This is a genomic window from uncultured Massilia sp. (assembly GCF_913773735.1).
GTDB lineage: Bacteria > Pseudomonadota > Gammaproteobacteria > Burkholderiales > Burkholderiaceae_D > Telluria.
This window is the reverse complement of the sequence record NZ_CAJYEB010000039.1, coordinates 55,516-106,240: the sequence shown is the minus strand read 5'-3', so window position 1 is coordinate 106,240 and position 50,725 is coordinate 55,516. Positions and strand designations below refer to the sequence as shown.

35 protein-coding genes and 1 pseudogene (1 of these 36 cut by a window edge) are annotated in these 50,725 nt (G+C 71.4%); 25 read left to right on the top strand and 11 right to left on the bottom strand.

Annotated elements, in window-relative coordinates; translation table 11 throughout:
- Positions 1-292: 292 nt before the first annotated feature.
- Together QZ749_RS20460 and QZ749_RS20455 are read right to left on the bottom strand one after the other, a co-directional pair.
- Positions 293-2,917, bottom strand: a complete 2,625-nt coding sequence (locus QZ749_RS20460) for a hypothetical protein (RefSeq protein WP_296950593.1) — start codon at positions 2,915-2,917, stop codon at positions 293-295.
- A 271-nt stretch (positions 2,918-3,188) separates the two neighbouring features.
- On the bottom strand, positions 3,189-4,091 hold the full coding sequence (locus tag QZ749_RS20455) for a LysR family transcriptional regulator (protein WP_296950590.1): 903 nt from the start codon (positions 4,089-4,091) through the stop codon (positions 3,189-3,191).
- Positions 4,092-4,231: 140 nt separating this feature from the next.
- Between QZ749_RS20455 and QZ749_RS20450 the strand changes: the two genes are divergently transcribed.
- The 10 genes from QZ749_RS20450 to QZ749_RS20405 all read left to right on the top strand — a co-directional run bounded on the left by QZ749_RS20450 (position 4,232) and on the right by QZ749_RS20405 (position 14,090).
- Positions 4,232-5,587: an MFS transporter gene (locus QZ749_RS20450; RefSeq protein WP_296950587.1), complete on the top strand. Its 1,356-nt coding sequence runs from the start codon at positions 4,232-4,234 to the stop codon at positions 5,585-5,587.
- Between the two features lie 38 nt (positions 5,588-5,625).
- A complete protein-coding gene (locus QZ749_RS20445) occupies positions 5,626-6,072 on the top strand; it encodes a heme-binding protein (protein WP_296950585.1) in 447 nt (148 codons plus the stop codon).
- Complete coding sequence (locus QZ749_RS20440; protein WP_296950582.1) at positions 6,069-7,115, top strand: amidohydrolase family protein; 1,047 nt, start codon at positions 6,069-6,071, stop codon at positions 7,113-7,115. Before QZ749_RS20445 ends, QZ749_RS20440 begins: the two co-directional genes overlap by 4 nt.
- 10 nt (positions 7,116-7,125) lie before the next feature.
- A complete protein-coding gene (locus tag QZ749_RS20435) occupies positions 7,126-8,019 on the top strand; it encodes a VOC family protein (protein WP_296950579.1) in 894 nt (297 codons plus the stop codon).
- A gap of 36 nt (positions 8,020-8,055) precedes the next feature.
- A complete protein-coding gene (locus tag QZ749_RS20430) occupies positions 8,056-8,928 on the top strand; it encodes a fumarylacetoacetate hydrolase family protein (protein ID WP_296950576.1) in 873 nt (290 codons plus the stop codon).
- Positions 8,925-10,520 (top strand): bifunctional 3-(3-hydroxy-phenyl)propionate/3-hydroxycinnamic acid hydroxylase, encoded by a 1,596-nt coding sequence (locus QZ749_RS20425; RefSeq protein WP_296950574.1) that lies wholly within the window; start codon positions 8,925-8,927, stop codon positions 10,518-10,520. Before QZ749_RS20430 ends, QZ749_RS20425 begins: the two co-directional genes overlap by 4 nt.
- A gap of 111 nt (positions 10,521-10,631) precedes the next feature.
- A complete protein-coding gene (locus QZ749_RS20420; protein WP_296950572.1) occupies positions 10,632-11,726 on the top strand; it encodes a porin in 1,095 nt (364 codons plus the stop codon).
- Positions 11,727-11,943: 217 nt separating this feature from the next.
- Complete coding sequence (locus QZ749_RS20415; protein ID WP_296950569.1) at positions 11,944-12,855, top strand: LysR family transcriptional regulator; 912 nt, start codon at positions 11,944-11,946, stop codon at positions 12,853-12,855.
- Between the two features lie 129 nt (positions 12,856-12,984).
- Positions 12,985-13,311: a nuclear transport factor 2 family protein gene (locus tag QZ749_RS20410; protein WP_296950567.1), complete on the top strand. Its 327-nt coding sequence runs from the start codon at positions 12,985-12,987 to the stop codon at positions 13,309-13,311.
- A complete protein-coding gene (locus QZ749_RS20405) occupies positions 13,308-14,090 on the top strand; it encodes an SDR family oxidoreductase (protein WP_296950564.1) in 783 nt (260 codons plus the stop codon). Before QZ749_RS20410 ends, QZ749_RS20405 begins: the two co-directional genes overlap by 4 nt.
- A gap of 162 nt (positions 14,091-14,252) precedes the next feature.
- On the opposite strand, the gene QZ749_RS20400 is transcribed toward QZ749_RS20405, so the two are convergent.
- Together QZ749_RS20400 and QZ749_RS20395 are read right to left on the bottom strand one after the other, a co-directional pair.
- A complete protein-coding gene (locus QZ749_RS20400; protein ID WP_296950561.1) occupies positions 14,253-15,074 on the bottom strand; it encodes a LysR family transcriptional regulator in 822 nt (273 codons plus the stop codon).
- 182 nt (positions 15,075-15,256) lie between these two features.
- Entirely contained in the window at positions 15,257-16,108 is an 852-nt protein-coding gene (locus QZ749_RS20395) for an N-acyl homoserine lactonase family protein (RefSeq protein WP_296950558.1), read from the bottom strand.
- Between QZ749_RS20395 and QZ749_RS20390 the strand changes: the two genes are divergently transcribed.
- The 8 genes and pseudogenes from QZ749_RS20390 (at position 16,107) to QZ749_RS20355 (ending at position 25,354) form a co-directional block, all read left to right on the top strand.
- Positions 16,107-16,403, top strand: coding sequence for a hypothetical protein (locus tag QZ749_RS20390; protein WP_296950556.1), 297 nt, complete (start codon positions 16,107-16,109; stop codon positions 16,401-16,403). The genes QZ749_RS20395 and QZ749_RS20390 overlap by 2 nt on opposite strands.
- A gap of 58 nt (positions 16,404-16,461) precedes the next feature.
- Positions 16,462-17,439 carry a ferritin-like domain-containing protein gene (locus tag QZ749_RS20385; protein ID WP_296950553.1) on the top strand — a complete coding sequence of 326 codons (978 nt, stop codon included), beginning with the start codon at positions 16,462-16,464 and terminating at the stop codon, positions 17,437-17,439.
- Positions 17,440-17,452: 13 nt separating this feature from the next.
- Positions 17,453-18,745 (top strand): Nramp family divalent metal transporter, encoded by a 1,293-nt coding sequence (locus QZ749_RS20380; RefSeq protein WP_296950550.1) that lies wholly within the window; start codon positions 17,453-17,455, stop codon positions 18,743-18,745.
- A gap of 115 nt (positions 18,746-18,860) precedes the next feature.
- Positions 18,861-19,448 (top strand): sigma-70 family RNA polymerase sigma factor, encoded by a 588-nt coding sequence (locus QZ749_RS20375; RefSeq protein ID WP_296950547.1) that lies wholly within the window; start codon positions 18,861-18,863, stop codon positions 19,446-19,448.
- Positions 19,445-20,149, top strand: coding sequence for an anti-sigma factor domain-containing protein (locus QZ749_RS20370; RefSeq protein ID WP_296950544.1), 705 nt, complete (start codon positions 19,445-19,447; stop codon positions 20,147-20,149). The genes QZ749_RS20375 and QZ749_RS20370 overlap by 4 nt, the downstream gene beginning before the upstream one ends.
- A 349-nt stretch (positions 20,150-20,498) precedes the next feature.
- Positions 20,499-21,509, top strand: a complete 1,011-nt coding sequence (locus tag QZ749_RS20365) for an HlyD family secretion protein (protein WP_296950598.1) — start codon at positions 20,499-20,501, stop codon at positions 21,507-21,509.
- Positions 21,506-24,213 (top strand): annotated as a pseudogene (rbbA, locus tag QZ749_RS20360) (ribosome-associated ATPase/putative transporter RbbA). Before QZ749_RS20365 ends, rbbA begins: the two are co-directional and overlap by 4 nt.
- Before the next feature lies 1 nt (position 24,214).
- Positions 24,215-25,354, top strand: a complete 1,140-nt coding sequence (locus QZ749_RS20355) for an ABC transporter permease (RefSeq protein WP_296950542.1) — start codon at positions 24,215-24,217, stop codon at positions 25,352-25,354.
- A gap of 191 nt (positions 25,355-25,545) precedes the next feature.
- Here QZ749_RS20355 and QZ749_RS20350 read toward each other — a convergent pair whose 3' ends face one another.
- Positions 25,546-26,349, bottom strand: coding sequence for a lipid-binding SYLF domain-containing protein (locus tag QZ749_RS20350; protein WP_296950540.1), 804 nt, complete (start codon positions 26,347-26,349; stop codon positions 25,546-25,548).
- A gap of 271 nt (positions 26,350-26,620) precedes the next feature.
- Here QZ749_RS20350 and QZ749_RS20345 point away from each other — a divergent pair, with 271 nt between their 5' ends.
- The 7 genes from QZ749_RS20345 to QZ749_RS20315 all read left to right on the top strand — a co-directional run bounded on the left by QZ749_RS20345 (position 26,621) and on the right by QZ749_RS20315 (position 33,268).
- Complete coding sequence (locus QZ749_RS20345) at positions 26,621-27,226, top strand: HdeD family acid-resistance protein (RefSeq protein ID WP_296950535.1); 606 nt, start codon at positions 26,621-26,623, stop codon at positions 27,224-27,226.
- 201 nt (positions 27,227-27,427) lie between these two features.
- Positions 27,428-27,874: an Hsp20/alpha crystallin family protein gene (locus QZ749_RS20340; RefSeq protein ID WP_296950532.1), complete on the top strand. Its 447-nt coding sequence runs from the start codon at positions 27,428-27,430 to the stop codon at positions 27,872-27,874.
- Between the two features lie 81 nt (positions 27,875-27,955).
- Positions 27,956-28,270 (top strand): SDR family NAD(P)-dependent oxidoreductase, encoded by a 315-nt coding sequence (locus QZ749_RS20335; RefSeq protein WP_296950530.1) that lies wholly within the window; start codon positions 27,956-27,958, stop codon positions 28,268-28,270.
- Positions 28,267-28,686: an SDR family oxidoreductase gene (locus tag QZ749_RS20330; RefSeq protein WP_296950528.1), complete on the top strand. Its 420-nt coding sequence runs from the start codon at positions 28,267-28,269 to the stop codon at positions 28,684-28,686. The genes QZ749_RS20335 and QZ749_RS20330 overlap by 4 nt, the downstream gene beginning before the upstream one ends.
- 55 nt (positions 28,687-28,741) lie before the next feature.
- Positions 28,742-29,755 (top strand): zinc-dependent alcohol dehydrogenase family protein, encoded by a 1,014-nt coding sequence (locus tag QZ749_RS20325; protein WP_296950525.1) that lies wholly within the window; start codon positions 28,742-28,744, stop codon positions 29,753-29,755.
- Positions 29,756-30,078: 323 nt separating this feature from the next.
- Complete coding sequence (locus QZ749_RS20320) at positions 30,079-30,846, top strand: DUF6445 family protein (RefSeq protein ID WP_296950523.1); 768 nt, start codon at positions 30,079-30,081, stop codon at positions 30,844-30,846.
- Positions 30,847-31,060: 214 nt separating this feature from the next.
- Positions 31,061-33,268, top strand: coding sequence for an OsmC domain/YcaO domain-containing protein (locus QZ749_RS20315; protein ID WP_296950520.1), 2,208 nt, complete (start codon positions 31,061-31,063; stop codon positions 33,266-33,268).
- Positions 33,269-33,335: 67 nt separating this feature from the next.
- On the opposite strand, the gene QZ749_RS20310 is transcribed toward QZ749_RS20315, so the two are convergent.
- The 6 genes from QZ749_RS20310 to QZ749_RS20285 form a co-directional block, all read right to left on the bottom strand.
- Positions 33,336-41,729, bottom strand: a complete 8,394-nt coding sequence (locus QZ749_RS20310; protein ID WP_296950515.1) for an Ig-like domain-containing protein — start codon at positions 41,727-41,729, stop codon at positions 33,336-33,338.
- A 280-nt stretch (positions 41,730-42,009) separates the two neighbouring features.
- Positions 42,010-47,088 carry a diguanylate cyclase gene (locus QZ749_RS20305; protein WP_296950513.1) on the bottom strand — a complete coding sequence of 1,693 codons (5,079 nt, stop codon included), beginning with the start codon at positions 47,086-47,088 and terminating at the stop codon, positions 42,010-42,012.
- A 163-nt stretch (positions 47,089-47,251) separates the two neighbouring features.
- Positions 47,252-48,622: a HAMP domain-containing sensor histidine kinase gene (locus QZ749_RS20300; RefSeq protein WP_296950511.1), complete on the bottom strand. Its 1,371-nt coding sequence runs from the start codon at positions 48,620-48,622 to the stop codon at positions 47,252-47,254.
- Entirely contained in the window at positions 48,598-49,260 is a 663-nt protein-coding gene (locus QZ749_RS20295) for a response regulator transcription factor (RefSeq protein WP_296950508.1), read from the bottom strand. Before QZ749_RS20295 ends, QZ749_RS20300 begins: the two co-directional genes overlap by 25 nt.
- Complete coding sequence (locus QZ749_RS20290; protein ID WP_296950505.1) at positions 49,257-50,483, bottom strand: YbdK family carboxylate-amine ligase; 1,227 nt, start codon at positions 50,481-50,483, stop codon at positions 49,257-49,259. The genes QZ749_RS20295 and QZ749_RS20290 overlap by 4 nt, the downstream gene beginning before the upstream one ends.
- Positions 50,480-50,725: the 3' end of a cation:proton antiporter gene (locus QZ749_RS20285; RefSeq protein WP_296950502.1), read on the bottom strand. 963 nt of this gene lie beyond the right edge of the window; only the last 246 of its 1,209 coding nucleotides appear in the window; the start codon falls outside the window, past its right edge; the stop codon is at positions 50,480-50,482. The genes QZ749_RS20290 and QZ749_RS20285 overlap by 4 nt, the downstream gene beginning before the upstream one ends.

Here is a 50,725-nt window from a genome sequence, read left to right as displayed (position 1 = left end):
CCCGAACAGGACCGTGAAACGACTTTGCGCCGATGATAGTGCTGCAACCAGTGTGAAAGTAGGTTATCGTCAGGCTAGTTATTAAGCGAAAGCCCGCTCCAGTGATCTGGAGCGGGCTTTTTGCGTTCCAGCGCCCGTTCCGGACGCGATTGCGCGGTCATCCACGGTCGGCATGGCGCGCACCCAGGCGCATCCCGACGGCGTGCGGCGCCCCGTCGACCGGCATCGCCCGCCGCCCCGGAGGCGCCGCACCGGCGCTTCGCGGCAGTCGTTCGCCGGGACGGCTTGCGGCCTACGGCCAGATCCTGTCGGTCCAGTCCTTCCAGACCTGCAGCCGCGCAGGGTCGGCGCCGATGCGTTGCGCCTGCCACAGCCCGTACTGCTCGGCCTGTTCGCTGGTCGACTGGTACAGCGCGTTGGACACCATGAAATGCGTGCCATCGGCATACGTGCCGAGCGGTGTTTTCGCGGCGTCGAGGCAGAAGCGGAAGCCGGCGATGTCCTCCGGCTCGCCCAGGCTGGTGTTGGACGGGTCGCAGCGGCGCCACGCGTCGGCCGGATACCCCGCGTACAGCTTGGTGAACTGGCTGATCGCGCCATTGACCATCTTCAGATACAGTCCGGGCTGCACCTCGTCGAGGAAGGCGTACTTCGAACGGCCGACGCCGTCGCGGTTGGCATAGTCCAGGAAGTTGAACACGCCTAGGTGCTTGACCACCTGCGCGCGGCCGTAGCGCGCCCGGTTGTCATACAGGGGCGCGCCCGGTGCCTGCGTCGGGTCCCACAGCGGGATCGCGTTGTCGACGTATTGCGCCGACTTGATGCGTGCCTGCAGCAGCCGCAGGTAGTGCGTCTGCTGCGCCGCGCGCGTCGCCGCGGTCTGGTCGCCCACGCGCTGGCCCAGGTAGTCGTCGAACGCGGTCAGGTAGGGCCAGTCCATCGGAAAGTTGACCCAGCCGCTCTGTCCACCGGCATTGATCGTCATCTGGAGCTGGTACCACTGGTTGCTGCGGTAATAGGACGACGTGATGTTGTCCGTCTCCCAGGCCGTGACCCATTCGCGCACGATGCGGCCGCTCGCATCCTTGTCTTCTTGGTAGACCATGTGCGGCGCGAGATAGAACGTGCTGACGGTGTTGAAGGGCCAGCCATGCGCCTCGCCGCGGCCCTTCCAGGAGCCGGTGGCCTCGTCCTTGTCGCCGATGAACCAGGTCTGGTTGCCCTCGAGCTGGAATCGCTGCGCAAGTTCCCACTGCTTGACCGCGTTCCAGTGCAGCATGCTGGCCACGGCACGCTCGATGAACGCATTGGTCGTGAATGCGCCCGGCTTGCCGGCGGCCACCGTCGCGGCCGCGGCGAGCGATTGCAGGCGCGCGGCGCCGACTTGGGCGCCCGTTCGCGCGCCACCGGCGCCGACGTGGTTGCCGCGGCCGCCGCCGAAGAAGGTGTAGGCGTTCCAGCCCCACTGGTTGAACATGGCGTTGATCTGCACGCGCTCGTCCGGCGTCAGGTGGCTCCAGTCGCCCGGCTGGCCGTTCGGATTGCGGTGCGCCGCCAGCCATGCGGCGGCGCCGAGGTAGCGGCCGTTTGGCGTCATGGTGTCGCCGTTGTCGAACCTGGCGCCGTTGACGAAGCCGCTGCCGTCGGCCTGCGTCGGCCACACGTCCAGCGGATGGATGGTCGGCAGCCAGGCGTTCCAGTCCGGGAACTGCAGGGGGACCGGCATTTCGCGCACGTTCATGGTGGCATGCGGGTCCATCGTGCGGTCGACGTCGGCCTGCGTGATGGCGGCGCTGTCGTCCGGGGCCTTGCCGAACAGCGCGTTGACGCCCTGCGCCGGCGTGGCCAGCACCGCGGCCAGGCCGGCGCCGCCGGCCCACGCGGCGGGATGCGCGTCCAGGCCCGGTCCGGGCTGGTACGGCGGATTCCACGGACGGGCATTGGCCGCATAGGGCAGGTCGCGCAGCGACGTGCGCACGAACGCCGCGATCTGCCTGCCCTGGGTGGCGGACAGGCCGTGGAACAGGCTGCGCTGCACGATGGCGTTGTTCGAGTAGTTGAAGTACTGGAGGTCGCGCGCGTCCTCGCTGTGGCACGAAGCGCAGGCGGCCTGCATCTTGCGCGTCACGATGCTCGACTTGGCGATGCGGCCCTGGGCATACCACAGGGCCTTGCCGGCCGCGACGTCGGCGCTCGACGCCGTCAGCGCGCGGTCGGCGAGCGGGTCGGCCCGGCGCACGGTGGTGTCGTCGACGCGCGTGGCCGCCGCGTCGCGCAACTGGACGTCGAGGATGCGAAAGCCGTTCGACTCCCCATCGGTGCCGTTGAAGCGGAACTGCACGAGGTTCTTGCGCGGCAGCGCGACGAGCCGGGCGCGCGTGGCGGCGTCCAGGTTCAGCGTGATGCGTGTCGTGTACATGCCCCCGTTCACGCCGCCGTGGATACGCTCGTCATCGGCCAGTTGCACGTTCGCGTCGGTGATGTCGATCCAGGGCACGCTGGCGGCCGACGTGCTGCCGGACGCGCCGCCCAGCACGCGCACGCTGGCCTTGATCTTCGTCGGCGGGCGCGTGGTCGCCTCGAACTCCGGGGCGCCGTAGAAGCCGCAGCGGTGGCACTGGAACCACAGTTGCGCGGCCGCCGCCCGCTTGGCGGATGCGAGCGTCAGCGCGGCCTCGGCGATCGCGGGCTTGTCCGGCGCGCCGTTGCCGAGCACCTCGAGCGGCAGCGTCAATGCCGCGCCGGTGACGGTCGACACCTGCGCCGCCAGCTTCGCGCGGGTGCCGGTACCCGTGGCGGCGCCGTCATCGTCACTGCCGGCGCCGCAGCCGGCCAACAGGAACAGGCTCGCCGCGAGCGCGGTCGCGAGCAGGCCGGCGCGCCGCGGCCGGCGGGACGTCGGTAGACGGAACATCATGGTTCACTCCCTCGTTGGTCATCGGATGTCGTCCGGGGGCTGCCCGGACCCTGGCGATCCTACGGTCGGCGCGGCACGCCATCGCGTCCGCGACAGGGCGTTACGCGCGATTGCGGATGCACGACAACATAGCGCGCCGGGCCATGCCGTCACTCCTACGAACGCAGGATGTTGTTGCGCGGCGGACGTGCTTGAAAACGGGCAGGACAGGAGCAGGCCCGCGCGGATCCGCCAGCGACACGCTCGACGCCGACCTGCCGGGGCCGTGGTTTCAGTCGTCGAACAGGCTCTTGACCATGTGCCGCAGCCAGATGTTGGCCGCATCGGCATTCACCAGGGTGTGCCAGTGCTGCATCACGTGGAACGACGGCGGCTGCACCGGCGGCTCCACCAGCCTGACCTTCGCGAGGGTCGCGAAGACGTGGCCGATATCGCGCGGCACGGTCGCGATGAGGTCCGAACGCGAAATGATGGTGAGCAGGCTGGCGAAATGCGACAGCTCGGCGCGCACGTCGAGCTTCAGGTGCTTCTCCTCCATGAATTTCTCGAACAGATGGGTGCGGCCGGCCGGGCGCACCAGCGCGTGCGATGCCGCCAGAAATTCGTCCATGCTCAGGCGCTCGCCGATGCGCGGATGGTCGGCGCGCACCATGCAGACGAACGAATTCTTGAACAAGCGTTGCTGATAAAAACCGGCGCGCGCCAGGTCTGGAAAATAGCCGATCGCCAGGTCGGCGCGGCCCTGCTCGAGCGCTTCGCCCGCGCCTTCCGAGGAAATGGCGACCGAGCGGATCGAGGCGCGCGGCGCGTGGGTTTGCATGTAAGCCAGGATCTTCGGCATGAAGACGGTCTCGCCGATGTCGGGCGTGATGATCGTGAAGGCCTGCTGCGTGGCGGCGGGATCGAAGGCCGGCTGCTGCAGCACGTCCAGGCGCACCATGTCCAGGATTGTCTTCACCGGCCCGGCCAGCTGCAGCGCGCGCGGGGTGGGGCGCATGCCGTGCCCGGTACGGACGAACAGCGGGTCCCCCAGCTGGTTGCGCATCTTGGCCAGCGCCGCGCTCATCGCCGGCTGGCTCAGGTTCAGCGCATGGCCGGCGCGGGTCACGCTCTGGTATTTCAGCATCGCGTCGAGCACCAGCAGGACATTCAGGTCGAGGTCGGCGATATTCAAATTTTGGATTCCTAGAATGGGGAAAGCCATCTATTCCGATTATTCCCACGGCCGTACTATGAGTCAACAACAATAAACACCAGCCGCAACGCGGCAGCGCCAGCAGTGCGATCGACACTGCGACACAAGGAGACAAATCGATGGCTACAACGTTCGACGTGCGCGAAGAAATCGAAAGCGCCGCCATTTCACGCTTCCACTGGAAACTCGGCACGCTCATCGGCATCATCATGTTCTTCGATGGCTATGAGCTGTTCAATGCCGCCTACGCGATTCCGCTGATCCTCAAGTCCTGGCATCCGGGGCCGACCGACATCGGCATGATGCTCTCGAGCGGCATCGTCGGCCTGTCGATCGGCTCGATCCTGCAGGGCGTGCTCGCCGACCGGTTCGGCCGCCGCAAGGTCATGCTGTGCGCGCTGTACGGGCTGGGCCTGGCCAGCCTGTCGCTCGCCGCCATCGCCGACAGCCCGCTCACCTTTGCCGGCTTCCGCCTGTGCCTGGGCACGGCGCTGGGCATGATCACGCCGCTCGTCATTGCCTACATCAACGAGTGGGCGCCCAGGCGCAGCGCCAACGTCTACACGATCTGGGTGTTCCAGTTCGGCTTCAGCCTGGGCGGCATCATGGCCGGCGCCGCCGGGGCGGTGCTGGCGCCATCCTTCGGCTGGCAGGCCATCTACTATGCCGGCGCGCTGTCGATCCTGGTGGCCGTGGCGGCGCAGGCGTGGCTGCCCGAATCGGCCCAGTATCTTGCGGCCCGGCGCGACTTCACCGGCATCGGGCGCATCCTCGGCCAGCTGCACCCGGCGCGCCGGCATCTCTACCACGACGCCCAGTTCACGCTCGCCGGGCGCGCCGGCAAGCCGTCCGTACGCATCCTGCTGCAGCCGCCGTACCGCGCCAGGACCCTGGCCGCCTGGCTGTCCGGCGCGCTCAGCCTGTTCTGCATCCATGGCCTGACCGGCTGGCTGCCGACGCTGCTGGTCCAGCGCGGCGAGGCGATGTCGTCGGCCGCCGCCTACGGGACGATGATCATGACGGCGTCGCTGTTTGGCGGCCTGGGCAGCGGCTGGCTGGCGGACCGCGTCAAGAGCCGGGTCGTGGCGATGGTGGTCTGGTTCGCGCTGGCCGCGCTGTCCCTGCTGGCCCTCGGCTACGCCAGCGGACCGTTCACCATGATGGCGCTGGTGGCCGCGGCCGGCTTCTTCGTGTTCGGCGGCCAGTCGGTGCAGAACAACTTCATCGCGTCGATCTATCCGACCGAAGTGCGCAGCACCGGGGTCGGCCTGGCGGTCGCCATCAACCGCATCGGCGGCATGCTCGGGCCGGTGGTGATCGGCTTCGTCAAGTCGATCGATCCCGATCCGATCTACACCTTCGACGTGCTGGCCGCCGCCATGTTCCTGGCCTGCCTGTCGTTCATCGTCGTGCGCGGCGAACGCGCCCCGGCGCCGCAGGCGGGCGCCTTGCAGGTGTCGCTGTCGGACGACTGAACACGGCGCGCCTTGCCGCTTCTTTTTGGAGAAACCCCATGAGTGAAACGCCGAACCCGGCGCCGGGCCTGAGCCTGGCCCAGGCCAACCGCATCATCGCCGCCGCATTGGCCGCGGCGCGCGCCGACCGGCTGCCGCCGCTGGCGGTCGCCGTACTCGACGGCGCGGGCCACCTGGTGGCGCTGCAGCGCGAGGACGGCGCCACGATGCTGCGCACCGACATCGCCATCGGCAAGGCCTGGGCCGCCGTCGGCATGGGCGTCGCCAGCGGCGTGCTGCACCAGCGCGCCCAGGACAACCCGGTGTTCTTCAATGCACTGGCGGCCACCCAGCAGGGCAGGTTCATCGCGCAAGCCGGCGCCGTCGCCATCCGCGACGCCGGCGGCGCGCTGCTCGGCGCCGTCGGCGCCAGCGGCGGCACCGGCGCCCAGGACGAGGCGGCGTGCGCGGCCGGCGCGCGGGCGGCCGGACTGGTGGCGGCATGAGCGCCGCGCACCGGCACGCGCCGGGCTGCGCCTGCGGCATCGACGTGCATGCCCACGTCATCCCGCACGATCTGCCGCGCTACCTGGGCGATGTCCTGCCCGCCGGCTGGCCATCGATGGCGCCGGCGCAAGCGTGCCATCGCCACGTGATGATCGCCGGGAAGGTCTACCGCACGGTCTCCGACAAGGCCTGGAGTCCGACCCGGCGCATCGCCGACATGGCGCCGATGGGACTGGCGCAGCAGGCGATCTCGCCGATGCCGGAGCTGCTCTCGTACTGGCTCGAGGCGCGTGCCGCCGCCCAGCTGCTGCGTTACATGAACGAGCGGATCGCCGAGATGGCCGCGTCGTCCGGCGGGCGGCTGGTGGGCATGGGCGCGGTGCCGCTGCAGGACCCGGACCTGGCGCTGGCCGAACTCGATCACGTGGCCGACCAGCTCGGTTTCAGGGCGATCGAGGTCGGCAGCAACATCAACGGCAAGCCGGTCGGCAGCCCCGAGTTCGCGCCGTTCTTCGCGGCCTGCGCCGAGAAGGGCGTGGCCGTGTTCGTCCACGCGCTCAAGCCGGCCGGCACCGAACGCCTGGTGGGTCCGGACAAGCTGCTGCCGGCGCTGGCCTATCCGACCGACGTCGGCCTGGCCGCGGCATCGGTCCTGACGAGCGGCCTGATCGACCGCCTCCCCGCGCTGAAGATGGCGTTCAGCCACGGCGGCGGCACGCTGGCCGCGCTGCTGCCGCGCCTGGAGCAGGCGCGCCGGGTATTCCCGGCGCTGCGCGAGGCGATGCCGCTCAGTCCCTCCGCGCAGGCGCGCCGGCTGTACTACGACACCCTGGTGTTCGACGCGCCCACCTTGCGCCACCTGGTCGACCGCTTCGGCGCATCGCAGCTGATGATCGGCACCGACTACCCGTTCGCCTTCCACGACCCGCGCCCGGTCGAGAGCATCGCCGCGGCGGTGCCCGATCCCGAGGTGCGCGCGGCGCTGGTCAGCGCCAACGCGGCGCGCTTTCTCGGGCTCGACCCGCGCACCATTCATTCATAAGGAGTCCACCATGCCCGCATCTCCCGCCGGCCAACTGCGCAGCATCGCCATCGGCGTCACCGACCTCGACGCGGCCGAGCGTTTCTACACCGGCACCTGGAACCTCGCGACCCAGGCCAGGACCGCCGACGCCGTCTACCTGCGCGGCGCCGGCAGCTTCCACCACGTCCTGGCGCTGCACCGCAGCGAACGGCCCGACGTGCGCAACGTCACGTTCAGCGTGGCCGGCCGCGCCGACCTCGACGCCATCGCCGCGCGCACGCCGGCCGCGGGCGGCCGCGTGCTGTCCGGCCCGCAGGCGCTCGACGAGCCGGGCGGCGGCGACGCCGTCGTCATCGCCGATCCGCAGGGCCGCATCCTGCGCTTCGTGCACGGCGATGCGCGCCTGGAAGCGCGCGCCCACGGCGATGCGCCGGTACGCATCACGCACGTGGTGTTCAACTGCGCCGACGTGGGCGTGGCCCAGCGCTTCTTCGAGGACGCGCTCGGCTTTCGCCTGTCCGACCGCACCCGCGCGATGGCCTTCATGCGCTGCAACAGCGACCACCACAGCATCGCGCTGGCCGACAGCGACGCCGACACGCTCAACCACATCGCCTTCGTGATGCCGGACCTGGACGCGGTGATGCGCGGCGCCGGCCGCATGAACGACGCCGGCTGGCCGATCGAGTGGGGCGTCGGCCGCCACGGCCCCGGCAACAACGTGTTCTCGTACTTCGTCGGCCCCGACGATTTCGTCATCGAATACACGGCCGACGTCATGCAGGTCGACGACGGCTACCGCGTCGGCAGCCCGTCCGACTGGGGCTGGCCGTCCGGCCGCTTCGACCAGTGGGGCATCTCGAAACCGCCGTCCGAGCGCATCAAGCAGGCGCAGAAAACCATTCGCTTCGTCCAAGCGTGACCCATCAACGACACGTACCACCTGAAGGAGTATTCCATGAAGTTCACCAGCTACCGTAGCGGCGCCGAAGCCCGCCTGGCCATCGTCGACGGCGACGACGTCCTCGACCTGAACCGCCTCGTGCCCGAGGTGCCGCACGACGCGCGCATGGCGCTGCTGGCCGGGGTCGACCTGGTCGCGGCGGGGCGCCGCGCACTGGAGGCGGCCGGGCCGGCCGACCGCCAGCCGCTGGCCGGCCTGGCGCTCGCGCCGGTGATCCCGGAACCCGGCAAGACCGTCTGCCTCGGCCTGAACTACTACGACCACGCCGCCGAGAGCGGCCGCGACAAACCGGTCTACCCGTGGTTCTTCCTGCGCGCGACCACCTCGCTGCTGGCGCATGGCGCAGCGTCGCCGCGCCCGCGGGTGTCGGAAAAATTCGACTACGAAGCCGAACTGGCGGTCGTGATCGGCAAGCGTGCGCGCCACGTCAAGCGCGAGGACGCGCTCGATCACGTGTTCGGCTACGCCTGCTTCAACGACATCTCGGTGCGCGACTACCAGAAGCGCACGCCGCAATGGACGATCGGGAAGAACTTCGACCGTACCGGCGCCTTCGGCCCGGTGCTGGTCAGCGCCGACGAACTGCCGCCGGGCGGCGCCGGCCTGCGCATCCAGTCGCGCCTGAACGGCCAGGTCATGCAGGACGCGAACACGCGCGACATGATCTGGGACGTGGCCGAGACCATCGCGCTGCTCACCGAGTGCCTGACGCTGGAGCCGGGCGACGTGATCGCGATGGGCACCCCGGCCGGCGTCGGCCAGTCGCGCACGCCGCCGGTGTGGATGAAGGCGGGCGACACGATCGAGGTCGAGATCGACGGCCTGGGCCTGCTCAGCAACACCATCGAGGAAGACGTCGCGCCATGAGCATCCTGAACGACAACGCCGAATACGATGTCGTGGTGGTCGGCTTCGGCCCGTCCGGCGCGGTGGCGGCGGCGCTGCTCGGGCAGGCCGGCGTGCGCACGCTGGTGGTCGACCGCACCGACCAGGTGTACCCGAAGCCGCGCGCGATCGCGCTCGACCACGAGATCATGCGCGTGTTCCAGAACCTGGGGCTGGCCGACACGGTCATGCGGCACTGCGAACCTTTCACGCCGTCCGAGTACTACGGCGCCGACGGCCGCCTGATCAAGCGCCTGGCGACCGTCGCGCCGCCATACCCGCTCGGGCACACGCCGTCGATGGTGTTCACGCAGCCGCCGGTCGAAGCGGCGCTGCGCGAACACGTCGGGTCGCTGGCCGCGGTCGACGTGGCGCTGGGCTGGCGCTTCGCCGGCGTGGCGCAGGACGCCGCCGGCGCCAGCGCCACGTTCGAGGATGCCGAAGGGCGTGCCGTGCGCGTGCGCGCCCGCTACCTGATCGGCTGCGACGGCGCCTCCAGCAGCGTGCGCGAGGCGGTCGGCATCACGCTGCAGGACCTGGAGTTCGACGAGCCCTGGCTCGTGGTCGACGTCCAGGTCAACGCGCGCGGCCTGGCCAAGCTGCCCACGACCAGCGTCCAGTATTGCGAGCCGGGGCGGCCGTGCACTTATGTGATCGGTCCCGGCAACCACCGCCGCTGGGAAATCTCGCTGCTGCCGGACGAGGATCCGGCGCGGATGGCGACCGAGGAGGGCTCCTGGAGCGTGCTGCGGCGCTGGATCGGCCCGGACGACGCGACGCTGTGGCGCCAGGCCAGCTACCGCTTCCACGCCCTGGTGGCGCGCGAGTGGCGCGCCGGCCGGGTGTTCATCGCCGGCGACGCCGCGCACCAGCAGCCGCCGTTCCTGGGGCAGGGCATGTGCCAGGGCGTGCGCGACGTGGTCAACCTGGCCTGGAAGCTGCGCGCCGTGCTGGACGGCACGGTGACCGGCGCCGCCGCCGACGACCTGCTCGACACCTACGCCCTGGAGCGGCGCGAGCACGTGCGCCAGCTGACCACGCGCATCAAGGAGATCGGCGCGGTGATCTGCGAGCGCGACCCGGTCGCGGCGGCGCGCCGCGACGCCGACCTGATCGAGGCGGCGGGCGGCACGATCCGCACCGTGGCGCGCCAGGACATCATCCCGCCGCTGAGCGCTGGCCTGCTGGCGCCCGGCCACGACGACGGCGCGGGAACGCTGTTCCCGCAGCCGCGCGTGGCGGGCCCGGAGCGGCCGGTCCTGCTGGACGAACTGGTGCCACCGGGCTGGCGCATCATGACCGACCTGCGCCCCGACCAGTTGCCGCCGGGCCTGGCGGCGCGCGCAGCCGCCCTGGGCACGCTGGTGTGCTTCGCGGGCGGGGAGGACGGCGCCCGCGTCGACGCCGCCCCGGTGCGGACCCGGGAACTGGACGGCGTGGTCGCGCGCTGGTTCGAACGTCACGACTGCCACGCGGCGATCGTGCGGCCGGACCACTACGTCTACGGCGTCGCGCGCGACGGCCAGCGCCTGGACGACCTGCTGGCGGGACTGCAGCAGCGCCTGGGACGCTAGCGCGGCCGACGTGCCGACCGTCACGACCTGCCTCGACACGCGACACAGATCGGTGCGAGGCGGGTGGCGCCCCCGTGCGCAACAGTGATTCATACGACAAACAGGAGACCTATGAAGAACCCGATCATGACAGGGCTGGGCCTTGTCGCGCTGTTCCCCATCGCCTTGCCGGCCATGGCGCAGTCGAACGTCACCGTGTACGGTGTGCTGGACCTCGGCGTGGAGGCGGGCCGCACCGGCGGCACCGGCTTCACCCGCGTCGATACCAGCGCCGTGGCGCCGGTGCGGCTCGGCTTCCAGGGCACCGAGGACCTCGGCGGCGGCACCCAGGCCATCTTCCGGCTCGAAAGCGGCTTCAACGCCGATACCGGCACGCTCGCCAATAACGGCGCCCTGTTCGGGCGCGAAGCCTGGGCCGGCCTGAAAGGCGACTTCGGCCAGGTCCAGGTCGGCGTGAACTATACGCCGCTGTTCCTCAGCTACGTCACCTATGCGATGGGCCAGTTGAACACGCTCGGCTGGGGCAACGCCACCAACAACTTCGTGTTCGTGCCGGCGGCCCGCGCGTCGAACTCGATCCGCTACACGTCGCCGTCGTTCGCCGGCTTCACGCTGCGCGCGTTCCACGGGCGCGGCAACGAGGATGCCGCCGGCCAGCCGCGGGGCCTGGGCAAGACCAGCGGCGCGGGGCTGGCCTACAAGCACGCGCGGCTGTCGGTCGATCTCGACTACATGCAGCAGGATTACTCCCGCACCCCCACGCCGAGCGCGTCCACGCCGGCGCAGACCGGCCGCTACTACCTGGTCGGCGCGTCCTACGACTTCGGCCTGGTCAAGCCGGCCTTCCTGTACCAGGCGCACCGCGGCAGCGCCGGCGTCACGGCCGCCAACAACGCCAGTTTCGCCAATCCGGACAACCATTTCTTCGAGCTGGACGCATTGATTCGCGTGACCACCCACGGCACCGTGCTGGTCAGCTACGGCGAGTACAAGCTGCGCGAAAACAGCGCCGGCAATGCCAAGTCGTACGCGCTGCGCCACGACTATGCGCTGAGCAAGCGCACCGGCCTGTACGCGGGCGTGACGCGCGTGGCGAACGGCAGCGCGGCCAGCTTCTCGGCGGCGCCGGCGCAGGGACCCGGGATGAGTGTCGCGCCGGGCAATGGCATCAACAGCGCCATCGTCGGGATGATTCACCGGTTCTGAGCGGATGGGCGCGCGCTCGACCGCCGCGCGGCGGGCGCGGACGATGCGCCAGCCCGGCGTTCGGCGGCGGCGCAGGCCCGGCGTGCACGTGCCATGGTTCGCGCCCGGATGACCCGTTCTTCGGACTTCACGGCCGGGACGGTCCACGGGCCGCCCGATGGCCTGGCTGGCGCGTATCGCCTAGAATTGCGATTTGCCATGTAGGAACGAGTACATCATGCGTGGATCCGAATTCGCCGAGCTCAAGGCGTTCATGGCCGTCGTCGAGCGCCGCAGCTTCGCCCGGGCGGCCGAGCACCTCGGCCTGTCGCCGTCGGCACTGAGCCAGACGATCCGCCAGCTGGAATCCCGGATCGGCACCCGCCTCCTGAACCGCACCACCCGCAGCGTCGCGCCCTCGGCGAGCGGCGAGCAACTGTATCGCCGGCTGGCGCCGTTGTTCGAGGAAATGTCGGTTGCGCTCGCTGACGCCAGCGAGGCCGCCGGGCAGATGAGCGGCACGCTGCGCATCAACACGCTCGGGATCGGCGCACGAACGGTCATCGCGCCACGGCTCGGGCGCTTTCATCGATTCCATCCCGACGTCGTGCTGGACATCGTGGTCGACGACGCGCTGGCGGACATCGTCGCCGGGCGCTTCGACGCGGGGATCCGCGTGGGAGGGCAGCTCGAGAAGGACATGGTCGCCGTCCGCCTGACGCCCGACATGACCATGGTCGCCGTGGCGTCTCCCGACTACCTGGCGCGGCGCGGGACGCCGCAGTCGCCTGCCGATCTGCACGCGCATGCCTGCATCAACTGGCGGCTCCAGGTCGATGGGCGGCAGTATCGATGGGAGTTCGGGAGGCAGGACGAGCGCATGTCGATCGCGGTCCAGGGCCCCGTCGTCACGAACCACGCCGACGTCGGCGTCGCCGCGGCGCTCAACGGACTGGGCATTGCGTATCACTTCGAGCAGGACGGCATCGGCGAGCTGCTGGCGCAGGGGCGCCTGGTCCGGGTGCTCGCGGACTGGTCGATCACGCGGCCCGGGCTCTACCTGTACTACCCGAACCGGCAGCATCGGCCGGCCCCGCTGGTTGCCTTCATCGATTGCCTGCTGGATCGCGGGCCGTTCGCGCAGCCCTAGGACGGCGCCGCACCGGCGACGGTGCATTATGTATTCCTGTCTACATAAACCATTCGAAGTCTAGGCCATTCTCTAAACTTTCGGCGGCGCGCATCATGGGCATCTCAATCACTGCCTGGAGCCATGACCATGCCCACACCGACGCTTCCCGCGCCCATCGCCGCCTACTTCGCGGCCGAACACCATCCCGAGGCCCTGTCGGCCTGCTTCGCGAAGGACGCCGTCCTGAAGGACGACGGCCACACCTATACGGGCATCGACGCCATCCAGGCGTTCCTGGCCGCGGCATCGGCCAAGTACCACGCCACGACCGTGCCGTTTTCCCTGCGCGACGACGGTGGCTGGCACGTCGTCCACGCCAATGTCAGCGGCAATTTCCCTGGAAGCCCGGTCGTCCTGGCGCACCGATTCCGCCTGCAGCACGGTCTGATCCAGGCGCTGGAGATCACGGTATGAGCTTCGACCTCGGACTGCAAGGAAAGCGCGCCGTGGTGACCGGCGGCACCAAGGGCCTGGGCGCCGCCCTCGTCAGCAGCCTGCACGATGCGGGCGTGGACGTGATGACGTCGGCGCGCGCTGCGCCGGAACGGCCGCTGCAGGGCGTGACCTACGTCACGGCCGACCTGGCGACGCCGGAAGGCGTGACCGAACTGGCCCGTCAGGTTGCCGGGCGCTGGGGCAGCCCGGATATCCTGGTCAATTGCCTTGGCGGCTCGACCGCACCGGTCGGCGGCTTTGCGGCCCTGAGCGACGCGGTCTGGTTCGACGAACTGAACCTGAACCTCCTGTCCGCCGTCCGGCTCGATCGTGCGCTGCTGCCGGGCATGCTGGCGAAGGGCGAGGGTGTCGTGCTGCACGTGAGTTCCATCCAGCGTGTGCTGCCGCTGCCGGCGTCGACGACGGCTTACGCGGCGGCCAAGGGCGCCCTCTCGACCTACAGCAAGTCGCTGTCGAAGGAAGTGACGCCCAAGGGCGTGCGCGTCCTGCGCGTCGCGCCGGGCTGGATCGAAACCGAGGCGTCGGTGGCGTTTGCCGAGACCATGGCGCGCGAGCACGGCACCGACTACGAAGGCGGCAAGAAGCTCATCATGGACTGGATCGGCGGCATCCCGGTCGGCCGTCCCGCCCGGCCGGAGGAGGTGGCCGACCTGATTACCTTCCTCGTGTCGCCGCGCGCCGCATCCGTCGCGGGCTCGGAACATGTGATCGACGGCGGCACGGTGCCGACCGTCTAGTCCACCGGGGGGCGACGGGGCGCCGCGCGCGGCGCCGGGCGCCTCAGCCCGACAGCTCCTGGAAGACCTGCTGGACCCGTTCGAGGGCCTGGTCGATGTTCAGGGTGTCGATCGCGCCGAAGCCGACGAAAGCGACGGTACTTCCTTGCGCCGCGCGGACGCCTAGCGTTGCAGCGTCTCCACCAGGTGCTCCAGCACGACCCGCGTCTTGGCCGTCATCCGGCGGCCGACCGGGATCAGCGCATGCACCGGCGTCGTGGCGACGTCGGCCTCGGGCAGCAGGTGCACCAGGCGGCCGGCGGCGACGGCGGGCGCCGCGAAGCGGTCGACCAGCTGGGCGATGCCCAGGCCCAGCGTCGCCGCCTCGACCAGCGTGCGGCCGTCGCCGACGACCAGGGTTGGCGCCGGCATCAGCTCGCGGCGCTGGCCCTTGTCGTTCAATGACCAGCCGCGCACCTGGCCGGTGATACTGCGGAACAGGACCGGATCGTGCGCGTCCAGGTCGGCGATGGACGCGACCGCGCCGCGCCGTTCCAGGTAGGACGGCGCGGCGTACAGCGCGAGCTTGAGGTCGCAGATCTTGCGCACCGTCATCTCGCTGTCGGCGGGCAGGTTGCCGATGCGGATCACGATGTCCCAGCCGTCGCCGACGGGATCGGACATGCGGTCGCTCGCCGTCATCTCGACGGTCACCTTGGGGTAGCGGGCGCGCAGCGCGCCCAGCGCCTGTTCGGCCTCGCGCAGGCGCTCGAGCGCCCCGCGCGCGGCGGCCAGGTAGGTCTCGCCGTCCTCGGTCAGGCGCACGGCGCGCGTGGTGCGCTGGAACAGCCGGGTGCCGAGATGCTTCTCCAGCCTTTGCACCGCCTTGCCGACGCTGGACTTGTTGGTGCCGAGCCGCTCGGCCGCGGCGGTGAAGCTGCCCGTCTGCGCGACGGCGACGAACCCCAGGATGTCCTGCAGCGATGCGCTGGTCATGGCGTTCATTGATCTCCCGGGGAAACGAAGACAGTCGGTCCGTCGGGGTTGTCGCCGATCGGGACGCAAGCATACTGCGTTCGCGCCGCGCCGGCAACGCCGGCCGGCGCCGGTGGAGGCCGCCGGCCCTGCCGGGGGCGCGGCGCCTTGCGGCATCGGCCGATGCCCGCGGCGCCGTGGCGGCAACCGCATCAGTCGAGGAAGCCGGGCAGCTTGGGCAGCTTCGCGTTGTCCACCGGCTCGTGCTGGATGACCAGCGTCGCGTGCGTCCTGGCGATCACGTCGTCGAGCTTCCTGCCGGAGCGGATGGTCTGGTCGTGGTCGTAGTTCCAGGTCGGCACCTGGTGGCGGTGGTGGTTCTCGGTGAAGTGCCACTGGTCGCCGGACAGCACGTAGTTGCCGGATCGCGCGAGCCGGACCAGCAGCGCCATGCTGCCCGGCGTGTGGCCCGGGGTGGCGATGGTCTTGAGCGTGCCGTCGCCGAACAGGTCGACGTCGCCGTCCACGACTTTCACGCGGGTCAGTGTCTTGCCGGCAATGTGCGTGCGGTACAGCGATGCGTCGATGTAGCGTTCGGCCGCCGTCCTGGTGTCGGCCATCGCGTCGAGTTCGGCCCGCTGGATGATCAGGGTCGCGTTCGGAAAGGCGTCGACCTGGCCGGAGTGGTCGAAGTGGGCGTGCGACACGGCCACGTAGCCGATGTCGGCGGGGCGCAGGCCGAGGTCGGCGAGCTGCTGGACGATCGTCCGGTCGAGCCTGGTCGTGAACGTGCCTTCGACCAGCGGACCCTTCAGGTATTTTTCCGGCAGGCCGGCATCCCACAGCAGCCAGTCGTCGCCGTGCTTGATCAGGTAGCAGGACATGACGATGTCGTAGGACTGGCCCTTGTACAGGCCTTCATCCGACAGCATCGACTTGTCGCCGAGGGTCATGTGGCCGCAGTCGAGGCGGTACATCCGGACGTCCGGGGTGGCGGCGGACGCGGCGCCCATCGCGGCGAACGACAAGATGGCGGCGGCCAGGCTGGAAAGGATACGTTTCATGGCAATTCTCCTGAAGTTGGAATGGTGGGTGCTCGGAGCGCCTGAGGTGTCGTGGATTTGCCCTGGCAACCGATGGGACCAGTATGCCGCCCCATCCGGCAGCGATAAACGCGCCGATGAGCCATTCTTTGTTGCTCGCGGAGATACAATCGAGGCGGTTGCCGCTGGCCGGCCGGGATCGCCGCGATGGTCCGGCGGGCACGCTGAACAAAAAAACTTGAATCCGAACGCCATTGCGGCCAGTACAAGCACCATGCCGTGCGCGACTGGCCTTTCTTTTTTTTTGCTGCACTGACATTCCCGCGCACGTGCCGACGATGTTTTCTCGATGTTTCATTAACTGGAGAAATACCATGACGGACACGAATCTGACGTTGGCATTACTGGAATCGCGGCAACAGAAGCTGGAAAAACGGCGGTCCTTCTTCAAGAATGTCGGCGGCCTGAGCGTCGGCCTGGTCGGCGGGACGCTGCTCAGCGCCTGCGGCGGCTCGGTCCACGACGCCATCGCCCAGTCGGCGCAGCCGACCGATACCGATATCCTGAATTTCGCCCTCAACCTCGAATACCTGGAAGCGCAGTTCTATTCGTACGCCGTGTTCGGCACTGGCCTGAGTGCGAGCTTGCTGGGCGGCACGGGAACCCAGGGTGTCGTGACCGGGGGCAGGGCGGTCCCGTTCAAGGATCCGCTGGTGGCGCAATATGCCAAGGAAATCGCCCAGGACGAGGTGGCGCACGTGGGCTTCCTGCGCAAGGCCCTCGGCAGCGCCGCGGTCGCGATGCCGGCCATCGACATCGGCGGCACCGACCCGAACGGCGCCTTCTCGAGCGCCGCGCGGGCCGCCGGCCTGGTGGGCGCCGGCCAGGCGTTCGACCCCTACGCCAGCGACGAGAATTTCCTGCTGGGCGCCTTCATCTTCGAGGACGTCGGCGTCACCGCCTACAAGGGCGCGTCGCCGCTGATCAGCAACAAGACCTTCCTGGAGGCGGCGGCGGGCATCCTCGCGGCCGAGGCCTACCATGCGGGCCTGGTGCGCACGGTGCTGTACGCCAAGGGCCTGTCGACGCCGTCGCTGCGCACGTCCGCCGGCGCCATTTCCGACGCGCGCGACAGCCTGGACAATGCGGCCGACGTCGACCAGGGCATCACGACGGCCGGCGACGACACGGTCTCGAACATCGTTCCGCTGGACAAGGACGGCATCGCCTTCAGCCGTGCACCCGGCGACGTGCTGAACATCGTGTACCTGACCAGGGAGTCGGTCACCATGGGCGGTTTCTTCCCGAAGGGAGCCAATGGCCTGCTGAACATGAGCACCGCCTACGCCTGACATGGCGCCGCCCGTGTCCACGGAGACGGCGGCGCGCGGCGCCGCGCCCGGCGGCGTGCGCCGCGCCGGGCCCTGGTGGCGGCGCATCGGGGCCCATCTCGGCCCGGGCTACCTGGTCGCCGTCGGCTACATGGACCCGGGCAACTGGGCCACCGACCTGGCCGGCGGCGCCGCGCACGGCTATGCCCTGCTGTGGATCGTCGGCCTGTCCAGCCTGATGGCGATGCTGCTGCAGGTGCTGGCGGCGCGCCTGGGCATCGTCGCACGGGCCGACCTCGCCCAGCTGTGCCGGCGCCACGCCTCGCGCCGGTCCGCGCTGGCCCAGTGGCTGCTGTGCGAACTGGCCATCTGCGCCTGCGATCTCGCCGAAGTCATCGGCACCGCCATCGCCCTGGACATGCTGTTCGGCATACCGCTCGCCCTGGGCGTGCTGCTCACCGTGCTCGACGTACTGCTGATCCTGTGCCTGCAGAAGTCCGGGCTGCGTTACCTGGAAGCGTTCGTGATCGCGCTGATGGGCATCGTGGTCGTCTGCTTCGGCATCAACCTCGTGCTGGCACGGCCGGCGTGGGGCGCCGTCGCGGCGGGATTCCTGCCGTCGGCGCGCACCGTCACCGATCCCGGCATGCTGTACCTGGCGCTCGGCATCGTCGGGGCCACGGTCATGCCGCACAACCTCTACCTGCATTCGTCGACGGTGCAGCGGCGCGGGCACCGTGACGGCCGGGCGGACACGGGCGGCGCGATCGTCTTCGCCACCGTCGACGTCGTGGTGGCGCTGGCGCTGGCGCTGCTGGTCAATGCCGCGATCCTCGTGACGTCGGCGGCCGTGTTCCACGCGCGCGGTCATCCCGCGGTGGCCGAGCTGCAGGACGCCCATCGCCTGCTCGGTCCGCTGACCGGCACGGCGCTGGCCGGCACCCTGTTCGCGGTCGCCCTGCTGGCCGCGGGGCAGAGCTCGTCCGTCAGCGCCACGCTGGCGGGCCAGGTCGTGATGGAAGGCTTCGTCCAGTGGCGCCTGCCGCCCTGGGCGCGCCGCCTGCTCACGCGCGCGATCGCCGTCGTCCCGGCCTTCGCGGTCACGCTGGCCTGCGGCGACGCCGGGATCGGACGGCTGCTGCTGTTCAGCCAGGTCGTGCTCAGCCTGCAGTTGCCGTTCGCGATGTTCCCGCTGATCCGCTTCACGAGCGACAGGGCGGTCATGGGCACGTTCGCCAGCCCGCGCTGGATGCGTGGCGCGGCCTGGGCAACGATGGCGACCATCGTCGTGCTGAACCTCGTTCTCGTCGCGCGGACGCTGGCATGACGACGGCGTATGACCTGGAAGAATTTTTCGCGCGCCAATCGTACGCCGCATTGGCTGTGCTATTTTTGCAACAAACACTGTCACTGTCAGTGGCGTCATCAACGACAAGGCCTGCATGTCCGATCACCGCACTCCCGACCCCGCGCAGTTGCGCGCCTGGCTGCATGGCGCGGCACAACAGGATGCCGCCGCGTTCCGCAAGTTGTACGACGCCACCTCGGCCAGGCTGTACGGCTTCGCCCTGCGCGTGCTGGGCAGGCGCGAACTGGCCGAGGAGGCGCTGCAGGACGGTTACATCGCGATCTGGAACGGTGCCGCCGGTTACCAGGCGCACCTGGCGGCGCCGATGACGTGGATGACGACCATCGTGCGCAACAAGGCGCTCGATCTCCTGCAACGCAGCGGGAGGCAGGCCGGGATCGACGCCGAGCAGTTCGACGGCAAGGTCGCCGAAGCGCTGCACGATCCGCGCGCGACGCCGATCGAGACGCTCGCGCTCAGCCGCGACGCCAGTGCGCTGGCCTATTGCATGTCGGTGCTGGAAGGCGTGCATCGCCAGGTGCTCGGCCTGGCGTTCTTCCACGACCTGTCGCACAGCGACGTGGCGCAGCAGATGGCGCTGCCGATCGGCACGGTCAAGACATGGATCCGCCGCAGCCTGGACAAGCTCAAGACCTGCCTGGAGAAAGGCGCGCCCCGATGAACCTGCGCGACAAGCCGGCGCTGCGCGACAAGCTGGCGGCGGAATATGCGCTCGGCACGCTGCGCGGCCATGCGCGGCGCCGCTTCGAATCCTACCTGCACGATGACGCGGCCTTGCGCCGCGCGGTGGCGCAGTGGCAGGACCGGCTGGCCCCGATGGCGGAGTTCGCCGGCGCGCGCCAGCCGCCCGGGCGCGTCTGGAAGGGGATCGCACGGCGGCTGGACCTGCGCGGCGGCCACCCCGCCTGGCAGTTCTGGCGCAGCGGGTCGCTGCCGTTGTGGCGCTGGGTGGGGACGGTGTCGCTGGCGACCGCGCTCGTCCTCGGCGGCGCGCTGGTCGCCGAGCGCCGGCAGCTGGCGCAACCGGACTACGTCGCCACGCTGTCGGACGCCACGGCGCAGCCGGCCCTGTTGCTGACAGGGAATACGCGCCGCAACGTGCTGACCGTGCGGCTGCTCGGGAAGGTCGCCGTCGCCGACGACAGGACGCTGCAGCTGTGGGCCGTGCCCACCCGTGGCAATCCGCGTTCGCTCGGCGTGCTGGCGCGCCAGGGCGCCAGCACGCTGGCGCTCGGCCCCGAGGCGCTGGGCGCGGACGTGGCGCTGCTGGCGGTATCGCTCGAGCCCAGGGGCGGCTCGCCGGACCCGCAAGGTCCCACCGGCCCGATTCTCTACAAGGGGAACTGGGTGCGGCTGTTGTAAGCGGCGGGTGGCGGACGCGCCGTGGCCGCTGCACGTGCGCTTGGCGCGGCGGCGTGGTGCTCACGGGCAGCCACTTCGTGACGATGCGGCGGCGTGGCGACGGGTTCACTTTGATCCATCTCAGGCCCGTCGTCGACGGTCCCTGTCTATAGTGATGCCATTGCTGTCTGGCCGGCCGCTGGCGGGCGGCCCATCCGTGCGCAAGGCACCGTACCGCATGACGATCTTTTCCATCAAGCCACAGGCCATGTTGCGCGAGGCCGGCCGTTGGTCCGCGCGGATCCGGCGCATCGGGCCGACCCGGCTCGGACTGGTCGCGCTCGCCCCCTTGCTGGCCGTCGGCGCGGCGATGGCATGGCGCGGCCTGCGCGCGGACGCGGACGCGCCCGGCACCGGTTTCGTCAGCGGGAACGGCCGCGTCGAAGCCGTCGAAATCGATATCGCCAGCAAGCAGGCGGGTCGGATCGCGGACATCCTCGTCGACGAGGGCGACGTCGTGCGGGCGGGGCAGGTCGTGGCGCGCATGGACCTGCAGGCGTTGCTGGCGCAGCGCGACGAGGCCCGCGCCGGCGAACAGCTGGCGCGCGACAACGTGGCGGGAGCACTGGCCCAGCTCGCGATGCGGCGCGGCGACGTGGCGGCGGCCGGCGCGCTCGTCGTGCAGCGCCAGAGCGAACTCGACGCCGCCGAGCGGCGCCTGGCGCGGTCGTCGACGCTGGCCGCGAGCGGCGCGGCCGCCGTCCAGGAACTCGACGACGACCGTGCGCGCGTGCGCGGCGTGGCGGCCGCGGTGCAGGCCGCGCAGGCCCAGCGCGAGGCGGCGCAGGCCGCCGTCGACGCCGCGCAGGCCCAGGTGGTCGGGGCCCGCTCGTCGGTCGCGGCGGCCGTGGCGACCACGGCGCGCATCGATGCCGAACTGCGCGACGGCACCCTGACCGCCCCGCGGGCAGGGCGCATCCAGTATCGCGTGGCCGAGCCCGGCGAAGTGCTGGCCGCCGGCGGCAAGGTACTGAACCTCATCGACCTGACCGACGTGTACATGACGTTCTTCGTGCCGGAAGCGGCGGCGGGGCGGATCGCGCTCGGCACCGAGGTGCGCCTGCAGCTGGACGCGGCACCCGGCTATGCGGTGCCGGCGCGGGTGACCTACGTGGCCAGCAGCGCGCAGTTCACGCCGAAGTCCGTCGAGACGGCCAGCGAGCGCGAGAAGCTGATGTTCCGCGTCAAGGCCCAGGTCGACCCGGACGTGCTGGCGCGCTATGCCAGCCACGTCAAGGCCGGCGTGCCCGGCGTGGCCTGGGTGCGGCTGGATCCGCGCCAGCCGTGGCCGCCGGCGCTCGCGCGGGAGCCGGGACGATGACGGGCGCGGCCGGTCCGGTCGCCCGCGTCGCCGGCCTGACCGTGCGCTACGGCAGCCGCTGCGCGCTCGACGGCGTCGACCTGGCGCTGCCGGGCGGCGCCATGTGCGGCCTGATCGGCCCGGACGGCGTCGGCAAGTCCAGCCTGCTGGCGGTGCTGGCCGGCGCGCGCCGCGTGCGCCAGGGCCAGGTCCGGGTGCTCGGCGGCGACATGCGCAGCGCCGCCTTCCGCGCCCGCGCCTGTCCGCGCATCGCCTACATGCCGCAGGGCCTGGGACGCAACCTGTATCCGACGCTGTCGGTGGAGGAAAACCTGCAGTTCTTCGGGCGCCTGTTCGGCCATGCGCGGCAGGCGCTGCACGAGCGCATCGACCTGCTGGCGCGCGGCACCGGCCTGCTGCCGTTCCTGGCGCGCCCGGCCGGACAGCTGTCCGGCGGCATGAAGCAGAAGCTCGGCTTGTGCTGCGCGCTGATCCACGATCCCGAACTGCTGATCCTGACGAGCCCACCACCGGCGTCGATCCGCTGGCCCGGTCGCAGTTCTGGGCGCTGATCGCGGCCCTGCGCGCCGCGCGGCCGGCGCTGAGCGTGCTGGTCGCGACCGCCTACATGGACGAGGCGCGCGACTTCGACTGGCTGGCGGCGCTCGACGGCGGCCGCGTGCTGGCGGCCGGGGCGCCGGCCGAGCTGCTCGCGCGCACGGGCAGCGCGAACCTGGAACAGGCGTTCATCGCCCTGCTGCCGGCGGCGCGCCGCGCGCACCGTCCCGCCGCGACCGTCCCGCCGCCGCCGCCCGCCGGCGGCGCCGCGGCGATCGAGGCGCGCGGCCTGTGGCGCCGCTTCGGCGACTTCGTCGCGGTGCGCGACGTGAGCTTTCGCATCGCCCGCGGCGAGATCTTCGGCTTCATCGGCTCCAACGGCTGCGGCAAGACGACCACGATGAAGATGCTGACCGGGCTGTTGCCGCCCAGCGCCGGCGAGGCGCGCGTGTTCGGCCAGTTGCCGGACCGGCGCGACGCGACGGCGCGGCGCCGGGTGGGCTACATGTCGCAGGGCTTTTCGCTGTACCAGGAGCTGACCGTGCGGCAGAACCTGGTGCTGCATGCCCGGCTGTTCGACCTGGACGAGGCCTGCGTGGGCGAGCGCGTGGCGGCCATGCTGGACCGCTTCGCGCTCGCCGCGGTGCGCGACGCGCTGCCGGGCAGCCTGCCGCCGGGCGTGCGCCAGCGGCTGTCGCTGGCGGTGGCGATGGTGCATGCGCCCGAGGTGCTGATCCTGGACGAGCCGACCTCGGGCGTGGATCCGATCGCGCGCGACCAGTTCTGGGAACAGATGCTGCGCCTGTCGCGCGGCGACGGGGTGACGATCTTCGTCTCGACCCACTTCATGAACGAGGCCGAGCGGTGCGACCGGGTGGCCCTGATGCATGCCGGCCGCCTGCTCGCCTGCGGGCCACCCGCCGCCCTGTGCGCGCAGCGCGGGGCGCCCGACCTGGAGCAGGCGTTCATCGGCTGGTTGCGCGATGCCGACGGCGCCGTCGCGCCGCCCCGCCTGGCCCCGCGCCTGCCGCCGGCGCCCGCGGCGCGCGCGGGCGGCCTGCACCGCGCCGCCACGTATTGCCGGCGCGAGGTGCTCGAACTGCGCCGCGATCCGGTGCGCGCCGCCCTGGCCATGTTCGGCTCGCTGCTGCTGATGATCGTGATCGGCTACGGGATCGACCTGGACGTCGAGGACCTGCGCTACGCCGTGCTGGACCGCGACCAGACCGGACTGAGCCGCGACTACGCGCTCAACCTGTCGGGGTCGCGCTACTTCGTCGAGCGTCAGCCCTTGCGCGATTATGCCGAGCTGGACCGCCGCATGCGCGCCGGCGAACTGGCCCTCGCGCTGGAGATCCCGCCCGGCTTCGCGCGCGCCGTCGAGCGGGCCCGTCCGGTCCAGGTGGGCGCGTGGATCGACGGCGCCAACCCGGTCCGGGCCGAGACCGTCGATAGCTACGTCCAGGGCATGCATGCGCAATGGCTGGGCCAGCGCGGCCTGGCGCCGGCCGGTCCCGCCGGGCGGGTCAGCGTCGAGACCCGCTACCGCTACAACCCCGACGTGCGCAGCCTGCCCGCCATGGTGCCGGCCATCATCGCCATCCTGCTGCTGAACCTGCCGGCGATGCAGGCGGCGCTGTCCGTCGTGCGCGAAAAGGAAATGGGTTCCATCGTCAACCTGTACGTGACGCCGGTGCGGCGCAGCGAATTCCTGCTCGGCAAGCAGCTGCCCTATGTGGTCCTGGCGCTGGTCAATGCCCTGCTGATGGCGGCGCTGGCGATATGGGGCCTCGGGGTGCCGTTCAAGGGCAGCGCGGCGGCGTTCGCCGCCGCCGCCTTCCTGTATTGCGCCTGCTCCACCGGCATCGGCCTGCTGGCGTCGAGCTTCACGCGCAGCCAGATCGGCGCGATCTTCTTCACGATGATCGGCACCATGCTGCCGGCCATCCAGTTCGCCGGCCTGATCCATCCCGTCACCGCGCTGCAGGGGGCGGGCCGGGCGATCGGCGAAGCCTACCCGGCCTCGCACATGCTGACCATCGCCCGCGGCACGTTCGGCAAGGAACTCGGTTTCGCCGGCCTGGCGCCGGACTTCCTGGCGCTGCTCGCGGCGCTGCCGGTCATCCTGGGCCTGGCCATCGCCTTCCTGCCCAAGCAGGAGCGCTAGCATGGCGCGCGTCTCGCTGCGCAAGATCGTGCGCCTGGGCATCAAGGAATGGTGGAGCCTGGCGCGCGACCCCGTGATGCTGGGCCTGATCGTGTACACCTTCACGGCCGGCATCTACCTGGCGGCCACCGCCCAGCCGGATACGCTGACCCGCGCGGCGCTGGCCATCGTCGACGAAGACCGGTCGCCGCTGTCGCTGCGCATCCGCGCCGGCTTCGCGCCGCCGCAATTCATGCCGCCCGAGCTCATCGGCATGGACGAGGCCGACGCCCGCCTGGATCGCGGCCGCGCCACGTTCGTGCTGGTGATCCCGGCCGGCTTCCAGCGCCGCGTGCTGGCGGGACGCGAGGCGGCGCTGCAGCTGAACGTCGACGCGACCCGCATGAGCCAGGCGTTCACCGGCAGCGGCTACATCCGGCAGATCGCGCTGGACGAGGTCGATACGTTCCTGCAGCGCGTGCGCGCGCCGGCGGCGGCGCCCGTCGGGCTGGCGCTGCGCGCCCGCTTCAATCCGACGCTGACGCCGGCCTGGTTCGGCGGGTTGATGGAAATGGTCAACAACATCACGATGTTGTCGGTCATCCTCACCGGGGCGGCGCTGATCCGCGAACGCGAGCACGGTACCGTCGAGCACCTGCTGGTCATGCCCGTCGTCCCGCTCGAGATCATGCTGGCCAAGCTGTGGTCGATGGCCGCGGTCGTGCTGCTGGCCGCGGCGGTCGCGCTGCAGCTCGTGCTGCGCACCGTGCTGGCGGTGGGGGTGCAGGGTTCCGTGGCGCTGTTCCTGGCGGGCGCGGCGCTGCACCTGTTCGCGACCTGCTCGCTCGGTAACCTGCTGGCCACCGTCGCGCGCGGCATGCCCCAGTTCGGCCTGCTGGTGATCCTCGTGCTGCTGCCGCTGGACATGCTGTCCGGCGCGAATACCCCGCGCGAAAGCATGCCGGACGTCGTGCGCACCGCCATGCTGCTGGCGCCCACGACGCATTTCGTCGAGCTCAGCCAGGCGATCCTGTTCCGCGGCGCCGGCCTCGACGCGGCCTGGCGGCAGTTCCTGGCCCTGCTGGCCATCGGCGCGGCCCTGTTCGGCGTCGCGCTGGCCCGCTTCGGACGGGCCATGCGCGACGGCGCCGGCGGCGACTGACACGGTCGCGTGACGCCCGCCAGCGGCTCGTCCCCAGCGGCTCGTCCCAGCGGCTCGTCCCTAGCGGCTCGTCGCCAGCGCGAGCGTTGCAGTCGGGGCGCGCCCGGGAGTCCGCGCGGCAAACGGCAATGCGGCCGCAGCTGCCGAAAAGCCGGTATCGTGTGGCGCGCACGCTGCCGCCGCGTCCACGGCTAGCGGGTCGTCGCCGCGACCTTGGCGCCGCCGAGCGCTTGTCGCAATCCGTCGGCCTGCGGATGCGTCTGCGCACTGTCGATCGTCTGCATCGCGCTGACCGTCCTGCCGTAGTAGGCGTCGGTCAGCCGCTGGTTGTAGCGGATGTCGTTGACGGCCAGCGTGGCGGCGTTGCCGAACAGGCCCTTGGTGCCGGACCAGGCGATCACGTCGCCGCTGGTGGAACCCTGCGCCATCCGGGCGTAGTTGACGACGGTGAGGCCGGCATCGGCGCTGAGGGAGAAGTTGTTGCGGTTGCGGAAGCTGTCGACCGCCCGCTGGTTCATCAGCAGGAAGGCGATCGGTCCGCCTTCCACGCCGACCTGGAGTCCGATGCCGAGGCCGCCGAGGTTGAAGAACGCCGGATCGCCCCAGCTGCCGTCGGCCCGCCGCGCCACCAGCACGCCGGCGCCGCCCGCGGCGCCGACCGCGACCGCGGCGCGGCCGTAGCGCGGCACGATGTAGACGCCGCGCGCGCCCGCCAGCAGGTCGGCCATGCGCGGCGTCGCTGCCAGCGTGCGGGCGATGCGGGCCGCGTTGTCGACGTGGCGCGCGGCGGCCTGGCGGTGCCGGGCGTCGGCGTCGCCCTGTGCGGCTGGTGCGGCCGGTGCGGCCGGCGCGGCCGTCCCCGTGCCGGCCTGGGGCGGCGTGTCCTGGGCCAGCGCGGGCGGGACCGCACCGCACAGGAACGCCAGGGTTGCGGCGGCGGCGGCGCGCCGCCGGCATCCGGCCTGCAGCCGGTCGAACACGGTCGTGGGTGTCATCGTCGTTCTCCTTGGTGAGGGGCGCGCGGACATCCGGTCCTGCGCTGCCATGCCCGCAGCATAGGTTCATGCATCGAAGAGGCCTTGATGTCGGTCAGCGGGGAGATCGGGATCGAGGCGTCGGGACGCTGTCCACCACGCCCGGCGCCGCGCCGCCGGAACCCCGTGCGCGGCGGCGTGGTCGAACGGGAGAGCGCCGCGGTCGCGTGCCGCGGCGCCTTCCCGACATGACCCCGACATCATCCCGACATCACCCCGCCGGAGACCGACCATGGAACACGTCCTGCCATCGTGGCGCATGCTGGCCCTGCGCGGCGTCGCCGCCATCCTCTTCGCCGTCCTGTGCATCGGCTGGCCGCTGCTCAGCCTGATGCTGCTGATCGCCCTGTTCGCCGCGTACGCGCTGCTGAGCGGGTTCGCGTCGCTGGCCGCCGGCATGAACCGGCGCGGCAGCGACGACGGGCGCGTGGCCGCGCTGCTGCTGGGGGCCGTGAGCATCGGCGCCGGCCTCGTCGCCATGTCCCGGCCCGGCCTGACCGCGCTGGCCCTGGTGCTGCTGATGGGGGCCAATGCGCTCGTGACGGGGGCGATCGACGTGCTGCTCGCCGTGCGCCTGCGCACGAGCGCGGCGCGCGCGTGGCTGCTGGCGCTGGCGGGCGGCACCGCGATCGCCTTCGGCGCGATCGTGTTCACCTACCCGGGCGCGGGGGCGCTGGCCATGCTGTGGCTCGTCAGCCTGTACGCGTTCCTGTCCGGCGCCTTCCTGCTGGCGCTCGCGCTGCACGTCCGCGCCGGGGCCAGGGCGGCGCAACCCCCGGCCTTGCAGGAGCGGCGCTCGCGCCAGGACCGCCGCGCCGGCCCGGCGCGCCATGCCTAGCCCATGCCTGGCGCGGCGGACAGGGCAACAGGAACATGGCGTGGACGCAAGCCGGCGCATCAACGGCATCGCATCCCGCCCCGGTATCGGTTTGCGCTGGCTCACGATACCGTCGACGATGGCCCGTAGGATGAATGCGGCGTGCATGCACCACCATGCGGCGCAGCCGATCCTTCCACCCAATTTGCAAGGAGAACGACCATGGCAAGCAACGTGACGATGTTCGATCCCATGCGCGAAGTCATGCGCCTGGACCCGTTCCGCAGCGTCGAGGACCTGATGCGCGAATTCGCCGTCATGCCGGCGCTGCGGGGACTGGACCCGGAACGGCGCATCCGCGTCGACGTGCACGAGACGGACCAGGCCTACCTGGTGAAGGCGGACATGCCGGGACTCAAGAAGGACGACATCCAGATCTCGGTCGACGGCAACGTCGTGTCCATCAGCGCCACCGTGCAGGGCGAGCGCGAAGACACGCAGGGCGGCCGGATCTATACCGAGCGCTACAGCGGCGCCCAGTACCGCAGCTTCGCGCTTCCCCACGACGTGGACGACGGCAAGACCGAGGCGAAGTACAAGGACGGCGTGCTGCACCTGACCCTGCCCAAGAAGGCGGGCGCCGCGCGCAAGCAGATCCGCATCCAGTAGCGGCGGCGCGGGCGGGGGCGGACGCGCGTCCGGAACCCCGCCTGCGCGGCGGTTGTCCAATGGCGATCGAGGGAGGGCATCATGGCGAGGACGGCACTGGTTACCGGAGGCACGCGCGGGCTCGGCGCGGCGATCGCGCTGGCGCTGCGCGATCGCCATTGCCGGGTCGTCGCGACCTGGCACGACGATGCGCAGGCGGCGCGCCGCATGGAGGACGAGACGGGCGTCACGACGCTGCGCGCCGATGTGACGGACTTCGCGGCCTGCGCCGCGGCGGTCGCCGACGTCGAGCGCAGGCTGGGTCCGGTCGACATCCTCGTGAACAATGCCGGCATCACGGCCGACGCCGCTTTCCACCGCATGGAGGCGGCGCAGTGGCGCAGTGGCGCAGGGTGATCGACACGAACCTGGACTCGATGTTCAACATGACGCGCCACGTCATCGAAGGGATGCGCCAGCGCCGCTTCGGCCGCATCGTGAACGTCAGCTCCATCAATGGGCGCAAGGGCCAGGCAGGGCAATGCAACTATGCGGCGGCAAAGGCCGGCATCCTCGGCTTCACCAAGTCGCTGGCGCTGGAGAATGCGGCGCACGGCATCACGGTCAATGCCGTCGCGCCCGGCTACTGCGATACGGCGATGGTCGCGGCCGTGAAGCCCGAACTGCTGCGGACGATCGTCGCGGGCATCCCCGTCGGGCGGCTGGGTACGCCGGCGGAGATCGCGCGCATGGTCGCCTTCCTGGCCGACGACGATGCCGGCTTCATCACCGGCGCCACGTTCGACGTGAACGGCGGGCAATACCTCGCCTGATGCCCGGGGAACATCACCGGCGCCCGCCACAATGCACGCCACAACGCAGGCCACGATGCGCGCCATGCTCCTGGACACGCCCGGCCAGCCGCTGCGCGAGGCGGTGCTGCCGCTGCCGGTCCCCGACGGGTACGACATTCTGCTGCGCGTGGCGGCATGCGGGGTATGCCGCACCGACCTGCACATCGTCGACGGCGAGCTTGCGCCGCACCGCCTGCCGCTCGTGCCGGGCCACGAGATCGTGGGCCGGGTGGTGGCGGCCGGGCCGCGGGCGTCGCGCTTTCGTGCCGGCGCGCGCGTCGGCGTCGCCTGGCTGGCCGGCAGTTGCGGCGCCTGTGCTTTCTGCCGGCAGGGGCGCGAGAACCTGTGCGAGCGGGCGCGCTTCACCGGATACGACCGCCACGGCGGCTTCGCGGCGTACACGGTGGCCGACGAACGCTACTGCTTCGCGCTGCCCGAAGGCGGGGACGACGCGCAGGTGGCGCCCCTGTTGTGCGCGGGCCTCATCGGCTATCGCGCCTACGGCCTGACGCACGGCGCGCACCGGATCGGCCTGTACGGCTTTGGCGCGGCCGCGCACCTGCTGACGCAGCTCGCCGTGGCGCAGGGACGCGAGGTGTTCGCGTTCACGCGGCCGGACGATACGCGTTCCCGACGATTCGCGCGGGCGCTGGGCGCGGCGTGGGCGGGGCCGTCCGATGCGGCGCCGCCGGCGCCGCTCGACGCCGCCATCCTGTTCGCGCCGGCGGGCGAACTGGTGCCGCGGGCGCTCGCCGCCGCCTCCAGGGGGGCGACCGTCGTGTGCGCCGGCATCCACATGAGCGACATCCCGGCCTTCCCCTACGCGCTGCTGTGGGGCGAGCGCTGCCTGCGTTCGGTGGCCAACCTGACCCGTCGCGACGGTGAGGAATTCTTCGCCGCGCTGGCCGTCAATCCGGTCCGCGCCCGCGTGACCACGTACCCGCTCGAGGCGGCCAACGCGGCGCTGGCCGACCTGCGCGCCGGGCGCATCGACGGCGCCGCCGTGCTGGTGCCGGACGTGGCGGACGTGCCGCACGTGCCGGACTGACGCCATTCCGGGCATGGCGCGGCGTCCGCGCCATGCCCGGGATCGCGGGTAGCGGGCAGGCACCGTGTCGTTGCCCGCCCCTTTCTGCCGCGGCAGCGTCCGCGCCGCACAGGATCTCGCAGACGATGACCGTCACCCGATAGCCGATGCCGGGGCAGCTCTCCTCGGCATTGTCCTTGCGCGGCGCGGACGCATCCCGCATCGAACCCGCGCACTCCGGCACGACGGCCGTCGCCGAAGCGGCGTCGCATTTACATGACACGGCACTGTTGCTACGATGGTCGCCCGCATCGTCCCGTTCCTTTACCCGTCCCGCACCCACCATGCCGCAACCGCTGCCGTCCCCGCCGCCCGCCGCGTCTCCCGAGCCACTGCCGCTGCTGAACCCGAACCCGCGCGTCGACGTGGTGCCGATCGTCGACGGGCACCGGTGCGTCGTCATCGACGACTTCATGCTGGAGCCGCAGGCGCTGGTCGATTACGCCGCGCGCCACCATGCGCATTTCCGCGACGATCCGCGCAACTACTATCCCGGCCCGGAACTGCCGCTGGCCGGCACGTTCGCGGCGCGCCTGCAGGACTGCTTCCTGCAGCACGTGCGCGGACCGCTCGGGGCGCGCCGGCTGCTGGGCATGTCGAGCCGCCTGTCGCTCGTCACGCGCGGCCCGGACCAGGTGCTGCCGGCCCAGCGCCTGCCGCACCGCGATGCCGACGGCCTGCCGGCGGGCGAGGGCGTGGCCGCCATGGTGCTGTACCTGTTCCAGGACGAGCGCTACGGCGGCACCAGCTTTTTCCGCCCCAGGGTGCCGCTCCCCGACATCACGGCCATGCTGCGGGAACTGAAGCGCCAGGAACTGGCCGGCGCGGCGCCGGCGCCGGCGCTGGATTTTCCGAGCACCTTCGCGATCGGCTCGAGCCGCTGGTTCGACAAGGTGCTGACGGTCGCGCCACGCTACAACCGGGCGATCTTCTACGACGGCGCGCTGTTCCACTCGGGCGACCTGCACACGCCGGGGCTGATGGTGGACGATCCGCTCGCGGGACGCCTGACGGTCAACGCTTTCTTCCGGGTGCGCATGGCGGCCGCCTGAGCGCGCGGCCGGAGGGCGGGGCGCATGGAGGCAATCCGGCGCGCGGATGGCTCGGACGGCCGTCGATGCAGTAAAATCCTCCTCTTTTGCACATCCTTCGGTTTCGTTCGACCCACCCGCGGCATGCCTGCCTGCGCCCCGCGAAACCGATCAGCGCCACGCATCCGCCGTACCGGCCCGCGGCGGCCCCCGCAACCGATTCAGGACGCATTCCATGGAAATCAAGGTCAATTTTCTCGACAAGCTTCGCCTCGAGGCGAAGTTCGACGACTTCACGGTGATCGCCGACCAGCCGATCCGCTACAAGGGCGACGGCTCGGCGCCCGGCCCGTTCGATTACTTCCTCGCCTCGTCGGCCCTGTGCGCGGCGTATTTCGTCAAGCTGTACTGCACCAGCCGCAACATCCCGACCGAGAACATCCGTCTCTCGCAGAACAATATCGTGGATCCGGAAGACCGCTACCGCCAGGTCTTCAAGATCCAGGTCGAGCTGCCGCCCGACATCTCCGACAAGGACCGCCAGGGCATCCTGCGCTCGATCGAGCGCTGCACCGTCAAGAAGGTGGTGCAGGCCGGTCCCGAATTCGTGATCGAGGAAGTGGCCAACCTCGACGCCGACGCGCAGGCGCTGCTGGCGCTGCAGCCGGACGCCACGGCGGCCACCCGCATCGCCGGCAAGGACCTGCCGCTGGAACAGACCATCGCCAACATGGCGGGGCTGCTGGCCGGGCTGGGCATCAAGATCGAGATCGCGTCGTGGCGCAACATCGTGCCGAACGTGTGGTCGCTGCACATCCGCGACGCCCACTCGCCGATGTGCTTCACCAACGGCAAGGGCGCCACCAAGGAAAGCGCGCTGGCCTCGGCGCTGGGCGAATACATCGAGCGCATCAGCTGCAACCACTTCTACGCGGGCAGCTACTGGGGCGAGGAGTTCGCCAATGCCGATTTCGTGCACTATCCGGACGAGCGCTGGTTCCAGCCCGGCCCGGGCGATGCGCTGCCGGACGGCATCCTGGACGATGGCTGCCTGCCGGTCTACGATCCCGACGGCGAATTGCGCGGCTCGCACCTGGTGGACACCAATTCCGGCAACGCCGCGCGCGGCATCTGCGCGCTGCCCTTCGTGCGCCACTCGGACGGCGCGACCGTGTACTTCCCGACCAACCTGGTCGAGAACCTGTACGCCAGCAACGGCATGAGCGCCGGTAACACGCTGGCCGAGGCGCAGGTGCAGTGCCTGTCCGAGATCTTCGAGCGCGCCGTCAAGCGCGAGATCATCGAAGGCGAGCTGGCGCTGCCCGACGTGCCGGCCGACGTGCTGGCGAAATACCCCGGCATCGTCGCCGGCATCCAGGCGCTGGAAGAGCAGGGCTTCCCGGTGCTGGTGAAGGATGCGTCGCTGGGCGGCCGCTATCCGCTGATGTGCGTGACCCTGATGAATCCGAAGACGGGCGGCGTGTTCGCCTCGTTCGGCGCCCATCCGAACTTCCAGGTGGCGCTCGAGCGCAGCCTGACCGAACTGCTGCAGGGCCGCAGCTTCGAGGGCCTGAACGACCTGCCGCAGCCGACCTTCGCCAGCGAGGCGGTGACCGAGCCGAACAACTTCGTCGAGCACTTCATCGATTCCAGCGGCGTGGTGTCGTGGCGCTTCTTCAGCGCCCGCGCGGACCACGACTTCGTCGAGTGGGATTTCTCGGGCGGCGGCGCGCGCTCGAACGCCGAGGAAGCGGCGGCCCTGTTCGGCATCCTCGAGGAGATGGGCAAGGAAGCCTACATGGCCGTGTACGACGAGTTGGGGGCCGTGGCCTGCCGCATCCTGGTGCCCGGCTATTCGGAAGTCTATCCGGTGGAAGACCTGGTCTGGGACAACACCAACAAGGCGCTGCTGTTCCGCGCCGACATCCTGAACCTGCACCGCCTCGACGACGACGCCCTGGCCGACCTGCTGGTACGCCTGGACAACAACGAGCTGGACGAGTACGCCGACGTCGCCACCCTGATCGGCATCGAGTTCGACGAGAACACCGAATGGGGCCAGCTGACCGTGCTCGAACTGAAGCTGCTGGTGCACCTGGCCCTGGGACAGCTGGAGGAGGCGCACGAGCTGGTCGGCGCCTTCCTGCAGTACAACGACAACACGGTCGAGCGCCGGCTGTTCTACCAGGCGTTGAACGTGGTGCTGGAAGTGGTGCTCGACGACGCGCTGGAACTGGAAGACTACGAGGTCAATTTCCGCCGCATGTACGGCGACGCCCGCATGGACGCGGCGCTGGGTTCGGTGGACGGCAGCGTGCGTTTCTTCGGCCTGGCGCCGACCAGCATGGCGCTGGAAGGCCTGGACCGCCACCACCGCCTGATGGACAGCTACCGCAAGCTGCACCGGGCGCGCGCCGCCGCGGCGGCGCGCAAGGCCGGCTGAGCGGCGCGGGCGCCGCCGGCGGCGCCCGCCCGCCGGGCGCCCCGGCCGCGCGCCGGGGCGACGGTCGTCAGGCCGTCTCGATCGACGTCGTCACGACGCCCACCAATCCCACCTTTTCCTCGGACGCCGCGAACTCGACCAGCACGTCGCCGCGATCGACGACGCCCTGGTCGAGCTGGCCGGCCCACCAGGCGACTTCCGCGGCGGACCCGCTGCGGTGCAGCGCGACGTCGTACAGGCGGGCGACGAACTGGGCGTTCGACAGCGCGCCGAACGCGGCCTGCGCTTCCGCGCTGTCCATGAACGCGTCCGCCAGCCGCGCGATCGACATGCCGCTTTCCCAGGCGCCGATCCAGAAGTTGATGCCGTCCGTGTCCGCCAAGCGGCCGAACGCGGTGCCGTACAGGCGCACCAGGTCGGCGATCTCGCTGTGGTTGAAATCGCTGTCCGCCGCCTGGCCGGCGTAGCGCAGCGCTTCGACGTTGCTCACCACGTCGGTGCCGTCGGCGCCGCCGCCCAGGTGCGTCATGACGACGGCGCCGTCCTTGATGCGCATGCTGTAGTCGGCGCGGCCGGCGCCGGCCAGCACCACGGTGTCGTGGCCGGTGCCGCCGTCGATCGTGTCGTTGCCGGCGCCGCCGAACACCACGTCGTCGCCTTCGTCGCCGAAGATCCAGTCGTTGCCGCCGGCGCTGCCGACGGTATCGTTGCCGGCGCCGCCATGCAGCACGTCGTCGCCCTCTCCCAGGAAGATGGTCTGGGAAGCGCCGTCGCCCCACACCGTCTGCGCGCCGGCGCCGCCGTTGACGGTCACCGCGCCGACGATGGCGGCGAAGTCGACGTGCTGCAGCGCGATCGTCGAGCCGGCCGGCAGGCCGCGGCCGTCGATGACCAGCGCGGTCAGCGGCGCGCCCGCGCCCGCCGGGGTGCCGCTGATGACCAGCGGATCGGTCGGCGCCGGCGTGCCCGCGGCGACGCCTGGCACGATCGTCTTGACGAACAGCGCCGCGTCGGCCGGCAGGCCGGCCAGGAAGCCCGAGCCGCCGTCCGTCATGCTGGCCTGGTCGTGCGAGCCGTCCGCGGTATGCGCGGTGATCGCGCGGACCAGGTCGACCAGCGACGTGCCCACCGTCCCGGCGCCGTCGCTGCCGGTCGCCTGCAGGCCGAGGCCGACCGGCACCTGGGCGGTGAGCACCGTTTGCCCGCCGCTGGCGGCCAGCGGGATGTCGGCCGCCGCGTGGTCGCCCACCTGGTCGACGCGGCCCGGCTGGACGACGGGGACGGTGATGACCTGGCTGATGCTGCCGTCGGCGTTGACGATGCTGCCGGTGGTGACCTGTACCCCGTCCACCGTCGACTGCACCGGCGCCGGCAGCGTGGGACCGGGGTCGCGCTGTACGCCGACCTTGAGCGTCTGGGTATCGCTGCCGTAGGCGTCGGTGGCCGTCAGGTCGACCACGTAGACGTTGTCGCGCGGCGTGCCGCCCTCGTCGAGCGGGCGGTCGTGGCTCGGCGCCGCGCGGAAGCGCAGCGCGCCCGTCGCCGCGTCGATCTCGAACAGCGCCGCGTCGGCGCCGCCCAGCGACCACGTCACCGGCGAGGTCGCCGTGGCCTTGGCGCTGGTCACGCCGCGCGTGCCCTCGACGATGGAGACCGCCGCCTCCGGCGTCCCGCCGTTGCTGGTGATCAGCGGCGCGACCTGCGCTGCGCCGCCCGGGTCGACGATGCTGCCGTTGGCGACGCGGTCGCTGTCGAAGATGCCGCCGTCGGTCAGGTCGAACGTGATCTTCGTCTTGTTGTCGACGGTGGTGACGCTCTTGGCGATGTTGACCCACGCGCCGCTGTTGTTCTGCTTGTAATAAGCGTTCACGCCGAGCGTCTTGTCGACGTACAGCGACACCGTGACCGTGCCGCCGGTCGCCACGCCGTCGATGGTGAAGTCCAGCACGCCCGTCGGCAGCTTGACGTTGCGCGGCAGGCCCGTCGGCGCCGGCTTGGCCGACACGGCCTTCAGCGTCAAGCCTTCCGCCACCGCCAGCGTGGCGTAGGGGTTGCCCGCCACCACCGTCGCCAGCGAGGCGACGTTGAGCTGCTCGCCGTCCGCGCGGCCGTCGCCGTTGCCGTCGCCGTGGCCCGTGCCCAGGCTGGGTACGCCGTCCTCGGCGGCGTCCGGGCCGCCGTCGTTGTCCTTGTCGGTATCGTCGACGTCGGGCACGCCGTCGCCGTCGAGGTCGCGCAGCACCGTCACCGTCAGGGCCTGGGTATCGCTGCCGCCCTTGCCGTCGGTCGCGCCGACCTGCACTTCGTAGCGCCCGTCGTGGTCGCTGTCGGCCGGCGTCGCATGGCCCTGGACGCCGCGCAGCGTCAGCACGCCGGTGGCGGCGTCGATCTCGAACAGCGCCGCGTCGGCGCCCCCGGTGATGCCGTAGGTGATCGCGTCGTGGTCGGCGTCCGTCGCGACGACCGTGGTGACCCGCTTCGTCCCCTCGGCGATGCCGATCGCGGCGCTGGCGCCGCCATCGTTCGAGACGATCTGCGGCGCCGCATTGAAGCTCGCCGTGTGCGCGGCGCCGGCCGTGTAGCCGCCGCCGATCCCATTGCCGGCGTGGTCCGCGATGCCGGTGCCGTCGCCTTTCAGGTCCAGGCGCAGCGTGCCGTTGCCGGCGATGCCGTCCACCTTCACGGTGTAGCTCGCGCCCGACCCCGTGACCGACGCGATGCGGCCGGTGGTCGCGCCGGTGCCGGCGAGGACGAAGTCGCCGGCATCCACGCCCGTCACCGCCTCGCTCAGCGTGACGGTGAATTCGACCTCGGTGGCGTTCGCGGCCGGCGTACCGGACGGCGCGATGGCCGTCACGCGCGGCGCCGCATTGTCGACGGCGGCGCCGGCGGCGCTGACGCGCGCGACCGCGTTGCCGGCATCGTCGGTGGCCGTCAGCACGACGTGCATGCCGCCGGCGTCGAGCGTGCCCGCCGGGATCTGCCAGCTGGCGCTCCAGCCGTCGGCGCCGCGCGTCGCCGCCACGGCCGCGCCGCCGCCGAAGGCCGAGAAGTCGACCTTCACGTCCACGATGTCGGTGTTCGACTCGCCGCTCCAGCCGACCGTCACGACGTCGCCCGCGCGGAACGTGCCGCCGGTGCCGGTGGCGCCGCCGAGGACGATGGCGCCGGCGCCGACCAGCGGCGCGACGTTGTCGATTGTCGCACCGGTGCCGTCGCTGCGCGTGACGGCGTTGCCGGCCGTGTCGGTGACGGTGATGGCCACGTTGCGGCCGGTGGCGTCGAGCTGGCCCGCGGCGACGGTGAAGCTGGCCTGCCATACGCCGCCGCCCACCTGCCGCGCGGCCACGGCGCTGCCGCCGCCCAGGGCGCTGAAGTCGGCCGTGACGCCGGCGACGTCCGGATTGGCGTCGCCGCCGGGGCCGTTGTTCCACGATACCGTGACCACGTCGCCGATGCGCAAGGTGTCGTTCGGCCCGGTGCCGCCGGCGATGTCCAGGCGCGCATCGGTGACGGTGGGCGCCAGCGTGTCGCCAGCGATGCTGGCGACGGCGCCGCCGGCCGGATTGGCGTTGCCGGCCGCGTCGGTAAAGCTGCCCGCAGCCACGCCGACCGTGGCCGCCAGGGCGGCCTGGCCGGCGGCCGGCGTGAAGGTGGCGGTGTAGACCTTCGGGTCCGCGGTCGCCGCCAGGTCGGCGATGCTGCCGCCGCCGACGACGATGTCGTCGGCGTCGAAGCCCTGCGGCGCCTCGCTGAAGGTGAAGGTGACGGTGGCCGTCTCGCCAGCCTTCAGCACGCTCTTGTCGCTGGTGATGACCAGCGTCGGCGCCAGCGTGTCGGCGCCGATGGCCACATGGCCCGCGGCGCCGGCATTGCCGGCCGCGTCGGTGTAGCCGCCGGCGCGCACCGCGACGCTGGCGGCGATGTCGCCGGCGCCCGCCGTCGGCGTGAAGGTGGCGGTATAGATCTTCGGATCGGTGGCGCTGGCCGCGACCGGGCCGAGCGTGCCGCCGGCGACCTGCACGTCGGCGTCGTCGAAGCCGACCGGCGCCTCGCTGAACGTGAAGGTGATGGTGGCCGTCTCGCCGGCCGTCAGGCGGGTGGCGCTGGTGTCGACGGTGACGGTCGGGCCGCGGGTGTCGCCCGAGATGGCGAGCACGTTGCTGGCCAGGCCGGCGTTGGCGGCGGCGTCGGTGTAGGCGCCGGCGGCGATGCCGACCGTGGCCGACAGGTTGTCGCTGGCGGCCGGGGTGAAGGTGGCGGTATAGACCTTGCCGTCGGTGCCGGCGTGGAAGTTCGTCAGGGTGCCGCCGCTGACGGCGATGTCGTCCGCGTCCAGGCCGGCCGGCGCCTCGGTGAACGTGAAGGTGAGGGCGACCGTGTCGCCGGCCTTGACGGCGGTCTTGTCGGCCGAGATGGTCACGCCCGGCGCCCGGGTGTCGCCGCCGATGGCGACGGTGTTGCCGGCGGCGCCGTCGTTGCCGGCCGCGTCGGCGTAGGCGCCGGCATGCACGGCCACCGTGGCGTCCACGACGTCCAGGCCGGCCGTCGGCGTGAAGGTGGCGGTATAGACCTTCGGGTCCGCGCTCGCGGCCAGGCCGCTCACGCTGCCGCCGGTGACGCTGACGTCGCCGTCGGCGAAGCCCTGCGGCGCCTCGCTGAAGGTGAAGGTCAGCGTGGCGGTCTCGCCGGCCTTGACCGTCGCGCGGTCGCTGGCGACGCTCACGGTCGGCGCCAGCGTGTCGCCGCCGAAGTCCACCTTGGCGCCGGCGCCGCCGGCGTTGCCGGCCGCGTCGGTCCAGCTGCCGGCGCCGACCTCGACCCAGGCGGCCAGGCTGTCGCGGGCGTCGGGGGTGAACGCGATGGTGAATACCTTCGGGTCGGCGGTGGCGGTGAGCGTGCCCAGCGTGCCGCCGGCGTGGGCGATGTCGCCCGCGTCGAAGCCGGCGGGCGCCTCGCTGAAGGTCAGCGTCAGCACGGCGCTCTGGCCCGCGTGCAGGCGCGTCGTGTCGGCCGTGATGGCCAGCGTCGGCGTCCTGGTGTCGCCGCCGAAGGTCACGGCGGTGGCCGGGGCGCCCGGATTGCCGGCGGCGTCGGTGTAGTGCACGGCCGCGAGGCCGACCGAGGCGTTCAGGACGTCGGCGGCGGCCGGGGTGAAGGTGGCGGTGAAGACCTTCGGGTCGGCCGTGGCGGCGACGGGGCCGAGGGTGCCGCCGGACACGGCGAGGTCGGCGTCGTCGAAATGCAGCGGTGCTTCGCTGAAGGTGAAGGTGACGGTGGCCGTCTCGCCGGCCTTCAGCACGCTCTTGTCGCTGGTGATGGCCAGCGTCGGCGCCAGCGTGTCGGCGCCGATGGCCACGTGGCCCGCGGCGCCGGCATTGCCGGTCGCGTCGGTGTAGCCGCCGGCGCGCACCGCGACGCTGGCGGCGATGTCGCCGGCGCCCGCCGTCGGCGTAAAGGTGGCGGTATAGACCTTCGGATCGGTGGCGCTGGCCGCGACCGGGCCGAGCGTGCCGCCGGCGACCTGCACGTCGGCGTCGTCGAAGCCGACCGGCGCCTCGCTGAACGTGAAGGTGATCGTGGCCGTCTCGCCGGCCTTCAGGCGGGTGGCGCTGCTGTCGACGGTGACGGTCGGGCCGCGGGTGTCGCCGGTGACGAGCCGGAAGTTGCTGGCCAGGCCGGCGTTGCCGGCGGCGTCGGTGTAGGCGCCGGCGGCGATGCTGATCATGGCCGACAGGTTGTCGCTGGCGGCCGGGGTGAAGGTCGCGGTGTAGACCTTGCCGTCCGTGCCGGCCTGGAGGTTCGTCAGCGTGCCGCCGGTGACGCTGACGGCGTCGGCCGCGAATCCGGCCGGCGCTTCGCTGAACGTGAAGGTGACGGCGACCGTGTCGCCGGCCATGACGGCGGTCTTGTCGAGCGCGATGTCCACGGTGGGCGCGCGGGTGTCGCCGCCGATGGCAAGGACGTTGCTGCCCGTGCCGCGGTTGCCCACCGCGTCGACGTAGGCATTGGCGCCCACGCTGATCGTCGCGTTCACGTTGTCGAGGTTGCCCGACGGCGTGAACGTGGCGGTAAATACCTTGTTGTCGGCGGTGGCCTGGAAGTTGGAGAGCACGCCGCCGGAATAGCTGACGTAGCCCTGGTTGAAACCGACCGGCGGCTCGTCGAACGTGAACGTCACGGCGACCTTCTCGCCCGCCTTCACCGTGGTCTTGTCGGCGCTGAGCGTCAGCGTCGGCGCCTTGGTGTCGACCGTCATCGCCGCGTTGCCGGTGCTGGCGGCGTTGGCGGTGCCCAGGGCGCTGGTGAACTTGCCGGCCGCGATCGACACCGAGGCGCTGGTGCTCTGGATGCCGGGCGTCGGCACGAATACCGCGTCGTACATCCTCGGGTCGCCGATGTTCTGGAAGCGCACCAGTTCCCCACCCACCACCGTGATGTCGGCGAAGTCGAAGTCGGTCGGCGCTTCGCTGAAGGTGAAGATGATGTGGGCCTCGTCGCCGGCCCGCAGCGAGGTGCGGTTGCTGGTGATGGACACCGTGGGCGCGACCACCACCGACACGACGCTCGTGCCGATGGCCGACGCGCCGCCGTCGCCGTCGGACGCCTGCATGGTGATGGTGCGCTCGCCCGCCACGCCGCCGGTGGCGTCGAAGGTGATGTGGCGCAGCAGGCGCGCGATGTTCGCCGGCGTGGCGCCGGCCATCAGGTAGATGCCGAGATCCTGGCCCGCGCCGGTGGCGCCGTAGCCGATCGTGCCGACGTCCACGCCGCCGACCGAGACCGTGCTGTTGAAGGACATGCCCGCGCTCAGGCGGACGTCGGCGTCGGTCCGGATCGCCAGTACGTCGCCGGCGTCGCGGCCGCTGGTGATGGCCACGCCGACGTAGCCGTTCTCGAAGTCGGGGCTGTCGACGTCGGTCAGCGCGACGTCCTGCGTCTTGTCGACCAGGACCGCGTCGTCGCTGGCGAACACGGTCTGGTTGTCGGCGCCGTCCAGGCCGGTGAGTACCGGGATGTCGTTGATGGGATAGACGCTGGTCTGCCACTCCACGCCGGCCACCGACACCGGCGACGTGGCGTCGTCGTCGGTCGTGGTATCGAAGGTGTAGCGGTGTTCGGTCGTGCCGTCCCAGCTGCTGAATTGCATGGCCGTGTCGCTGCCGTCCACCGCGTGCACGGTCAGGGAGCCGGGCTTGCCGCTGAATTCGGCCACCGGCACGAAGCGCAGGTAGGTGATGCCGCCGCCCTCGGCCAGCAGCAGGGCCGACGATGCCGACACGGTGCCGACGTCGTGCCAGAACTCGCCCTTGCCGTCGGTCGAATACTGCCAGCGGCCCTGCGTGACCGGATCGGCGTCGTTGCCCGAGATGGCGATGCCGGTGCCGCTGGCATCGTATTCCTTGTCCTGGTAGGCGGAATTCCTCATCAGGCTGGCGATGTCGCTGCCCCGGTTGGCGACCGGATGGTTGGCGGGGTCGGAGACGTCCTCGTGGTCCGGGCTGGACGTGTCTTCCATTACGCCCTGGACGTAGTTGCCGTAGCCGAAATGCGGGGCGTCGTTGACGGGGGCCAGGTTGACGTACACGTCGGCGCTGCCGAAGGATTGGGCACCCAGGTTGTCCACCGCCACCACCTCGACCAGCCCCTGGCCCGAGCCGGGCAGCATGTATTCGTCGGCCGGCGGGGTGTAGTACAGGTTGTGGGTGGCGTCGATGATCAGGTCGTCGGCGTTCGCCGTCTCCAGGCTGGTGCCGACCTTGTACGTGAAGCCGCCGCTGTAGCCGCCGATGATGCGGAATGCCGTGACGGTGCCGTCGGGATCCGACACGGTGGCCGCGGCCATCAGGTCGGCGAACGTGATCACGCCCGGCGTGTCTTCCTTGCCTCCCATGATGACCGAAATATAACCGAGCGTCGGGCGCGCATTGGCCAGCAGGTGCTCGTACTGCACCGTGAAGGCGTCGGTGAAGCATGTCGCCGCCGCGATCGCGCCGGTGTGCGCTTCCAGCTGCCAGTCGCCGCCCTGGCCGGCGGCGCCGGTCGGGTCGGTCGACGCGGCGACGTCGGCGTGCGTCAGCGCCGCCAGGCCGGCCAGCAGTGCCTGGCCGTCGCCGCCGGCGGCGGCGTCGCAGCCGTACAGCAGGATGTCGCCGCCGGCGGCCAGCGCCGCGCCGATCGTGTCGAGCGCGCCGGCATGCTCGGCCAGCGTGGCGGCCGACAGCGTCGTCGCGCCCAGGTCCAGCGCGCCGGCGGCGCCGTGCGAGACGATGTGGATGGCGTCGATTCCGGTGCGGCCGCGCAGCGCGTCGGCCATCTGCGCGAGGCCGTCGCCGGCGCTGTCCAGCAGCACGACCTCGACGCCGGGGCGCAGGCCCGCGAGCACGGACTGCAGGTCCGGCAGGTTGTTTTCGACAAAGACGATTTCCTTGGCGGCGCCGAGGCCGGTTTCGATGGGCATGGTAATCAGGGAAGGGCGGATGGACGGGCGCTGACGCGGTGTGGACGGGCGCAGGGGCCGTGAAGCAGCCGCTGCAATTACATGATGTTAATATGCAACTGGTATTGATTCAACACTATGTTGATAGTCGGTAACAATATTGAACAAAAAAGTGTTGTAGGCACACATCCTTGCGTCGAACGGGGCTCGCGTCGGCGGACGCACGCGACGCGCATGGCATGCTTTGCGCCATGCCGGTTGCGCCATGCCGGCCGCGGATGCCGGGCCGGCGCGGCCCGCGTCAACCGGGACCGCGCCAGCCCGGCATCCGCGCCGCGGGATCCTCGCCCAGCACCACGCGGTTGCGGCCGGCCTCCTTGGCGCGGTACAGCGCGGCGTCGGCGCGCGCCACCAGATCGTCCGGATCGGCGCCGCCGCGTTCCGACCTGGCGGCGACGCCCACGCTGATCGTCACCTGGCCGCTGGCCGCGCCCGCATGCGCGATGCCCAGCGCCGCGACCGCGCACCGCAGCGCCTCGCCGATGTCGCGCGCCTCCTGCGCGCCGGTGTCCGGCAGCACGATCGAGAACTCTTCGCCGCCGTAGCGCGCCACCACGTCGCCGCCGCGCCGCACGGCGCCCGCCAGGGCCTGCGCGACCCGCACCAGGCAGGCGTCGCCGGCCTGGTGGCCGTAGCGGTCGTTGAATGCCTTGAAATGGTCGACGTCGACCATGACGACGGCCAGCGACTGCCCGAGCCGCACGGCGCGCGCGCATTCGGCGCGCAGCGCCTCGTCGACGCGGCGGCGATTGGCCAGTCCCGTCAGGCCGTCGGTGGCGGACAGCGTCGCCAGCTTGCGGTTGGCTTCCTCGAGCTGGGCGGTGCGCTCGGCCACGCGCCGTTCCAGGCCGTCGTGCAGCCTGGCGCTGGCGATCGAGATCATCGCCTGCGCCCCCAGCATGCGCAGGAACGCCACGCGTTCCTCGGTGAACGAGGCGTCGGCCAGCCGGTTCTCGAAGTACAGCACGGCGTCGATGCGGCCGCCGTGCCGGATCGGCAGGCACATGACGGCGCGCGGGCGCCGCTGCTGCACGTAGGGGTCGGCGGCGAAGCGCGAGGCGCCGGCGATGCTGTCCTCGATCACTTCGGCGCCGGTGCGGATCGCGTAGCGCAGCAGCGACAGCGGGAACTGCGGGTCGGCGGCGGCGTCGAGGTCGAGCCGGCGCGACTGCAGCACGGTGACCACGTCGCCGTCGATGTCCGCTTCCAGGTGCCAGGCGCCGTCCGACTGCAGCAGCAGGCGCGCCACCTGGCCGCCGGCGTTCTCGCGCACGATGGGCATCAGGCACTGCAGCACCTTGCGCAGGCCGACCTCGTTCGACAGGATGCGCGCGGCCTTGAGCAGCGAGACCATGTCGAGCGCGGCGCCGGCGTCGGCGTGCGTGCCGGCGTACGACTGCGTCGCCGGCTCGCCCGTGCGCGGCAGCAGGGCGGCGTGGCGCGCGCGCAGCTGCTCGGCCTTGCCGTGCGCGCCCCACTGGCGGTAGCGCGCGATGGCGTCGCCGAGGTAGACCGCGGCCACGCGCGGGTGGCCCTGCTCGAGCCAGCATTCGCCGCACAGCTCGTTGCCCAGCGCCTGCAGGTTGACGTAGCCGGCCAGGCCGGCGGCGTCGATCGCCTGCTGGTAGGCGCGCGTCGCCGCCGCCAGGTCGCCCTGCCGGCGCGCCAGCTCGGCGCGCACCAGCAGGTCCTTGCTCACGACGTTGTCGGCGCCTTGCGCGGCCCAGCCGGCGAGGCTGGCCGCCAGCGCCTCGATCCCTGCCAGCAGCCCGGCCGCGTCGGCGCGCGCCGGGTCGCGGCGCACGGCGCGCAGCCAGATCAGCGCGACGTAGAAGGTGGTCTCGGGCACCTTGGCCTGGCCGCGCAGGATTTGCGTGACGACGCCGAGCTGGGCGGCCAGGGCTTCGGCGTCGGCGCCGTCGAACAGGTAGGCGTTGCGGATCTTCCCCTGCAGGAAGTAGGCGCGGAACAGGCGCGAATCGCCGTAGCGCGCGAGGAAGCCGGCCTCGCTGAACGTCGCGTCGTCGTAGCTGTCGCTGCGCGCCGTCAGCCCCATCAGGGACTTGACCGGCTGCAGCGCGCCGGCCGCGCAGCAATCGGCCATCGCCTGCTGGCCGTTGGCGCGCATCAGCGCCAGGTCCGATTCGATGGCGTGCATCAGGTCCGGCAGGTAGTCGCCGAGGATGATCCGTTCGGTGGCGCGCACCGCGGCCACCACGCCGACCTGGACGAAGTCGGCGATCTCCAGCGCCCAGCCGAACGCCTCGTCGTACAGCGCGTCGGCGCTGCGCAGCGGGTGCGTCCAGTGCCGGGTCAGCGCGGCGAACATCAGCGCGGTGAGGGTGCGGGTCTGCAGGTTGGGGCGGCTGCGCGCCAGCGCCAGCGCCATCGCGCCGAAGTCGTGGCCGCGCGCGACGTCGCCGCCGTACAGCGCCAGCATGAAGGCATACCCCACGTAGCCGACGCTGCTGAAGTCGCTGCTGCCGTGCCGCATCGACAGGCGCGTCATCTCCACCACCATCAGCGCGCTGAGGTCCTGCTGGCCGGCGTAGTAGCTGGCCTGCCACATGCCCTGCATCATCCGCATCGCGGCCACGGCGCCCGGCTCCCGCATCTCGGAGGCGTCCAGGAAGGCGTCGGCCGGGCGCGCGCCGTGGATGGCGGCGATCTCGGCGAATACCGCGTGGAAGCGCGCCTCGAGCTGCGGCACCTCGTGCGGGACGTCGATGCCCAGCAGCGCCAGGCCCTCGCGCAGCACGGCGATGGCGTCGAGCAGGCGCCCCTGCAGCTGGTACTGGTGCGCCTGGACCGCGATGCAGCGCGCCTGCTGCAGGGCGTCGGCGCTGCGCGCGCGCACCAGCGGGTAGATCGCGTCGGCGCCCGCGAAGTCGCCGCACAGGTAGGCGCTTTCCGCCGCGCCCAGCTGCAGGTCGAGCCACAGCGCGGGGTGGCTCTGCCAGGCGTGCGCGGGCAGCAGGTCGAGGCCCGTGCGCATGTAGCCCAGCGTGGCCTGGAACGCGGCGGCGCGGCGCGCCTTGGCGCCCGCGCGCAGGTTCAGCGCCGCCAGCTGCGCGCGCTCCTCGGGGTCGTCGATCAGCGCGCGGCCGGCGTCGAGCTGCTCGACGATCTCGAACAGCGTCTCGTCCGGTTGCTGGCGCGCCGCGTGCCGCAGCAGCAGGCGGCCGATGCGCAGGTGGTTCGCCGCGCGCGCCCCGGCGTCGAGCGCCAGGTAGGCCGCCTGCTGCACGCGGTCGTGCAGGAAGCGGTAGCCGACGCCGGCGCTGTCCCCGTCCCCATCCTCGTCGACATACTTGTAGCGCCCGTCGAGCGGCTGGATCAGGCCCGCGTCGAGCGCCGGCCACAGGACCTGCTGCGTATGCCAGGCGCTGCGTTCCAGCACCAGCGCGAGCGTGTCGAGCGCGAAGCGGTTGCCGCACGAGGCGGCCAGCTGCAGCAGGCGCTGGGTCGCGTCGGGCAGGCGGCGGATCTTCGCGAGCAGCAGGTCGGCCACGTTGTCGGTGTAGCCGGCCTGCTCGATCGCGGCCAGGTCCCAGTCCCAGCGGTCGTCGGCGGCGCGGTAGCGCAGGTGGCCGGCATCGTGGATCGAGCCCAGGAACTGGTTGAGGAAGAAGGGATTGCCGCCGGTCCTGGCGTGGCACAGCCGGGCCAGCGGCGCGCAGTCGGCCGCCGGCACGCGCACGGCGGCCGCCACCATCTGCCCGACCTGCCGTTCGTCCAGCGCGCCCAGCGCCAGCGTCGACAGGGGCACGCCGGCGGCGAGCAGCCGGTCGCGCAGCGCGACGAGCGGGTGCAGGGGCCCGACCTCGTTGTCGCGGTAGGCGCCGATCACCAGGAGGTGGCCGGGCGGGACGCCGGGCCGGCCGCCTTCGCGCGCGGTCATCGACAGCTCGATCATCCGCAGCGTGGCCGCGTCGGCCCATTGCAGGTCGTCCAGGAAGAGCACCAGCGGGTGGTCGGCGGCGGCGAACACGTCGATGAAGCGCGGGAACACGCGGCCCAGGCGCAGCCGCGCCTGTTCCGGCGCCAGTGCGGGCACCGGCGCGGTGGGGCCGACGACCAGGGCCAGCTCGGGGATCAGCTCGACCATCACGCCCAGGCCGCTGCCCAGCGCCGCATGCAGCCTGGCGGCCCAGCGGCGCAGCGTGTCGCCGGGTTCGCCCAGCAGCTGGCGCACCAGCCCCTGGAAGGCCTGGATCAGCGAGGCATACGGCACGTCGCGCTGGAACTGGTCGAACTTGCCGGCCAGGAAACAGCCGCGCCGCGCCACGATCGGCTTGTGGACCTCGTTCACCACCGCCGACTTGCCGATGCCCGAATAGCCGGCCACCAGCAGCATCTCGCGGCCGCCCGCCGCGCTGCGCGCGAACGCGGCCAGCAGCGCCGCCACCGCTTCCTCGCGTCCGTGCAGCGTCTGCGGGACCTGGAAGCGGCCGTCGTGGTCGCACAGGCCGCCCGGTCCGGACGGCGGCGCGCCCGCCCCGGCGCGGCACGATTCCAGGTCGCGGCGCAGGCCTGCCAGGCTGCGGTAGCGCTGCTCGGCGTTCTTTTCCATCAGGCGCCGGACGATCGCCGGCAGCCGTGCGGGCAGGCGCGCGAACGCGGGCAGCGACCAGTCCGGGCTGCGCGCGATGTGGCAGTGCACCAGCTCCATCTCGTCGCCGGCGGCGAACGGCGGCTGCCCGGCCAGCAGCTCGTAGAAGGTGGCGCCGAGGGCATAGTAGTCGGCGCGGTAGTCGATGCGCCGGTTCATGCGCCCGGTCTGTTCCGGGGCCATGTAGCGCAGCGTGCCTTCCAGCGCCTGCGGGCTGACGATGCCCTGGCTCTCGTGCGGCAGTTCGCAGGCGATGCCGAAGTCGATCAGCTGCAGCAGGCGCCGTTCGGCGTTCCACACCAGGTTCGAGGGATTGATGTCCTTGTGGATCACGCCCTGACGGTGCACTTCCTCGAGCGCCGCGCACAGCTGCAGGGCGATGTCGAGGAACTCGTCCGGCGCCAGCGCCGCGCCGGCGCGCGCGCGCAGCACCTTGTCGAGCGCGACGCCGCCGATGTCTTCCTGGACGATGGTCCAGTGTCCCGCATGCAGCGCCAGGCCGAGCGGGAGCACCACGCCCGGATGGCGGCAGCGCAGTGCGATCGCATGCTCGCGCTTGAACTGCGCGACCTGCTGGAACGCGGGGAACGGCTGGTTCAGGCGCTTGACGATCAGCGCCGCGCCGTCGGCGCCGCGGGCACGCCAGACCAGCGAACGGGAACTGGCGTGCAGCTGTTCGGTGATCTCGTGGTCGAAGAGGGTGGACATGGACGGACCTGCAGGGTGCCGGCGTCGGCCCGGCGGGGCGGCACACGGTGTGGCATCACATAAGTGGACATGATTATACCCGCAGGGGGTTGCCAACCAGACACTTCGCGGTGCAGGCGGCGGCGCCGCGTTGTAAATACGCACCGGCGGGACGGCGCGCCGCTCAGGCGTCCCGGGGCGCCGCGGCGGGCGCGGCGTGCGCGAACGTCACACGCGCCCGCAGGCCCGGCGTGCCGTCGGGCTTGTCCAGCAGCGCGATCGTCGCGCCGATCTGGTCCGCGATCGAGGCCGTGATGGCCAGCCCCAGGCCGGAGCCGATCTCGCCGTTGCCGAGCACGCGGTAGAACGGATCGAACACGCGCGCCCGCTCCTGCTCGGGGATGCCGGGGCCGGTGTCGTCGATGTCGAGGACGACGCGGCCGTCGACCTCGGCCAGGTTGATGTCGACGCGCCCGCCCGGCGGCGTGTAGCGGATGGCGTTGTCGACCAGGTTCTTGACCAGGCTCGCGATGTCCACCGGCCGCCCGCCGACGGCCGGATCGGCGTCGCCGACCACGCCCAGGTCGATGCCCTTGGCCTCGGCCAGCGGCACCAGGTCTTCCAGGCATTCCTGGATCGCCTTCTTGAGCGGCACCTGCGTCGGCTGCCCGACCCGCGATTCCTGGGTGCGCGCCAGCGCCAGCAGTTGGTCCAGCATCACCCGCGTGCGCGACAGGCCCGCCGACAGCGCCTCCAGGCGCGCGCGCGCCTCGTCCGGCATGTCGCTGGCGGCCAGGCGTTCGGCCTGCAGCGACATGGCCGTCATCGGCGAGCGCAGCTCGTGCGCGGCGTCGGCGATGAAGCGCCGCTGCAGCGACAGCGCGCGCACCGTGCGCGCGATCAGCTTGTTGATGGCGCTGACGAACGGCCAGACCTCGGACGGCAGGGCGGCCCGGTCGACTTCGCCCAGGTCGTTCTCGCGCCGCTCGCCCAGGCGCACCGCGAGCCGCTGCAGCGGGCGGAACATGGCGCGCACCAGCAGCGTCACCAGCAGCACCAGCACTGGCCCGAGGAACAGGATCGGCATCACGGTGCGCAGGGCGCTGGAGCGCGCCGCGGCGTCGCGCACCGCGGTCTGCTGCGCCACCGCGACGCGCACGCCCTTCGAATTGGTGCGCACGAACACGCGCCAGGTCTCGTTGCCGACGGCGACGGTCTGCAGGCCGTCCGGCAGCGACGGCGAAAAGAACGGCGGGCGCCCCGCGTGCGACGACGTGCGGCCCGGCGCGTCGATGAAGCGCACGATCAGGCGCGCGTCGAAGTCGACGTCGCCCACGCGCTCGCGCGGCATCGGCGAGGTGGGCACGGCATCGAGCCGGCTGATCAGGTAGCCGACCTGGCGCAGCTGCGTGTCCTGGCCGCGGTGGGCCTCGGCGGTGGCTTCGGTCCAGGAATACAGCCCGGCGACGGTCGCGCCGAGCACGATCGCCGTCGAGATCCACAGCGACAGCCGGAAGCGCAGCGACGCCGCTACCGGCCCTTCGCGACCATCCATCCGACACCCCGCACGTTCTTGATGGTCTCGCTGCCCAGCTTCTTGCGCAGCGAGTGGATCAGGAACTCGATGGCATTGCTCTCGACTTCCTCGTTCCAGCCGTAGACGCGGTGCTCGAGCTCGGTGCGCGACAGGATCGCGCCGGGCCGCACCAGCAGGGCCTGCAGCAGCGGGAATTCGCGCGCCGTCAGGCGCACCGCCGTGGCGCCGACGCGGGCCTCGTGGGTGGCCGGATCGAGTTCGACGACGCCGTTCCCGAGCATCGTGCTGGACGCCCCTTCCTTGCGCCGGGTCAGGGCGCGCATCCGCGCCAGCAGCTCGCTCATCGCGAACGGCTTGACCAGGTAGTCGTCGGCGCCGCCGTCCAGGCCCGCCACGCGGTCCTCGGTCGCCTCGCGCGCCGTCAGCACCAGCACCGGCACGCTGTTGCGCGCCTTGCGGATGTCGCGCAGCACGGCCATGCCGTCGATGCGCGGCAGGTTCAGGTCGAGCAGCACCAGTTCGTAGTCGAGCGTCCGCAGGGCCGTCAGCGCGGCCTCGCCGTCGCGCACCCAGTCGGCCGCGTAGCCGGCGTCGCGCAGCGCGTGCTGGACCACGCTGCCGATCATCGGGTCGTCCTCGACCAGCAGCACCCTCATGCCTGCGCTCCGGGGCCGGCGGACGCCGGCGCGCGCTCGAACAGTTCGCTGGCCACGCGCGCCAGGTCGTTCATGCCGGCGCCCGCCGCCATGTGCGCGGTCAGCCAGCGCGCCTGGCCGCCGTCGCGCAGCAGCGCCTCGATCAAGGCGCAGGCCTCGGGGAAGCCGGGATCGTCGGAGCGGGCCGCCAGGCGCGCCAGGTCGGCGCGCACCACGTCCTGGATCGGGCGGGCGACGCCGGTGGCCGGGTCGATCCAGCTGCCGCGGATGCCATCCTTGGCCGCGTTGAAGCGGTTCCAGTTGTACAGTTCGCGCGCGTTCCCGCCCGGCCAGGTGCCCGGCTGGTCCGCCACCTCGATGCACACTTCGCGCGCGTAGCAGGCCAGCGCCGCGGCATAGGCCGGGTGCAGCGGCGTGTCCAGCACGCGCAGCTCGATCGTCCCGTATTCCGGCTTGGGCCGCACGTCCCAGTAGAAGTCCTTGATGCTGTTGACGATGCCGTGCTGCGCCAGGCGCTCGAAATGCGCGGCGAATTCCTCCCAGCTGCGCAGGTCGGACGGCATGATGCCGCTCATCGGGAAGGCCCCGACCACGTTGCTGCGCGCGCTGCAGAAGCCCGAGTCCTCGCCCTGCCAGCAGGGCGAGTTGGCCGACAGCGCGATGAACAGCGGCGCGCGCTGGGTCAGCCAGGCGCCCACGCGCACCGCCTCGTCGGCGCTGGGCATGCCGATGTGGACGTGCATGCCGAACACGGTGAACAGCTTGGCCAGGTAGCCGAACTTCTTGGCCGACGCGCGGTAGCGCTCCTTCGGGTAGATGCGCTGCTCGTTCCACTTCTGGAACGGATGGGCGCCGCCGCCGGAGATCGCCGCGCCGACCGCGAAGGCGGCCCGCAGCACGCTGGTGCGGATTTCCTCCAGCTGGCCCGCGGCCTCGCGGTAGCTGCCCAGCACCGAGGTAGCGACTTCCAGCATCGAGGTGGTGATCTCGGGCGTCGCCACCCAGGCCTTGTCCTGCTGGTCGAGCAGGCGCAGGATGTCCGGCGCGGCCGGCAGCAGGTCGTAGGTGAGGCGGTCGAGCACCATCAGTTCCAGCTCGATGCCCATGCTGCCGAGCCGCGACTCGGCGAACGGCGGCAGGAAGGCCGGGCCGGCGCCCGCCACCGCTTGTGCCTGCGCTCGTGCCTGCGCTGCCGCGCTGTCGAATTCCGTGGCTGTCGTCATCGTTCGCTCCCTTCATGCGTTTCGCCGGCGAAGTGCAGGCCGGCCCAGGTGATCGCCGGCGCCACCAGCACGTTCAGCGCCAGCAGCGCCTGCATCAGCCGCGTGGCGCTGTCGCCCAGGTAGGCCGCGTTGGACATCGAGCTGTCCACGACCAGGGTGCTGAAGCTTACCAGCGAGCAGGCGCATAGCGCGATCGCGTGCTGCTTGCGTGCGCTCCAGGCCTGGCCGGGGACGAGGGCCAG

Coding starts and splice junctions, on each gene's coding strand:
- QZ749_RS20300 (WP_296950511.1), bottom strand. CDS start 48,622: ATGGATGGTCGCGAAGGGCCGGTAGCGGCGTCGCTGCGCTTCCGGCTG.
- QZ749_RS20305 (WP_296950513.1), bottom strand. CDS start 47,088: ATGTCCACCCTCTTCGACCACGAGATCACCGAACAGCTGCACGCCAGT.
- QZ749_RS20310 (WP_296950515.1), bottom strand. CDS start 41,729: ATGCCCATCGAAACCGGCCTCGGCGCCGCCAAGGAAATCGTCTTTGTC.
- QZ749_RS20315 (WP_296950520.1), top strand. CDS start 31,061: ATGGAAATCAAGGTCAATTTTCTCGACAAGCTTCGCCTCGAGGCGAAG.
- QZ749_RS20425 (WP_296950574.1), top strand. CDS start 8,925: ATGAGCATCCTGAACGACAACGCCGAATACGATGTCGTGGTGGTCGGC.
- QZ749_RS20365 (WP_296950598.1), top strand. CDS start 20,499: ATGGCATGGCGCGGCCTGCGCGCGGACGCGGACGCGCCCGGCACCGGT.
- QZ749_RS20370 (WP_296950544.1), top strand. CDS start 19,445: ATGAACCTGCGCGACAAGCCGGCGCTGCGCGACAAGCTGGCGGCGGAA.
- QZ749_RS20390 (WP_296950556.1), top strand. CDS start 16,107: ATGGCAATTCTCCTGAAGTTGGAATGGTGGGTGCTCGGAGCGCCTGAG.
- QZ749_RS20345 (WP_296950535.1), top strand. CDS start 26,621: ATGGAACACGTCCTGCCATCGTGGCGCATGCTGGCCCTGCGCGGCGTC.
- QZ749_RS20395 (WP_296950558.1), bottom strand. CDS start 16,108: ATGAAACGTATCCTTTCCAGCCTGGCCGCCGCCATCTTGTCGTTCGCC.
- QZ749_RS20335 (WP_296950530.1), top strand. CDS start 27,956: ATGGCGAGGACGGCACTGGTTACCGGAGGCACGCGCGGGCTCGGCGCG.
- QZ749_RS20340 (WP_296950532.1), top strand. CDS start 27,428: ATGGCAAGCAACGTGACGATGTTCGATCCCATGCGCGAAGTCATGCGC.
- QZ749_RS20450 (WP_296950587.1), top strand. CDS start 4,232: ATGGCTACAACGTTCGACGTGCGCGAAGAAATCGAAAGCGCCGCCATT.
- QZ749_RS20320 (WP_296950523.1), top strand. CDS start 30,079: ATGCCGCAACCGCTGCCGTCCCCGCCGCCCGCCGCGTCTCCCGAGCCA.
- QZ749_RS20295 (WP_296950508.1), bottom strand. CDS start 49,260: ATGAGGGTGCTGCTGGTCGAGGACGACCCGATGATCGGCAGCGTGGTC.
- QZ749_RS20405 (WP_296950564.1), top strand. CDS start 13,308: ATGAGCTTCGACCTCGGACTGCAAGGAAAGCGCGCCGTGGTGACCGGC.
- QZ749_RS20410 (WP_296950567.1), top strand. CDS start 12,985: ATGCCCACACCGACGCTTCCCGCGCCCATCGCCGCCTACTTCGCGGCC.
- QZ749_RS20445 (WP_296950585.1), top strand. CDS start 5,626: ATGAGTGAAACGCCGAACCCGGCGCCGGGCCTGAGCCTGGCCCAGGCC.
- QZ749_RS20435 (WP_296950579.1), top strand. CDS start 7,126: ATGCCCGCATCTCCCGCCGGCCAACTGCGCAGCATCGCCATCGGCGTC.
- QZ749_RS20350 (WP_296950540.1), bottom strand. CDS start 26,349: ATGACACCCACGACCGTGTTCGACCGGCTGCAGGCCGGATGCCGGCGG.
- QZ749_RS20420 (WP_296950572.1), top strand. CDS start 10,632: ATGAAGAACCCGATCATGACAGGGCTGGGCCTTGTCGCGCTGTTCCCC.
- QZ749_RS20460 (WP_296950593.1), bottom strand. CDS start 2,917: ATGATGTTCCGTCTACCGACGTCCCGCCGGCCGCGGCGCGCCGGCCTG.
- QZ749_RS20440 (WP_296950582.1), top strand. CDS start 6,069: ATGAGCGCCGCGCACCGGCACGCGCCGGGCTGCGCCTGCGGCATCGAC.
- QZ749_RS20400 (WP_296950561.1), bottom strand. CDS start 15,074: ATGAACGCCATGACCAGCGCATCGCTGCAGGACATCCTGGGGTTCGTC.
- QZ749_RS20290 (WP_296950505.1), bottom strand. CDS start 50,483: ATGACGACAGCCACGGAATTCGACAGCGCGGCAGCGCAGGCACGAGCG.
- QZ749_RS20325 (WP_296950525.1), top strand. CDS start 28,742: ATGCGCGCCATGCTCCTGGACACGCCCGGCCAGCCGCTGCGCGAGGCG.
- QZ749_RS20415 (WP_296950569.1), top strand. CDS start 11,944: ATGCGTGGATCCGAATTCGCCGAGCTCAAGGCGTTCATGGCCGTCGTC.
- QZ749_RS20430 (WP_296950576.1), top strand. CDS start 8,056: ATGAAGTTCACCAGCTACCGTAGCGGCGCCGAAGCCCGCCTGGCCATC.
- QZ749_RS20375 (WP_296950547.1), top strand. CDS start 18,861: ATGTCCGATCACCGCACTCCCGACCCCGCGCAGTTGCGCGCCTGGCTG.
- QZ749_RS20355 (WP_296950542.1), top strand. CDS start 24,215: ATGGCGCGCGTCTCGCTGCGCAAGATCGTGCGCCTGGGCATCAAGGAA.
- QZ749_RS20385 (WP_296950553.1), top strand. CDS start 16,462: ATGACGGACACGAATCTGACGTTGGCATTACTGGAATCGCGGCAACAG.